This is a genomic window from Shewanella sp. Scap07 (genome assembly GCF_013394145.1).
GTDB lineage: Bacteria > Pseudomonadota > Gammaproteobacteria > Enterobacterales > Shewanellaceae > Shewanella > Shewanella waksmanii.
This window is the reverse complement of sequence record NZ_CP041329.1, coordinates 1,280,416-1,338,086: the sequence shown is the minus strand read 5'-3', so window position 1 is coordinate 1,338,086 and position 57,671 is coordinate 1,280,416. Positions and strand designations below refer to the sequence as shown.

The following is a 57,671-nucleotide window of genomic DNA, read 5'->3' as shown; positions in this document are numbered from 1 at the left end:
ATGGCCGCGAGCTTCAAACTTAGTCAGCGGTCGGTGATCCGGGCGTGGAACCACATCTCCAGTTGTAGATTGATTCTTATAGCCCGGTGCAGCTGTCATCACCTCTAACATGTGCTCGGAGTAGTTTTCCCAATCGGTGGCGAGGTGGAAAACGCCACCAATTTTAAGCGCACTACGAATCGTTTCAACAAACTCAGGCTGAACAATACGACGCTTATGATGACGCTTTTTGTGCCAAGGATCAGGGAAGAATAGTTGTACACGCGCTAATGACGCCGGCACGATACTGTTTTCTAGCACTTCTACAGCATCATGGTGGAAAACACGTAAATTGGTTACGCCCGCTTCTGCTGCATCCGCTAAGCATGCGCCAACACCGGGTTTATGAACTTCAATACCGATAAAGTTAAGTTCTGGTGCCGCTTTCGCCATCGCGACTAACGAGGCCCCCATGCCGAAGCCGATTTCAAGTACGGTGTCCGCTTCGCGGCCAAACACCTTAACTAAGTCCAATGGCTCAGGCGAATAGTCTAAGCCCATAGTTGGCCACTGCTGTTCAAATGCAAGCGCTTGACCTTTAGTCAAACGCCCTTCGCGTAAAACAAAGCTTCTCACTTTGCGAAGGTACTTACCCTCTTCATTAAATTCAGCAGTGGTTACTTCGCTCATGTGCTTTGTGCCTCTATCTCACTTGGACCATACCGTAGGTTATTGCATCTGCTGCTTTCACCAAGCGACGACACACAACCCTGACAGTAGAATAATTTTCAAAGAGCAGGCATTATCCAAAGTTAACTGGACAGTGCAACCCTTATTGTTGCCAAAGTATACCAAGAATACAAAAAGGTGCGAATTAGCCTATCACTAAATGTTAATATTTGTTGTGATGGCTATAAGGCATGGTTACACTGGCGCCATGACAACAAAAAGCTTTAGCCAACGTGTCGTCAGTTGGTACAACGACCACGGACGTAAACACCTTCCTTGGCAACAACAAAAAACACCCTATAAAGTCTGGATATCTGAGATCATGCTGCAGCAAACCCAAGTGGCTACGGTGATCCCTTACTACGAACGATTTTTAGCCCGGTTTACCACCATTACCGAGTTGGCCAACGCTGAGCAAGATGAAGTGCTGCATTATTGGACAGGGCTTGGCTATTACGCCAGGGCCCGCAACCTACATAAAGCTGCACAAATCATGCGAGATGAGTATCAGGGACAATTCCCTGAGGAGTTTGAGCAAGTATTGGCACTACCGGGGATCGGTCGTTCGACAGCAGGCGCGGTGTTATCATTATCTTTAGGGCAACACCATCCTATTTTAGATGGTAATGTGAAGCGTGTTTTAGCAAGGCATGGCGCGATTGCAGGCTGGCCCGGAACCAAATCAGTCGAAAACAGGTTGTGGCAGCAAACAGAGCTGTACACGCCAAAAACTGACATACAAAAGTATAACCAAGCAATGATGGATTTAGGCGCCAGTATTTGCAGTAGAAGCAAACCACAATGCGCTCACTGTCCAGTGGCGGTAGATTGCCAGGCGCAGCTATCTGGCAAACAAACTGACTACCCAGGTAAGAAGCCCAAAAAACAGATCCCAGCTAAATCAGCATATATGCTCGCCATTATAGATGAGCAACAAACAATGATGATAAAACGCCCTGCAGCGGGAATTTGGGGCGGCCTATGGTGTTTCCCCCAGTTTAACAGCCTAGATGAACTCCGAACTTACGCAAAGACACATCAGCTTGATTTACGCGCTGAAGAGATAACAGCCTTTAGGCATACCTTTAGCCACTTTCATCTTGATATTAGCGCTTACGTTGCTTTTAGCAGCCAGAGTCACAATCAGATCATGGAACCTGACCTCGCGGTCTGGTATAACATAGCCACACCACCTAAAGTTGGCCTCGCCGCCGCTACCGAGCGAATCTTGGCCAGTTTAGGAACCGTATCAACTAAGGAGTAATCATGGCTCGCACAGTAAATTGCCAATATCTTAAAAAAGAGGCAGATGGCCTAGCATTTCAGCTATATCCCGGTGAGCTTGGTAAACGTATATTTGACAATATCAGCCAAGAAGCTTGGACACTATGGCAATCTAAGCAAACAATGCTTATCAATGAGCACAAACTCAATATGATGAATGTAGATGATAGGAAGTATCTCGAAGAGCAGATGGTTAACTTCTTATTTGAAGGCAAAGAAGTCGAAATTGAAGGCTATGTGCCACAAAAAGACGAAGAATAATAAAAGGCGCCCAACGGCGCCTTTTTTAGTTTTACTGCTTAATACCTTCAACCACTAACGATAGTTGTACATGGCTAGATGCCGGGCCCAAATCCATTTTGATATCATAATCTTTAAGGGCAAACTCGGTCTCACCAATAAAGCCAGCACGATATCCCCCCCACGGGTCTTGACCTTCACCAATCATTGTCGCATCAATGGCCACCGGCTTAGTCACGCCATTTAAGGTTAAGTTGCCATTGAGGACAAACTGACCATCACCTTTATCAACCGCAGATGTTGACTCGAACGTCGCTTGTGGGAATTTGCTGGTATTGAGAAAATCCGCGCCCCTGAGGTGCTTATCACGTTCAGCATGGTTTGAATCTATGCTGGCAGTATTAATTTTCACGCTAACCTTTGAGCTTGCAACCGCCTTAGCATCAAAACTGAAGTTTCCTTCAAATTCATTAAAGCGGCCAACCACAAAGCTATAGCCTAAATGGTTTACTTTAAATTGAATCGAGGCATGCGCTCCTTGCGTATCGATAACGTAGTCAGCAGCAAGGGCTTGAGATGATGCCATTAACGCTGTTGCAGCAATCATGCTATAAAGTGATTTTTTCATCGATTTTCCTTAGGTTTGATGATGTTTAAAAGTGTTTGGTCTTTGTCGATAAATTGATGCTTTAGCGCACCCAACATATGGACAACGACTAGGGCAATTAAGGTATACGCTAAGTATTGGTGAACTAAACCCGCTAAGTCAGCTTGGTTGTCAAATAACGCGCCAAGGCTGGGAACAGCAAAAAGGTCAAATACATTGATCCCGCGGCCATCAGCGGTGGAAATGAGATAACCTGAAACCAAAATCAACAACAACAGTGCGTACAAAGCCCCATGGGTCCAATGTGCGACTCGCCTCTCCCACAGCTTATGGCCGCCATTAACCGGCTTGGGGTTAACTCGGCGCCAAAACAACCTAAAGACCGTCACCAGTAGCAAGAGTACCCCCACCGCTTTATGTATCTCAGGTGCAGTTTTGTACCAGCTGCTGTAATAGGTTAAGTCCACCATCCAAAATCCGACAGCAAATAAGCCTAGAATGGTTATTGCGCTTAGCCAGTGCAGTAAGATGCTAATCAGGCCATAGCCGTGTTTATTATTCCGAAACATAATATCTTTCTCTGTAAAACATACATAAAAGCATATAGCGGTGTTCGCTGATAAAAAACTGTTAATATTCGCCAATTCCTTTCTATTTTTTAGAAAGGTTAGCTTTCTCACCATAATGAGTGGATTTCTCTTAGCTTACTTTGTAACCCTAAAGCGCCTCACCGCGTGCATTTTGATGTGTTATCAATCAGCAATGAAACAAAATTACAGCAGTTTGCACATTTACTAGCCAAGCGATAAAAATTATTAAAAAAGCACTTGCAGGAAAAATATCATCGCTATATTATACGCGCACTCCAAACGAGACGGGTCACAAACACCCAGTTTGAAGTAGTTAATTAACGCTTAGTTAATTGCCCGAATAGCTCAGTCGGTAGAGCAGAGGATTGAAAATCCTCGTGTCCCTGGTTCGATTCCGGGTTCGGGCACCACTATTAGCCGGCATAGCTCAGTTGGTAGAGCAACTGACTTGTAATCAGTAGGTCCCGAGTTCGACTCTTGGTGCCGGCACCATATAAAGAATAGCCACTCAATTGAGTGGCTTTTTTTTGCCTCAATTTCAACGCTATTCATTTTAGCTCTGCTGTTACAAACAGCCACCTCCCCCGTTAGATTTCAAACACATTCCTCTAGCCTTCGCTAACTTACTTCAAACACCGCTATTGTCCGTGCCGACAAACTGCTTATTAGCGGTAACAGCTGCGCTATCGCCACAAAAAAAGGAGCCCTAGGCTCCTTTTTTATTCACACTGAAATGCTTACTTCCAGCTTTTCATCTTATAGCCTTTGACCGCATAAAATAAGATGAACATATAACACGGCAACATTACTGCGTAGCCGCCTTGCATACCCAGTGAAGTACCAGAGCTTAGTCCCCAGAACAAAGGACCAAACGCCCCACCAGCAATCCCCATAACCAACAATGCAGAACCTGTACTGGTTAGCTTACCAAGACCTGATAACGCTAGCGGCCAAACCGCTGGCCATACAATCGCGTTCGCTAGACCTAAGAATGCAATCATCAGTAAGGTATCAGGTAACATCGCACCGCCCAATGGCACTAACACAGCATTGGCGATAGCGTAAGAGTTGTTGTCGCCAAACAAAATACCTACAGTAAGCACAATACCTAAGATAGCGGAAATCATCAGCGCTTTAGGCTGAGAGATGAACCTTGGAATTGTGAGAATACCTAAGGTGTAACCTACAACCATGCACACCATGGTATAAGATGTCATTACACCGTAATTCTCAACCCCCAAAGATAAAGCGAATGTACCAATGGTATCGCCTGCTATCACTTCTACTGCCACATAGAAAAACAATGCCACTACACCAAGCGCAAGATTGGGGTGAGATAAGGCTTCACGAGTATGACCTTTATTGGACTCGGCGGGCTCTTCATCGCTTTCTAATTCTGGTAGTGGTGACTTTTTCACTAAGATAGCGAGAAGACCAATAAACAGTGCCATACCTAAGTAAGGCACCACTAGGCTATTGGCCATTTCATCAATTTGTACCGCGGTTAACTCGGTGCCAACTCGATCTTTAAACGAATCAAGGATCAAAGCAGTAAATACTAACGGTGCAATAACACCTGCGCCCTTATTTAAGATACCCATCACGCTGACACGTGCTGCCGCAGATTCTTCGGGGCCAAGGCGAACAACATAGGGGTTAACCGCCGTTTGCAGCAATGTTTGCCCTGCGCCCATGACCAACTGCGCAAATAAGAACAATGCGAAAATTTGTGTTTTTGCCGCCGGGATAAACAGCAAACCAGCGAGCATCATAATGCCCATACCCAGTGCCATACCGGATTTATAACCGACTTTTCTAATCACCCATGCTGAAGGTAATGCGGTAAATGTCACTGCGATATAAAAAGAGAATAAAATAAGTGAGGCTTGGAACGGGGTAAGTTGCAGGATTTGCTTTAGGTACGGCATTAACGAACCGTTCAACCAAGTTGCAAAACCAAGAATAAAAAACAGCCCAGCGACGATCGCCATCGGGATCACGCTGCTGCGTTTATTTTCATTATTTATTGTCATTTCCATAAGCCTACTTTCTTATAGTAATTAATATATTGATATCTATGGCACTGATATCGGCTTTATTTATTTTGGCCAAATCCGTAGGGAGGAAAGGCAAAATTGATTATTAATCTTGTTGATTGTTTCACTGATGTTAAAACATAAAACCCAAAAAGACAACGCTGTCATTTTGGGTTTTAAACAAAATATCACTAACTTGGTAACACAAAAAATCAAATTCAATTTAACCATCAAAGGCTTAAACCTTGATGAAAATACCGCGTTTGTACATCCAGTACAATAGTAGCCACTGCACCAACAACAGCGCTACAGTTGCCGCTAACGCTTGAACTGAGGTTGGTAGAGCCGAGATAAAGCCACCAAATAGACTCGTCGCTGTGTAGCTCCAATCTACTAAGCTCGACGCCAAGTAAATAATAATGGCATTACAACCAATCACCACGAAAGGAAATGCCAATTTAGACCATTTAAGCACGTCGACCAAAGCATAAAACAAGGCTAATAGGATCAGGCTCCACCCCGTTGTAACTAATACAAAACTGCTGGTCCACAGCTCTTTATTTACCGGAATGATAAAATCGGCCAACCAGCCTAGTGCCAAGGTAACCCCACCGGCTAAGGCCAAAATAGCCACTTTAGCCCATTCGCCCTTTGGATGCGCTTTAACGATAAAGTGACCAGTGAATACCCCCGCCAATGCATTAATCACCGCAGGCAGCGTTGACAGTATTCCTTCAGGATCCATAGGGCGATTTTGATAGCTGACTCCCGGCAGTAAATGGGTATCAACGTAGGCATTGATTGAACCAGCCAGCGTTAGATCTCCTGCGCTACCTCCAGGCACTGGCAGCCATAACTGCATTGCCGCATATCCAAATAACATGGCTGCAGCCACAATCAGTTGAGTGCGTAAACTAGTATGCCAAACCAACATCGCAGCAAAGAACCATGCAAATGCAATGCGGCCAAGTACACTGGCATAACGTACTTCATCGGCCGCTGCTGGCATACCGCCGCCCCAACCGTGATTATAAAGCACCCCAAAAAACAGTAGTAATGCCAAACGCTTAATAGCATGTTTGTACAGCGGTAGACGCTGCGCCATCGGCATTTTGTCTAATCGCTTAGGCGATAAGCCCAGTGCCACACCAGAGAGAAATATAAATAGAGGAAAAATCAAATCATAGAAAGTGAAGCCATGCCATGCACTATGATGCATTTGTGCGTCAGCTATTTTCCATCCTTGCCAACCGGTCCAAGCTAGCAACCCCACAAACAAGGCCTCGCCACCTAAAATCCAGAACATGTCAAAACCGCGCAGCGCGTCTAAAGACATTAAACGCAACTTGGGTTTCTTGGTTTGGCTCACTTCCATATATCCAACCTCTATTATTATGATTGTATAGATACAAAAAAGCCCAAAGCTAACGCTTTAGGCTGAGTGTTCGGGTTATTTTTGAAAAACGATTTTACCGCCAATATAAGTTTGCTCAACTTGACGCTGCTGATTGAGCAGCACCATGTCTGCTTGACTACCCACCTTCAGTAACCCGCGCTGCTGATGACCAATAAACTCAGCAGGATATAGCGCCGCCATCCTCAGTGCTTCCTCAAATGGCAGGCCTAACATATTAACCGTGTTATTCACCGCACCAATCATATCAAGCACACAGCCAGCGAGCTCACCCGTGACGGCATTAAGCTTATCGCCTTGGCGAACAACTTCGATACCAAATAGCTCGAAAGTGGCGTTTTCAGGCATGCCCACAGGCGGCATGGCATCAGTGACTAGCATCACTTTGCCTTGTGGCTTTGCCGCAATCGCCACCTTGGCGGCAGCTGGGTGCACATGGTGACCATCAACGATAAGCCCACACCAGGCATCTTGGCTTTCAATTGCGGCGCCCACCATGCCAGGGTCTCGTGAACTTAATGGTGACATCGCATTATAAAGATGAGTAAAGCCTGTAGCACCGGCTTCTAACGCCGCTACAACCGTATCATAATCGGCATTTGAGTGTCCCAAACACACACGTACATCTGCCGCAACTAGGGCTTTTATCACATCGACTGACACATTTTCCGGCGCTAAGGTCACCACTTTGGTGCCGAGATCATCTCGACTAAAAATCGCAAGTTCTGCATCGGAAATACGGCGAATGTGTGATTGAGGGTGAACGCCCTTTTTAGGAATGGATAAGTGCGGCCCTTCAAAATGTACGCCTAACACCCCTGCACTGCCTTTCGCCACAGCTTGCGCTACTGCATCGGCAGCATGCTGCATCACTTCAACATTGTCGGTAATGAGCGTCGGCAAATAGCCGGTCGTGCCGTACTGAGCATGGGCTTGGCCAATTGCTTCAATACCTGCGACAGTGCAGTCAGTGTTTAATAAAATCCCACCGCCACCATTGACCTGAACATCAATAAAACCAGGTACGAGAGTCCCTGGCAACTGGGTTTCTACGGCGCCTTTAACAGTATCTAATGCGACAATCTGGCCATCTTCTACACTAATAGGTAGTTGTTGATGAAAGCGCTCGCCATCGAACACCTGCTCTGCAATAAATGTCTGTTTCATAAGTTGTTTCCTAAAGCGTTATAAATGCGTACTAGCTATAATCCGATATAAAGTGAATGTGAGTTATTAGCATGTTTTCATCACCTTACTTAGCCCTTCTGGCTCATCGGGGTTAGCCCCCAACTGGGTCGATATTTTGGCTATATCAATATAAAAGCGTTGCAATAGTGCTAGCGGTGCTACCCGAGGATGTACGCCAGTTAACACTTGATTAAGGTGTACTAAAGGTGTTTCACATTGCAGCAGATGTTCCAGCTGTTCTAAATGATTGAGATAAGATTCATCACTAATACATACATCAATCACTTTTATATCTTGCGCAACAAGCGCTGCGCAGCCATGGCGAAACTCGGCACTACTAACAGCTTCAGCATGTATCGCACAAACCTCTTTAAGTTTGAGCGCGACTTCTTTAGCCACAGCAAACCCTAACCCTCTGCCAAGTACCACTAAATTAGTTACCCCCTGCAACTGCTCTACTCGCAAGTTAGCAGGCGCGTGGGTTGCCTCCTGCAAAATGGTAGGCAGCGATGCTACAGCGGCAGTCAGCTCCTGATTACCTGTCCAACTACTGGTTAATTGCAATAACCCGGTTAATGTTGCCAACAAGCTTTTGGTTGCAGTCACCCCCTGTTCCTGACCAATGTGCAGAGGAATGATATCGTCAACAAGATGCTTTAGTGGGCCTTCCACTTCGCTTGTTAAAGCAACGCTATAGGCGCCTGCATTACGAGCCATTTCTGCTTGTGCAATAATGTCAGGGCTTTGGCCAGAGTGCGAAATGATCAACACCATCGCTCCTTCAAGAGCCAGTGTTTTACCATACACGCTTGCAACCGAGGGCGCTGCTGAAAAAGTGGCAACACCCGCTTCAATTTCAATTAAATACTTTGCGAACACCGCGGCATTGTCGGAAGATCCTCGACCAACGAGCATCACAAATTTAGGTGCATATTGGCGTACTTTGCTGCCAATGGCTGCGATAAGTGAGCGGTTATCCTCAATCTGCTTAGCGATATAATGGCTGGCGCTTTTAGTATCAGCTTCCATTAATGTGTCTGTCATTCTGACGGCCATTCCTGTGTCAGCATTAGCAAAGCGGCCTGATAGAATCTATCAAGCCGCTAGTCAATCAGTTCATTTTTTTATCGAAGCTCTGCCTAGCAAAATAGGTAGCACCTAGCTCCGGTGGCGCGAGTGTGGGGGATAACTTAGCCACCACATCTTTATCCAGCCACGGCGCTAATGGCTCAGCCAAGCCTCCAATCATTGAAAACCTTGGCGGGTTAACTTCAAACAGTTTGCGGGCCAGTTCACTGATGTACTGCGCACCTTCTTTAACAATATTTTGTGCCACTTCATCTTTTTCGTGGGCACAAGTCAGCACAGTTCGCGCTAGCTTGGCGTAGCTGCTTGATGACTGGCCAGCAAGATGCTCAACGATGCCCATGGCATCGTGGACTTTAAAATGCGCGAGTAACTGTTCAGTTAACGCTGTTTTTTGTGCAAAACCATCTAAATGCAGTAATACTTGCTCAGCGGCTTTTAAACCTAACCATGCGCCACTGCCTTTATCGCCAAGGGCAAAACCATGACCACCAAGACATACCTGTTTACCAGCGACATGGGCATAGCCACATGAACCTGTTCCGGTAATAATCACTGCACCTTCGCCACCGCGGTGAGCACCAATGCAGGCTGTGTGCAAATCAGTCGTGACAAACATGTCCGCAAAAGGATGAGACCAATTGACAATGTCTTGATAAAGGCGCGGTACATTAACTCCCGCAAGCCCTAAGCCCGCGATAAGGCCTTTACTTTCTGTTGGGCTCATTCCGGCATCTTTCAACGCTAGTTCGGTAGACATTTGAATCGATTCAAAGGTTTGAGACAAGCCATGCAAAGGGTTGGCACGTCCAGCAACACCTGTACCTATTACGCCATCTTCGTTTGAATAGATCGTTGCTCGGCACTTGCTGCCGCCACCATCAATACCTATAAACAACGGTTTCTCCTTTGTCTGGTTCACACTCATGACAGACCTCTTCAACAGTTTTATTATTCAAAGCAAAGAGATAGTCGTCACTTTTGCTCTGCCTACTGACTAAGTTAACCCTATGTTACAACATAAATGACAGCGTTGTCATTTACTTTTTTAACCACAATCCATAATTATTACTTTCGGTCAAAACATAGGGAATACGCGGCTTGTAGCGTAACCACACCAATAATTCAGCGTGGTTACGCTCGTTAACACCCTGTTAATTCACAACAAGTGTTCTACCTTTACGTTGATTATCTGCAGCAATTGCACGAACCTCGACTTGGCCTGTCACCGCAACCGGCGCGGTGAACTTTTGCCAGTCTCCACCATTAGCACGATATTCAATACTCAAGCCAGGGTAGATAATGTTGGTATACAGCATGCCTTGTTCGATTTTAGCGCCCACGGTAGGAACGCGGTAGTCGATACCAGCAAGATCGAGTTTAACCAACTCTTTTTGGCCCAACGTATTGGCTAACTCGCCCCACTGTTTACTTTGAGCAGCTCGCATTTCATTGGTAAATGTACCCGTTTGCTGGTTATATACAGCGCCTTCATAGTTGTAGGGCACTTCCCAACTCGCTTTGTGCCAAGCTCTTTCAGCAAGCACTAATAGACGTGGGTAAATCATATACTCAACTAGCTCGTCACTGCGCAGTGTTTCACTCCAGATCTGACCTTGCAGACCCGCAAACTTAACACCTTGTTTGAGAGGGCCTGAAACAAGCTTACCTTGGTCATCTTTAGTGACTCGATCGTCAGCCTCAAATGGCTTACCTTCAATGTCTGTCCATTGCTCTGCGTTGGCAGGTAAATTATCCGGCATGAAGCTGTGCAAAGTTCTCTCATCGGTGCCGCGGCTTGCCCAATAGTAGCCATGCTCTTTCGGATCATTCACATAAGGAAAGTCAAAGTACAGTACCTCAGGATTACCTAACACCGCATCCCAACCTAGGTTAGCTTGCTGATGGGCCCGTTTATGACCACCATGGGCGACAACATCCCAAATATTACTTTGGTTGTTTTTGGCCATTTTTTCAGGTCGAGTGTGGCTCATTCCATCGCTCCACCCCGCAGCCAAAATGCCTTTACTTGCAATCAGATTAGATAGACGCTCAATAAAATAAGCACCCAGCTCATCAACGGATGTGACTCCTTGATCGTTGTTGGCGATAAAAGCTTTACACAAAGGTGACTCTAACCAAGCACCTGCCGTTTCATCGGCGCCAATATGATAGATTTTTAGCGGCTGTCCAGCTTGCTCATGCAAGTTGGCGATTTCATCAATGACTTTATCAACAAAGTGGAAGCTAGACTCCATACAAACGTTAATGGTGTTGTCATCATAATACTGGACAGAAGAGTAAACTGTGGTATCTAGCGGGTCGGTCAATCGATACTCATTGGCTTGTTGCTCAAGCCCTTGTGCCATCAGTTTACGGTAACGTGCTTCCATAGAAATAATGGCCGCACGTGAGTGCCCAGGCATATCCATTGAAGGAATGACTTCGATTTGCCTTGCTCCGGCATATTGCAAAATCTCAATATAATCTGCTTTGCTATAGTAGCCATTGACTTGCGTATCTGTGCTAGGTCCACTTCCAAGCTGGGGTAGTAGGCAATTATTCTCAGCAAGATCATGACAGCGCTGACCACCAATATCTGTTAGCTCTGGTAAGCCTTCAATCTCTAAACGCCAGCCTTCATCATCTGCCATATGCAAATGCAACTTGTTAAGCTTGTATGCGGCCATCTGATCGAGCAGATCTAAGATGAATGCTTTGCTATGAAAGTTACGCGCTACGTCAACATGCATGCCGCGGAAATCATAACGCGGGGCATCAACCACTTTCATCGCATTAACTTTCTTAGATTTCACATCCACTAAGCTAGTTAGCGAGGCTAAGCCATAAGAGAAACCCGCATCGCTATTAGCGTTAATGACGATTCTATCTGCACCAATAGTTAACTCGTAAGCGCCCTCGCCGGTAATCGTCTTATCGAGTTCCAGCAAAGTCGGTAAACCACTATTGCTTTGGGCGACACCGATACGTGCTAGGCGGTTCAATGCCGCATCAACACTACTGGCTTTAACACCATTTAATATCACCTTGATACCGGCATTAAGATCGACCGCTTGATCTGTTGAGCTTACAACTTGACTTAAAGGGGTTGGAATAATCGCATCAACCACTTGTGCGCTGTCATGTTCAATCGTTTGATTGGCGGCAAAAAGCACATCACTTTTAGCCCACTGTAGTTGGTCACTCTTGCTGCGCTTGTAATGATTTAGTTCATCGTCAAAGTCGACAACATAAGGGCGTACTTCCATGCCCGTTTCACTATCAATACTTACTTGGGTACTTTTAATCACTGCCGGGCTTAACTCGCCAGCAGTAATGTAATAATTAGGCATGGCATCGATTTCTGACAGCTGCCACGACTGACCGATAAAATCGATAGTGACCTTTTCACCGGCCTTAAAACCAGCAAACTGTTCAGTAGGGGTAATTTTATGCAAATCGCCCTTGACTCGCTCTATGGCAAATTGTTGCGAAAGAACCTGTTGCACTGGGCGCATTTGGCTGAAATAAATCGACCAAGTATTGTCATCAAAATCAGCTGCAGGGGTTAACTCAATTTGTGCGGCAAAACAGCGCTCACCCGCACCATCACCACTGCATTGCTCAGGAAAGTTGGATAGTAGACGATATTTGACATCCAATGTCGCGCTTAGTTGATTTAGCTGACTTTGAGTTAGCCCTGCTTGCACTTCTACAGCTGGGGCCGCCTGGCTAGTCCTTTCTGCACATCCGGTTGCAGTCATCATCAAACCGACTGCGACCGCTACTAACTTCTTTTTCATCTCTACCCTCTCAACGTGTTTAATAAGCCACTGACAATTCAGTGTACTTTCACTGGAGCCCTTGGTTTCCCCCTGACACTCCCACCAATACCTAACACGCTGATGGGGCGCAGTCCTATCTATGCCAGTGGCCAAAATAAGTTTGCTAATATTGTCTTTGTATTTATCACTTAGCAACCACGCGATAATGCTGCGTAGCTTTACCTTAAAACATTTACGGCAAATTTTATGGTAACCACCCTGCTTTGGCATGGCAGTTATCGGTAATTTATTGACGGGAGTATAACAAGTTACTAGCTATTAAGAGGTAATGATATGGCTCAGATGAAAGCTAAATTGCCAACGTTGATATACTTTGCTAATGGCAAGAAATGGCTTTATTTTCATTTGCAGCACCTCTTTTAAGCGCTCTAATTATAAAGCAAGAGTTATAGTAATTGTTTTGCCGCCAGCAGGTAAAAATGTACCTAATAAGGCCTTAGTATTTCTAAGAAAAAATAGCTAGGTGTTTTATCAAATACTGATTGGATAAACCACCTAGCCAACTCTAGTTTCTGGGGAGAGACTATTTAGAAATAACAAACACAAATGCATAAATTTTCGTTATACAGATGCCAAACACATGAAGTAGGAGACCTCTTCCTAAACCATGTAGACCTTACAAGACAAACGAGTCACACAAGCAAATGACAACGCTGTCATTTACAAACATACACAAGCCCGAACAGAATTTCTACATATTTTTGACAAATTTGAGCATGTTTTTTTAGTTGAGCGACCCAATAGCGCTCCAATCCCCTTTGCAGCCTAGCTTTGCGAGAATCGCACCCATTAACAAAATAATGACAACGCTGTCAATTATTGCTAACATCGACATGGATTTGCTGGCCACTTTTAAGCTAAGATAACGACCAGAGTGGAATAATGATAAGAAAATTCAATAAAATAAAAGACTATCAGCGCCATCTCATTTTACTCGCAGGCTTAGTATCCATTTGGTTTATCTGGGCGATGCAATTTACTGACACATTGGATGTAATCAAAAGTTACCTTCACTACGTGATGTTAGGGATAACTGGCGCCATTTTCGCAAACTCCACAGGTGCTGGCGGTGGAGTTATCTTTATTCCGGTATTTAATAGCCTTGAACTTAGCCATAGCCAGAGCGTATCAACATCGTTTGCGATCCAATGTTTCGGTATGACCGCAGGTTCCATCGCGTGGTGGCGCCACTTCAAACAGGCTGAATTTAAACAATCTGCACAGCTACTACCCATTTTAGTTGGCCTATGCGCCCCTGTATCCATTATGGGAATTTGGTGTGCAGAGTTACTGAGTATTTCAGCGCCAGCTTCATTGGAGCTAAGCTTTAGCCTGTTCTCAATTATTTTAGGGATTGCCATTGTCTACAGTGGCTTACGCCCACAAAAGCAGCACTCCACTCGCTCACTTACGCCCCTTGAGGTCAGCCATCTAATCATATTGAGCTTTGTCGGTGGACTGATCACCGCTTGGTTATCTGTTGGAGTGGGAGAAATATTAGTGATTTACCTGATATTAAGTCGCTTCTCACCAACCTTGGCCGTTGCGGTCGGCGTCATGGTTACTGCGATTACGGTTTGGTCTGTGAGCCCAATTCATTTAAACCCTAGCAGTGATGCTTATTTTAATATTGTGCTGTTTGCCGGCCCGGGAGCCATCCTCGGTGGAATTCTAGCCAAAAAATTAGCACTGTACTTACCGGTAAGATCGCTAAAATTATTTTTCGCATTTTGGATTATCATCTCTGGAATCCATATGTACCCCTAATATAAAACCTGTTGGCGACTACACAAATAACAAAGAGGTGAAAGGATGACGGCTCCAATTAAAGATGTAGTGATTGTGGGTGGCGGCACGGCAGGCTGGATGACAGCTGCAAGCCTAATCAAGTATGCGCAGGGAAAGCAGCTGAACATCACACTTATTGAGTCAACTGACATTGCTACCGTTGGTGTCGGCGAAGCGACTATCCCCAGTATTGTGCAGTTTAATCATCAAATTGGACTTGATGAACTCGAATTCATTAAAGCCACCCAAGCCACCTTCAAATTGGGGATACAGTTTGAGCAATGGACTCAGAACCAACAGCCATTTTTTCATCCTTTTAGCGACTATGGTGTCCCCGTCAATGGCGTACCATTTCATCACTATTTACACAAGTTATCGCAATCGGGTTTTGCTACGGAGCTAAGTGATTACAGTTTTTCAAGTGTGTTAGCACGCACTAACCGCTTTGCTCAGCCGCACCCGCAACCCGCGACACCATTAGCTGATTATTCTTATGCGTATCATTTTGATGCCGGTCTCTATGCAAACCTACTCAAGCAACATGCAACCAAACAGGGAGTTGTGCATATTGATAGTAAGATTGAGCAGGTAAATTGTCAGGCAGAAAGCGGCTTTATTGAATCGGTAACGCTAACCAACGGCCAACGAGTATCTGCCGATCTCTTTGTCGACTGTACAGGGTTTAAAGGATTACTGATTGAGCAAGCACTAGAAACTGGTTATGAAGACTGGAGTGAGTGGTTACTATGCGATAAAGCCATAGCTGTACAGAGCGAACTGCAACAACAACCTGCGCCCTATACGCGGGCCATTGCACATAGTAATGGTTGGCAATGGCGCATACCGCTGCAACACCGAATGGGAAATGGCTATATCTACGCCAGCCAATTTGAAGATGATGACCATGCGATGCAAAACCTACTTGGCAATATCGAGGGTCAACCCTCTAATCAAGCCAAACAATTTCGTTTTACACCGGGAAGACGCAAACAAATTTGGAATAAAAACTGCTTTGCCGTGGGTCTCTCTAGCGGCTTTTTAGAACCCATTGAATCGACCAGTATTTCATTGATCCAAAGTGCGATTGCTAAGCTGCTAGACTTCTTTCCAGACACTAGTTTTAATCAACACGATATCGCAGAAGTGAACCGCCTACATAATGCGGAACTTGAGCACGTAAGGGACTTTATTATCTTGCACTATAAGCTCACAGACCGCCAAGACAGCGAATTCTGGCGTTATTGTCAGTCTATGTCTATCCCTGACACATTGGCACATAAAATCGCGTTATTTGAAAGCCGAGGCCATATCATTATTCATGAAAGTGAATCATTTGAGGCGGCAAGCTGGCTTACTATATACCATGCTTTCGGGGTTACGCCAAAAAGGTATGATCCCCGTGCAGACTCGGTAGAGCACCAATTCATAATCAACAACTTAGAACAAATGAAACGCTCTATCACACAGGCAGCAAATCAAGCCATGACCCATGAGCAATTTATCGCTAAACACTGCGCTGCAACGCGGTAAACCACACCCTAGCCTGTTAGCTTTGACGATTAACAGGCTAGCGTGCTAACACAACAATTACTTCCCGGCTTCAAATCCACAGGTTTCATACAAAAATTGTTTGTGGGTCGGCGCGCTATTCACGCTTTGAGCGACTCTCGATTTCATATAATGCATATGTTTAAGCAGGTAAGCTTGCTCCATATTATCGGCTTTTGTCGCGTATTGCTCTGGGATTAAGCCAAAGCCATGGTAGATAGCCAGCCAACTGTCTTTGCCAAAAATCTCCCATGGATAAGCAAGCATTGTCCCATCCTTTTGGTAAGCCGCTAGTTTATCGGCTAACGATTGAGGAATGTCCATCTGCTGACAATAACGCCACATAGGTGAGTCATTTCGTTGGGTCGCTTTGTAGTGCAATATAATGAAGTCTCTGACACGTTCATATTCGGCCGCAGTCACATCATTAAACTTATCGACTGTGCGATTTGTATATTGATTAGCTGGAAAAGATAGGCATATTTTTTCAATGGCGGTTTCAACTAGTGCAATACTGGTGCTTTCTAGCGGTTCTAAAAAGCCTGAAGATAGACCCACTGCGATACAGTTTTTGTTCCAGGCTTTTTGTGCGCGGCCTGGGGTAAAACTAAAGTGTCTAGGTTCATGTAATACTGGCCCATCTAGCTGTTGTAATAGGCATTGCTCCGCTTGCTCTTCGCTCATAAACTGGCTCGAATATACATGACCATTACCAGTGCGATGTTGCAGTGGGATCTTCCATATCCACCCAGCCTTCTGGGCATGGGAGAGGGTTCTTGCAATCGGATCGTCACTCGCTTTTGTCTGCACAGCAACCGCTTTATCGCATAACAACCACTCGCTCCAATCGCAATAGCCTGTGTTCAATGTCTGCTGTAACAGCATCGAACGAAAACCAGAGCAATCGATAAATAGATCGCCTTTGACTTGACCACCACTGGCGAGCTGTAGTGACGAAATGTGTCCATTGTGATTATCGGTATTAACTTGCTCAATTTTGTCGTCAATGACCATTACATTGGCTTGCAGAGCCACTTGCTTCATTAACTCGGCAAACAGTGACGCGTCAAAATGCAGCGCCCAGTCATAGACTTCCAATTGGCTTTCTGGCTTGGTACTGGGGTAAGTAAACTTATTGGACCGAGCAAGTTGAACACCTAATGAGTACTCTGAGAATGCTGTGGTATGCCCTGCTTGCATCGCACGCAGCCAATAGTGGTGAAAATCGGTCTCTTTAGTACCTTGACCAAAGATCCCAAAAGGATGAATAAAGCTGTCACCTAATGTTGACCAGTCTTTAAATTCAATACCCAGTTTGCACGTTGCATTAGTCGCTTTTAGTACGTCAGTATCGGTTAGTCCAAGCTTGGCATAGAAGCGCCTTAAGGTGGGAATCGTCGCTTCTCCCACCCCTATGGTTCCGATTTGTGAAGATTCAACCAAGGTGATACTGACTGGCTTATCCTTAAAGTGCTGACTGAGGGCTGCAGCCGTCATCCAACCAGATGTGCCACCACCCACAATTACAATCGAGTTAACTTCATTCGCTGAACTTTCCATTTTAGCTACCACTCAGTAAATATAACATCAACAAACCCGCCCTATCGGCGATACATCACACCATTGCAGCATTTAATCACTAGACAACAAAATGGACTAATAATCAAATATTATCAATAAATTAAATGTATATTCTGTGACAATAAAAACGCAAAAAGGTGCCGCAACTGCGGCACCTTTAGATACACCAATTAAAATGATTTCTATTAGAAAATCACACGTGCACCCAATGTATAACGTGCTTCATAAGCATTCTGGAATGCTTTCTGCTCTGGAAACTCAACATAAGTTTCCTGGATCTCTTCGGTAATGTTTGAACCGTTGAGATAGAAGCTAAAGTTCTCATTGAGGTTATAGGTCACGTTCACATCTAACTGCGAATAATCATCTTGGTAAAGTGACTGTCCGCCCGTGCCTGCAGAACCTGGAGTGATCAGGCGTGGGCTACGTGAGTTCCATGCAATACGCGCTGAGAACTCTTCTTGCTCATACCAAAGTACCGCATTGTATGTGTCTTCTGACATACCAATGAATGGTAGATCATTGCCATATACATCTTTGTCTTCACGGCTACTATCTGTGTAGGTGTAGTTAGCATCAAAACCAAAGTTATTTAGAATAGCAATGTCAAGATAGTCACCAAAAGCAACACGACCCGCTAATTCAAAGCCTTTAACTTCGCCACCAGTTCCCTGTAGGGTTGTAGTGAAAGGCCAAGGACCACGTTTAACACCGTCTGAATCTGGCTCATCTACCATGGTGATACCAGGTGTAGTGAAACTCTCAATTTCAATTAAGAATAGACCAGCAGATAGCATTGATGCTTCAGCCATGTACCACTCAGCAGAAAGCGAGTAGTTGTCTGAACGTAGTGGATCTAGCTCTGGGTTACCCCTTAGCTGGCCGTTAACCACACGCATACAGTCACATTCTGCGTTATACGCATTACCAACGACTTTACCTTCACCCCACTCTGATAGATCGAGTGGCATCATCTCTTTCGAGTAAGCACCACGAACGATAAGATCTTCAGTGATACCGTAGTTTAAGTTCACACGTGGTAGATAATCGGTATAGCTACGCTCAGTAACCACATCACCAATATCAGGTCCTAAACCTGAATGCGGTAAGTTAGGTCCAACTAGATTTTGCTTAACATACAAATCAGTATTTACGACTTTAACGCCAAAGTTACCTGTTAGGCCTTCCCAATCGATATTCGCTTGTAGGAAGTAGCTCATTTCTTTGAGCTTAACATCGTAAGTTGAACCGCCATTTTCAGTGCGAGCAACATTACCAAATACTCTTTCATGGAATGCACGTGGGTCACGGAAGTTACTTGGATCAATTGACCAAACTCCTGGAATACCCGTTACGCCACCAAAGTTAGTTTGAAATGATGCTGTCGTAACTTCATCAATTCCAGTAGGTGGAAGTAGTGTATAAGGTACCCATTCACCGTTAACCATCTCACCGGTGCCTTCAACACCGACACAATCTGCGCCGTAGGCTTGGTCAACCGCTTTCCACTGAGCGATATCACATCCACCACCAAAATCAGAGGTATAAGTGAATTGGTCATGATCAACACTACGCTCCATATAGCGCAGACCGAAATCAACACTACTGATGAAACTTAGATCATCAAATGCATAGTTCCATGCTGTGCTAAAGGTATCAAGCTCGCCTCTATCATCAGTGTTACCTTCTGATGAGAACGCACCAATATGGTATGAATCTTTGTCTGCCATGTAATCGGCAACACTCATCATACCTTTACCACCGTTAACCATCTGGTCAAAACCACCAAAGTGTGGGTAGGCACCAGCAGAAGAATGAGTGATCAGGAATTGTGAATCTTGGATACCAGTTGAGTAGTTACCGTAGCAACCACCTTGGTCACCTACAATCTCTTCGCCATTGTTACAATATTCAGCTGGAGTTAATCCACCAGGACCAGTAATTAGTGTCCCTTCATCAATACTGAGGATATCGCCTTCACCGTAAGCATGACGCATGGTTGCTTTCGCAGTCGCGTGAGTTACACGAACTTGACCAGTTAACGCGCCACCATTGTCATAATTCAGCTCTAAGTTGAAGTTCTCAGATTTTTCTTCGTTAATGTTAACCTGAGTAAACGACTGCATACGGTAAGGACGCATTTGATAACCGTTTACTGCACGCCACTCTTCACCTGTTTCTAGGTGAGTGTAGCCACTGCCGGTAAAGCTAGTTGCGTCTGCATAGTTTTGATAACCCTGCCAGCGACTGTTGTGGTTAAAACCGCGACGCGCATTGAAGCGCTCTTGATTGGTATAGAAATAGTCAAAAGTTAACTCAAAACCTTCGCCCAAATCACCTTGAAGACTAAATTGTAATGCATCACGGTCACGCTCTTCTTGCTTATTAAACGCGGTGAAACCATGAGGAGTGATGTGGTTAACGCCATCGGTCACACTGCTACCAGTCCAACCCAAACCGCCGTTTTCTGACGTGTCGTTAAAACCGTTGTAATCGGTTGCTAGCGTCGCTTGAGATGTTACGGCAGAAAGTAGAACACCGAATTTATCATCATTGTATGATACTAGACCGTGGAACGTTGGATCTGTTTCTTCGCTAATAGAACCTTGTGTCGCTTCCGCGCCACCTGCGAATGTAAATCCAGTATCCATATCAAATGGACGACGAGTTTTCAGGTCAATGGTACCGGCCATACCCGCGCCGACATTACTTGCATTTTTAGTTTTATAAACATCAACACCAGAAAAAAGTTGTGATGGTAAATCACCTAAATCAGTGGTTGATGAATCAATCGTTGTCGCGCTTAAGAAGATCTCACCATTCATCATGGTATCAACTTGAGGCAGACCACGGATTTGAACTGGACCACTCTCACCTGCAGTTCTTTCTACTTGAACACCGGTAATACGTTGCAATGAATCTGCAATGGTGACATCTGGAAGCTTACCAATATCCTCAGCAGAAATACCATCTACTTGAGAATCAGAGAATCGCTTGGTGTTGATACTGGCTTTAGTACTGGCACGAATACCTCGAACCGCTATGACCTCAATATTTTCATCAGACGCTGTAGTCTCATCAGCCGCAACAGCAAGAGGAGCTACTCCGCTTGTCATTACAACCGCAATGCTGGTCGCTAGAACACTTTTCTTAAAGTTAAATCGTCGCATCTCAATATCCCTTATTATGCTTTCTTATCATTTTTATGCTCATGACCACCCCCAACTGAGAATGACAACGCTGTCATGTACAGCTTAAATACTACACAACTAAAATGGCGTTCGCTACATGTTTTTAACCAAAGCTTAACACCTAAATTGAAGCGACTAAAGCATCAAAATCAACTAGAGAATCGTGTGACATCAAAAAAAAGTAACAAGGCATCATTACACAGCAGGTTATTGATGAAAAAGACAAAATCAACAGCAAATACAGAATAAAACCCAATAAATTAACACGATATTTAAGGTATTATTCTAAACCACAAACAACTACATTTTTTGATAGTAAAGTACCAATTAATGCGATTATAGTCCCAATAATATGATTAAATTTGTTACATTTTGGTACAAGGTGCAACCCAAGTATTAAGTCGTTACTTATACCTAGTAACCCGATACTGAATCGAGCGAATTTGATGTACCAACAGCACTGCAATTGACAGCGCTGTCAAAACAAATTATATGTAGCAATTGGTGGTTAACAAAAGATATACATGATAAAACGTTAACTTGAAAAATTTTAAGCTCTACTGTGGTTGCCATATGAGTGATTACAGACATCTTCTAAAACAATAAGCTATTACAAGTAGCTAAAATATTAGGTCTTCCCCATGATACAAATTGTTCCGCTTACGTCAAACAAACATCTAAAAACCAACGTCAAAGAGTCGACTGATTACAGTCGTTTCTCAACGGAGCATATTGTTCCTGTAGTGATTAGAGAAATTATTACCCTTTCTTCAGAGTACCCAATCGTATTTATCAAGAATGCGAAAACCGAGGAGTTTATGCCCGTTGCAATGATGGGGCTCAAAAATGGCATCAACTTATACTGCCAAACACCACAATGGGATGCCCCGCTTAAACCTCTTGGCTTTAACAATGCACCACTGTCGTTAATGAAAGCCAATGAGAATAGTGATGATGTCATGATCTGCATTGATGAAGACAGTAACTTAGTCAGTGAAACCGAAGGCAACCCTCTATTCACACTGAGTGGCGAACAGTCTGAGTACTTAAAACAACGTGCCAATGCCTTACTTGATATGGCGGCGATGACACAACAAACAAGTGCCATCTCAAAATATTTAGAAGAGAAAAACTTGCTAAGTCCTCAGCAGCTCACCGTTAAACTCGCAAGTGAAGAAAACAATATCAATATTGGCGGTATTTATATGGTCAATGATGAAACGGTCAATAATATGTCAAACGAGTTGCTCATCGAGCTGAAAGAGAAAGGCTTACTACCCGTAATTTATGCTCATAGAGCGTCTCTACACCAGGTACCAAGACTGATAGCGAAGCAAAATCAATATGATGCTGACAATAAGTAAAAACCGTTCACCTATCTATTCAGGCTGTTTAAAGCTAGCGAGATAGGCGATTGAATGCTTAATTCACAATAGCCGTCTAGTAGTAAAAATCGACTAAACGGCTAATTATGCTCTTCCATTCTAATCTATTCGTATCACCAACAATTAGCTTCGAAACTGAGCCCCTTAAAAATTGGGTAGTTCTAAAACATCACATGAATACCTGTCTTGCAAAATCAAACGAACTTTTATTGATACCAACATCTACCTTGATGTTGATTAAGGACAACTAAGCTTCCTATTCTCCGCTTCGCTCATCTGTAGTCACTTTTAAGGGTCATTATAAATAAATGGTACTAATAGACGCCTGCTTTGCCATTAAGGGCTTTCCATACAGAGGAAATAAGCAGTACTCGTTCCCTATAACATCCAGTGTTCACAATACTTAGCTAGGTAAAGTGATAAGTACTTTGTTTGACAACAACCTAGACCCTAATTGCCAAGTAACAAACTAGCTAGTTTTATAGTTCATATATTCAGCAAAGGCGCGTGCAGAATTAATCGGGTTTAGAAGCAAAACAAAAAAGCCAGCAGGTTTAACCCACTGGCTTTTCTCATATATTGTTAGCTTTTAGCTATCAAATAATTTAGAAGCTCATGTTTAGGCCAACAACATAGCGACGACCATTTTGGTAGATAGACATCAAACGACTTTTCTGACCATCATACTCAACAATCTGCTCATCCGTTAAGTTAACCGCTTCAAAAGTCACTTTAAAGTTATCAGTAATATTATAGCTTGAACTGAAATCTAACTGGCCATATGCATCATTATATAACTCTGCACCAGACCAACTCACGCCTTTGTACCATTCTGTACGATAGTTATACATCAGGCGAGCACCAAATACATCGTTTTCATAGAATGCTTGAGCATTAGCCATGTGCTCAGAAACACCTTCGACTAAACCTGAGCCCAATTGTTCTGGATCTCTCTCTTGATCACTTTTAGCATTAGTATAAGTATAGTTACCCGCAATACCAAAATCACCAAACGACTGTTGATAACCAAGCTCTAGGCCATCTGTTGTGCCACCTAAGCCGTTTTCTGGACGACTAATCGTAACATCAACCCATTCGTCTTGAGATTCGTTGAAAAACTGATCTACGTAAGTACCTGTTGTACGGTAGCTCTTAATATCTTTGAAGAAATAAGTAGCAGACACTACCGATGCGTCGCCAAAGTACCACTCCCAAGAAATATCGAATTGGTCAGCGATTTCAGGGTCTAAGTTTGGATTACCCGCTGTACCAACTGGAAACTCACCATTTAGATCCCCAATAGAAACGATTGGAGCGAGGTCTGAATAGTTCGGACGAGCCATGACTCTAGCTGCGGCAAAACGTAAAATCTGATCACTGGTCAAGTCAAAAGCAATGTTGAAACTTGGTAAGATCTCAGTGTAATCACGGTCTTCTGTAACCCACTCTTTGTATGCAGGGCTTAGATAAGTTTCCCACTCACCACTGCCTACAGTCTCAAGACCCCAAGAGTCACCGCTGAAATTATAGCTTGATGCTGTCTGTTCTGTCTTTACAACACGAACACCTAAGTTACCTCTGAAGCCATCGCCCTCAAAGTTACCTTTAATATAAGCCCCAAGAGTCTTTTCATTGATATCCCAAATCTCCGCTAAGTTATTGTGAATAGCGTATTCCGCTCCTTCACCAAAACCTAACTTCATAAATGCGTCACGGTCTCCCTCAAGCTGGTCAACAACGTTACCACTTACGACATTACCTGCAACAGACTGCGTACCATTGGTTTGTCCACACGTATCAAGTGTTGGGCATTGCTCAAACACATCCCACATATACGGCTTGTCACCATTGATATTTTGCCAATGCCAGCTGTATGCTTGACGTCCTTGGCTTCTGTCGTGATCTCGATATTTAAGGCCCGTTTCAATAGAAGTGAAAGCGCCTAGTTCTAGTGGAACTTCAAAATCTATCTGGCCAAATGTCTCTTCATCGGTAGTTGGTTTATTACCACCCCATGTCCAGTTTTGGCTCCACAAAGCACCGTTAGTTGGGTCAACCCCAATATTTACACTGGGCTTGCCGGACAAATCAAACGAGTATCCAGAGTCAGCGGCATCAACGTTCGGTATGAAGCTCCACGAAGTTTCATTATAGGTACCACCTTCAGCCTCAGTTCTACCGAGCTGAGCATGGACACTGAACGAATCAGCTTCATAGTTGATCTCTAAGTCAATAGAAGAGGTTTCAGTTTTAGATTCACGGTTGATGAAATCCCACTCATATGAACCACCAGCAGCTACAGTCCCCTTATAAATGTCATTACCATTTGCAGACGTATCGGTTAGATCTGCTAAATTATTCTGTGGACGTATCAATAGGTTACTATTAATATTGTCAGCTTCCATCTGAGAATCTAGCACATTCAAAGTAAAATCCAGCGAATCTGTAGGCGCGTATTGAAGGCTAGCAAAAATCGTCTGTCTTTCACGATCTTGCTTAAATATTGGGTTACCAATATCTTTAGGCGCACGCATACCGTTTTCATCAGCTGGTGTCCAACCTAATACCTCTAGGCCTTCACGTTGAACAGTTCGGTCCTGTTTGGTTGCAGAAATTAGAAAGCCGAAACTTTCAGATTCATTTTTCCAAGAGTAAAGTGCATCTAATTGTGGGTCAGTTTCGCCAGAAGTATCTGAGTACTGTCCTTGAAGATTAATATTTATTGAGTTCGCATCAAGTTCTAGTGGTTTACGTGTACGCATAACAACTGTACCACCGATTGAACCTTCATCAATATCAGCGGTTGGTGACTTGTAAACCTCCAACGTTTTAACTAGTGAAGATGGCAACAAGGTAAAGTTAAAACCACGAGAAGGATTATCTAAGATAAACCAATCCGCGGTTGCTACGTTTTGCCCATTCAATAACGTTCTGTTTTTGCTCGGACCTGAACCACGAATGGTGATTTTTTCACCTTCACCAAATTCACGGCTAATACCTACACCAGTTATGCGTGACAAAGAATCAGCAACGTTTTTATCTGGAAATTTACCAATATCTTCTGCGGTAATAGTGTCTACAACCGCGTTAGCAAATCTTTTGTTATTAATATCAGCTTTTCTTGACGCACGAATACCACGTACTTCAATTTTTTCAATATTCTCATCTGCAGTGACAGCTGCATCTGCTGCGTCAGCGGCGGAAGCTGATACTGACATTGCGCCACTCATCAAGAGCGCAATATTCGTCGCTAGTAGAGTCTTCTTAAAATTAGATGGTCGCATCTCGTTTCCCTTTCATAACTTTCTATTATTTTATTTTTTAGCGCCGCCAACTGACTTCTTAACAAAATGACAACGCTGTCATGTCGCAGTACAAACATTACACAAGAATTAACAGTTGCGCCACAAGAAAATAACCATCAGACTCAATTTCCTGCTCGATTGAACATTTTTTTTACAGGTTTTTTAACCAACGAACTTTGTTAAATTATTGTAAAATAAAAACATACACCAAAATGACCGAGCAAACTTTCGAATATAAGTAATACTCAAATTAAATTTGATTATTGCTAAATAGAATAAAAGTTCGCACTATAGTCGCACTGAAATGATAAAAATTGCCCGTAAATTGACAGTTCACAGGTGACAAAATCGCAATATGTAACATGCGCAGATAAGCATTTGCATCTGCATTACAGCTAAAAAGATGAGTGTAGGTTTGATGAAAGTAACAATAAATGACGTAGCTAAACATGCTGGTGTCTCGATTAAAACCGTATCAAGGGTCACCAACAATGAGCCTTCGGTAAAGCAAACCACAATAGACAAAGTTAATCAGGCTATTGAAGCACTAAACTATCAACCTAACGTTGCAGCGCGTAACTTGGCCGGAACAAAATCCTATGTGATTGGTTTTGTCTATGACAACCCCAATGCTTACTATGTCATTGATATGCAAAATGGTATTTTGTCGTCATGTAAGGCCGCAGGTTATGAATTACTGATTCACCCCTGCGATGCAAAGTCGGCTAATATCTGTGAAGAATTGACAACACTGGTTAAGCAAGCGCGGCTGTCTGGCTTAGTACTGACTCCGCCACTATCTGAAGACCCAAAAGTGCTCAATGCACTAGATGAAGCCAATGCAAATTATGTACGTATCATCGCCGGTGAGAAAGCCCCTGAACAAGAAGGGATTGCCGTTTTGGTCAATGACCGCCACGGGGCAATATCAATTACGCAGCACCTAATTGATCTTGGCCATAAATCAATTGCGTTCTTAAGCGGCGATCATCAACATGAATCAACCAAAGAGCGTCTAGCTGGCTTTAGACAAGCAATGCAGAACAACCACCTATCAGTGAATGAGCAGTTTATCGTCCCGGGTCAATATTCATTTGAATCAGGTGTAGAAGGCGCGCGTAGCTTATTGGAGCAAGCAGATAAGCCGACTGCAATTGTTGCTTGTAACGATGAGATAGCTGCTGGGGCATTATTTGCCGCACGCTTGGAAGGAGTTGATATCCCGGGCCAACTTTCTATCGTCGGCTTTGAGGATAGTCCATTTTCAAGGCAAACTTGGCCCAAACTCACCACGGTTCACCAACCCAATGAACGCATAGCACAAGTGGCAACAGAGTTGTTGATCGCCAAAAAATCAAACACTAAATCAGATACGGGTCGAGTATTTGTCCCAGAGCCAGTAATACGAGACTCTACCAATCAGCCTACTTAGTCAAAAACTAAATAGAGCATTCAGTCAATGAAAACAAAAAGCCGCTAATAGATATTAGCGGCTTTTTTAACTCATACTCTACGACTTGTTCTGTAAACTATACCGCTTCTTCGTTTTCTTCACCGGTACGAATACGAATGACTCTTTCTATATCCGTAACAAAAATCTTTCCATCACCTATCTTGCCGGTTCTAGCAGTATCAACGATGACTTCGAGTGCTTGCTCGACTTGCTCATCTTGAACCACCAGCTCAATCTTAACCTTAGGCAAAAAGTCCACCATATATTCAGCACCACGGTAAAGCTCTGTATGGCCTTTCTGGCGGCCAAAGCCTTTAACTTCTAATACCGTCATGCCAGTGATACCAATTTCAGCCAGGGATTCTCTTACATCATCTAATTTAAACGGCTTAATGATGGCCTCTACCTTTTTCATTTACAGCTCCTAAATTGTTCGCATAACGGGTTGAATAGCCACTAGCTTACCACGGGCATTAAATTGCCTAAAGGCATAAATACAGCCACTTACCTCTGTTTTAGTTAGCAATCCAAATCGAATAAATCTTAGCGGCAACATCAGCAAGCTCGTCTATACTTCAAATCAGGCGACAATTTTGCCGCCAGTGCAGGATGCACGACAACTTTTCAAGGATTGAAAATGAAACTTTCTACTGGATTTAATCTGGTTGAGTTGATGACAACCCTAGTGATAGCGATCACCTTGGTTAGTATCGCTCTACCATCGTTAACGGATCTCTACCAGGCTTATCGTGCGAATATGGCCATACGCACTATACAAAGCACCCTGATGCTGGGACGTAATGCAGCGATAAGCTATGGCGCACGAGTTACAGCCTGCCCTCTGACCGACGGCAACTGTCATAACGACTGGCAGCAAGGCATCACCCTTTTCATAGATTTAGGTGAGCCTAATGTCATCGACGGCCAAGACCAAATATTGCTAACCAGCGACAGTTTCCATGAACATGATTTCATTAAATACAATCGTGCAGCAATACGCTTTCAACGAGATGGTATGGCCTCAGGAACGAACGGGACACTTTCTTATTGCCCTTCAAGCCGAACCAGCCCTTTTTCACAGGCCGTTGTCATCAATCAGGCTGGGCGTATACGTTTCTCGACTAAAAACAACATTACTTGTATAGATTGAACCACAGAACGTCAATTAGTACATGCTTGCCAATAAATTGGCTCGAAAAAGCCCCTATATAGAGCTGTAAAACCGTGTATTCTCACATATACTTAACAGGGATAATTGGGAGATATATATGCGACGGTTGCAGCAGAGTTATTCAAGTAAATGGTCACAGGGCTTTACGTTAGTAGAGCTGATGGTCACTATGGTCATCGCTATTATTTTAATAACTGTCGGCGTGCCGTCCATGAAAAGTATGTATGAAGGTTATCGAAGCGAGGGGGAAGTTCGTCGCATCCAGCAGTCATTACTCCTGACCAGAAATTATGCAGTAAGTTACGGTTCGCGAGTCACTATGTGTCCTACGGCAAATTCAGGATGCGGCACCGATTGGAGCGCCGGTTATCATATTTTTATTGATGGTGGCGCAGACAATAGTATCGATGGAGCTGATGAAGTTTTACAACAATTTGATGCATTCAACGCGAGTGACTTTGTCACTTTTGACGGTAATGCTATTAGCTTTACCCCTGATGGGCTCGTTGCAGCCAATTCAACATCGGGTACTTTCGTTTATTGCCCGGGCAGTAAAACAAGTGAAGAATCCCGGGGCATAACCATTTCGGCATCAGGCAGAATACAGTTTGAAACCGGAGCAGTTGATTGCAACTAATTTAATCACTAATTGAACGAAGTGCCGTGCTGTCAACGAACCATAGTTTTGTCTAATCGTTGCGCATTTGCATTAGCAAAGCTTTTATAATCTAGCTGGCATTCCATCACTTTTTTTACATAATTCGATTTAAGTTTTTTGCCTTGAAAAGTCTGACCGACAAGCGCTTGCTCTTGCCTTTTGGCATCTGCGATTTTCCAGCGGAAAAACATGAGCGTCTCTCCTTCAGTCGTTTCTACAAAGCACTTGTAATCACCTTTCTCTTCAGCAGCTACAGCCGATGAAAAAACTAATATTAAACTAATCATAATAATCTTCATTGCCAACACTCCTTTGGCGACTTCACCCCTGCACTCGTCACACTAATGGTTGCACAAGCGGTATCTCTAGCAGCTTGTTTACCTAAAGCTGTAGCCGTCACCGTAAAGCTTGTGGTGCCACTTGAGTCAACACTATAGTGTTCATGTTCAGTTTTAAGAGGATCAGCCGTCAAACCTAAATCCGTCATATCTTCAGTATAAATACGGTTATCTAGATAAAATTGCTCTTGCAGGTTAGCCACGCGCATCACCGCCGCATGACCTTCTGCGCGGCCACTTACAGTAACGTACTCAGTATATGATGGGTAAACAATTGCCGAAATTATACCGATAATAGCGACAGCAACCATCAACTCCACTAACGAAAAACCACGATTTAATTTGCTCATTTCATCCTTTCTTAGGTTATCTAGCTTCAAAACAGCTATTCGTCTATGTGGTAGTATATTTTGTTTACACCCAAACCAGCCCCCACATTAATAGTACCCGTATACTCCCCATCCGCTCCCTTCTCTCCTTTACCGACACCAATAATGTAAATGTAAGGATCTTCACCTGAATCAGGAGCTGGTATCACAATTTGGGGCGTATCAGGTACACGCTCACCTAATTCGTAGAACTCAGTATCATGAGTTCGAGTACCTTTATGTAAGCCATACCTATACAAGCGCCCTTCTCCAGACACGGTACAAAGCTCATCTGATAACTCTTCGGTAGGTGGCACGTAAGAGGTAAAATACACATAGCCTTCGACTATCAAGCCAGCGGTTAAACTTTTCTCTCCTGAGCCGGTAAAGTCTAAGTACCAACCTAGTTTCTTACCAAAAGCAATATTCTCGCTATCAGTATCTGGCGCCTTGCTGGTCACGTTATATAGGTCATTTAATGCAATGGTTGCAGGAATTGGGTTTTCACTGCCATCAAAGCTACGAGTAATAACATTACGATCTTGCAATACATAGTACATATCTTCTGTTTCTGTACTTGTGGGGCTAGGTCGATTACCCGTCCCAACACTCACTGCATCGTAAGGAACATTTTGATAGGTTTTTGTCGTGGTAGTACTGTCACCTTCTGGCGTTGATTCTGTTACCGTCACCTCAGAGATATTGCTAAATACCGTTTGGGCAACCACTGGTTCCGCAAAAAAGCGTCTATCGTTGATTGCTGTACTACCACCGAGTGAGGCAAACTTAAACGCAGTCCAAGTGCCTTTGTCACTGCTTGGCATGTCCATTCGCCATACATTGCCCCCTGTATCGGTTGCATAAATTCTGTCAGTTGCACCATCACTATTGCTATCCAGTACCGCAACAGAATTGGGAATGCTATCGCTGATCCCTGGTAACGGTGTAATACCAGAACCTGAGCCAGCACCAAAGGTATGTATTAAAGAGCCTGTTTTTGCATCAACGATATACACCGTTCTACCTAAAGGACTGGAGTTTGGTGTTGTATCGTAAGTTACATCATAACCCCCACCAATGATTAGCACAGGATCATCATTGCCAGGAATAAAGGTAACGACGGGCTCTGACCAACTTTGTCCCAATTCAGCAAAACCATCTGAATCCGGGTCAATCTTCCACATCAGGCTAGGATTATCTGGACTGGTAATATTCACCCCGTAATAAGATGAACCACCACGTCGCATACCGGCAAACACCCAAGCCTGTTCAACTCCGCCACTACCAGTTTTGACATAAGCTACAGGCGATGCATCCATACCATAAATGCTATGTCCTCCAGAAGACAGGTTATCTCTTAGCTTAGTGACGTTGGGTAACAACTCATAGGGGAGAAACGCCCAAGATTCAGTAACGCTAGAATCGTTATCTTGGAACATGTGTAACAAACCTTGGTTTGTTCCTAAAACGATACGTATATCAGGGCTTGCTGGAGTGCCAAAGTTAATCGCTAACGGTTTAGAATGTAACGGATCTCCCATAATGTCATTACGAATTTCAGTGGAGTTTTGATTTTCATTCTCATCGTCTACATCAACACCTTCGAGCCAAGCAATGGATTTTGCTACTTCAGACTCAGTAGTATTCATATACGCCGCCAGTCCGGCTAAATCCCCTCCTGCAGCATTAGAAACACTTAAAGCTTCAAGTGCGCCTCCTGACCCCGTATTACTTATGATGTTTCGTTCAGACATAGCTCGCATGGTCTCTGCTACGCCACCTTCTTCAACCTTGTTGCCGTCACTACCACTTGTACACTTTGACCAATAGGTACAAGCCGTTGGCTTAATGTTGCCAGAGTCAGCAATCGCGTTGTTATTGTTTTTGTCTACGAGAGTTCCACCAGAAGTCACCTTCAACTTTTTCAAGTTACCACTCCAACGAGGTCCTTTTCCTGGTAAAAACATGGCGTAGTATGCCGCATCAAAGGTTTGCGTACGGTCAAAGTTATTGCTGGCAATACTGGGGGAAGTAAAGCTTGAATCAATCTCCAAAATCGAACTCAGCGCGTCTGACAAAGCACTACTTAACTCCAAACTATCTTGAGCAGCGAAATACTTGCCACCTCCACGTTTTGCCGTTTCTATTAATAAGGGCGCAGCATCATCTGCACCACTACTGAACCCAATAGTAAACGTTCTTACTGTTTGCATTGGGTTGTCACCATTACGATCTTCTTTATCCACTAAATCATTTTGAAACATATAACTAGCCAAAGCTGGCATGTAACTATCAGCCCAGCCGTTATAAGTTCTAGCATAATAAGCAGAGTAATCTCCTAACGGATCCGCTCCTGAAGTCAGCGTCTGTACATAGCCATTAGCGTCAGAATCATTTGAAGGCGCTCCATCAGTAACATAAATAACATAGGCAATATCTGGACAAATTTTCAAAGGTGAATCATAAGTACCGCCACCCTCAACCTCCGCTTTAATATCATAAGCAGGCGAACTACTATCTTTATGACCAAATTTAACGGTAGCTCCGGCAAAATACTGATGCGCTTCAACTAAGGTTTCACATAACGGCGTCCATGTTTCAGCGTCTAAAGAGTTAATCTTGGTCAGTATTGAATCTCTTGCTGAGTCACCATCTACAGTACCTACGGTCATATCTGTGATACCAGCAACTATGCGTCCCCCATCGCGGTCATAACCGTTACTGTTGTTATTAAAGACCGCTAAACCAAAATCAATGGAGGGGGTGGTGTTAATCACATCTGAAATTGCTTTCTTTGCGATATCGATACGTTTTTTAGAAACTTGTGGAATGTCACCGGCTTGCGTTTGCTCGTACCACCTAAGGTAATTGTCTGTGTACAAAGTCACCGACTCACCTTGGCCAATTTTGGTTTGTTTTGCGGCTGCTAGAGCTCCATCCCACGCAGCATCAGACGCACTTGAAACATGGTTGTAAGGGATGTTTTTCTTATTCTCCCGCTTACCATCAACAGGAAAACCAGCTGTTCCATAATCGCTCGAGTTGATAGGATCTTCAATCTCAATGTCTTCCCAACACTCAATTATTCGGCTTTGACTCAATGAGCGATTAGTGCGTAACTCTTGCCAAGTACCGGTTTTGTTTTTACTGCGATATTCACTTACATGACCTTTAAAAGTCCCGAATTGCGCAAGTAAATGCCAACTTTGATGGCAACCATTGTACTTGGTATAAAAACGGCTATCCGAACCAAGTGCTGGCGGCTCACTATTCACACCTTTTGAAAAGTAGACAATATCCTTAAACCCATCACCAGAGTAGTCATAGCTTGGATCGTAATCAGAATCGTAGCCTGGTGGTGGAATATAATCAGGATCGGGTACATTTTCATAGGTATCCATACTTCCAGAGTTGTCAAAAATAATAAGAACTTTAGGCCTCACCCCGGTTCGCGCGGAAGACTCAAAAACATAGAGCTCTGTATCATCGGCGAACGTCACGCCTGAAGCTGTGACAACCGCAAATAAAAGTGCGATTAAAAACTTGTTAAACATAATTAACTCCCAGTGAGAACCTCTTGCTCTACACCTGCCACTACAGTAAGTTGCCCCAGATTGCTACGACCAAATGCAGCAGCACTAGATACCTCAACACGTCGGCAACTAATCAAATTTGCGGAACTGGCTTTAGTACTTCGTTGACAGCTAACATCTTGTACATTCAATGGGGCTAATGTATTGGTGACATCACTCCCCAATGTATTGTCGACTGTCGTCATCGTTGCATTCATATTTGCCATGGTTGCGCCGGCTGCAGTAGATAAAACACGCGCCTGTGCCCCATGAGCTGCTGCCATAGCCTCGACTCGCTCAGAACCTGCTCCAGCCATTCGCATCGATTGGCTTGAATTCGTCGCTAAAGCTACACCAATCACTGTCATAATCAGTAAGCCTATAAGCGAAAAAAATAACACCATGCCCTGCTGTTTATTCATAAATGTAACCAACTAATTTCTTATCATTACTGGGTTTTCAAGTACGATAGTACTCGACACAACCTTACGCCTAAAGTTATCCCCAGGCGCTGCAATCGTTTTATCACCCAAAGTATATTGAGTGTTATTGGTATAACTACGATCAGCTTCTGTTGACCTAACCAACAAAAAGATTCTCATAGAAACCAGACGTTGAAATAGTTCATTATCCCACATCAACGTTGTAACGTTCTGCACTGGCATATAGGTATCAGCCGTATCGTCACCATCATTATCAAACCCATAGAGAATGCGCATATTCTCTATACCTTCGACTAGTTGCTCTTCGTTGTTCATGCCATTATTGACCGATAGAGTCCGTCTGCGTAACACGGGAATATCACCATCATTGCGAATAAAATATATATGATGTTGATACTCCCAAAATCTACCATTAGCTAGTACCGGTGTAGCCTGAGCTCCGGTAAAAAATATTGCTTGGTTAGCTGTCGCGCCTATGTAGTAACGTGTAGGGTTATTTGGTGCTAATGTACTTGGCCCGAGTAAACGCTTAACCTGAATGACATCAGTGCCAGTCTCTACACCATTTAAACAAGCAAAAGATTGAGCACTAACGCCGGCTTCATAACCCCATAAGCGGCGAAAATGTGCCGGTTGATTGTTAGGTAATGTGGCGTTATTTAACCCTCCACCTACACAATCGTTACCAACTGCACCAGCCAAAACCTGAGTATTACTGCCAAGCACAAAATCTGTTCCGGTCATATCTGCCATAAAGCCTAGTTGGGTGATATCTCGCTCTATCAACGCTAAACCTATACGGCCACTTTCTTGCAGCTGACTAAACTGACTAGTCGTTGTCACATTGGTGGCTGACATATTGAACATGGCGAACACACCCGCAGCTAAAAAAAGACTAGTCACCATTGCCACCATCAACTCAACTAATGACATGCCTGCCTGGCGAATAATCGCTTGTCTGTGCGTTAATCCCATTTATATAATTACCGTGTTCAAAACAAAAATTCGGCGCCGATCACTCGCCATACCGCAGCCTTTAACAAAGCTGCTATCATTATTTGCTGCACCATCAGACACCTCACGAATACCGCGCCATGCCATCACTACCGTTACCGTGCCATTACCTTGCACCGAAACACAGGCTGTTGGGGTATCCAATCCACCGACATTTCTGCCCCCAACTTGCTCAGCAGCGCCAGTAAATAATTGCTCCCACTGATACAGATCCCATTGCCGAGTTTCTGTCGTTGTGCATATCGCATTCGCTGCCACCGCAACATCGCATGATTTTGCCGGCTCAGAAAGGTTGCCAGAATAACTCCCCGCATAGTTTGCTAGCTCATTGCGATTTAGCTTCATGCGATTAATGACATCATTAGCATAATAAGATGCCTGGGTTTGCTGAAAAGACTCAAAACTGCCTCGTTTCGCAACCACATGTAAGTTAAAAACACCGACTAAACCAATGACTAAGATCACTAACGCTACCATGACCTCAATTAAGGAAAAGCCTCTGCCATTTTGAACCATGAGTGTCAAACCCTCTGAAATCGTCACATTTTTGACTACAAAAAAGTGATTTACCCTTTAAAAATCTTAATCTTAGCTATATTTATGCTGTATTAGTTAATCATAGATGAGTCAGATGTTACACGCTAGTAATATTAGTGTCTAAAAATCTAATTCATTAGATCCAGACTAAATTTTAAGCAATAAAAAAGGAGCCACATGGCTCCTTATTTGGTTGGGCAAGTCACTACCTTAATTCGGCAGGTACTTCAAAAACCGTATCTTCTTTACGGCCTTCAACTTCAACAATAGTACTTGGTGCAAGCTGAGCAATAGCATCAATCACTTGTTTAACCAACACTTCTGGCGCAGAAGCTCCCGCGGTAACAGCAACTTTAGAGATACCGTCAAACCAATTTGAATCGATATCATCGGCATTATCGACTAAATAGGACTGAGTGCCCTTCTTCATTGCCAATTCTTTAAGCCGGTTAGAGTTAGAGCTATTTTTCGAACCTACAACAATGAAAAGATCCACATTGTTGGCCACGTTTCTTACCGCATCTTGGCGATTTTGTGTGGCATAACAGATATCATCCTTGCGTGGACCTTTAATTGAAGGGAAACGTTTCTGCAAAGAAGCAATCACATCGGCAGTATCATCCATCGACAAGGTCGTTTGGGTTACAAAACACAAGTTATCAGGGTCTTTAACTACCAAGTTAGCCACATCTTCTGGTGACTCAACCAATAAAACCCCACCTTCGGGGTTATCGTACTGCCCCATAGTCCCCTCAACTTCAGGGTGACCGGCATGACCAATTAAAATGCACTCAATACCTTTGCGGCTTGCGCGAGTCACTTGTAAATGCACCTTAGTGACCAATGGACAGGTTGCATCAAACACCTTCAATCCACGAGATTTAGCTTCTGCTCTCACCGCTTGTGATACACCGTGAGCACTAAAGATGACAATACTGTCATCGGGCACTTGATGTAGCTCATCAACAAACACCGCACCGCGATCTTTTAGATTTTGCACCACATAACGGTTATGAACCACCTCGTGACGTACATATATCGGCGGCGAGAATAGCTCAAGTGCACGTTCAACAATGCTGATAGCCCGATCTACGCCCGCACAAAATCCCCGTGGATTAGCAAGTTGAATTTGTAAACTGCCTTGCTGTTGACTCGCCATAATTACAATACCTCTACGACTTCAAGCTCAAAAGTCACCTTGCGGCCAGCCAAAGGATGATTAAGATCAACGGTCACAGAGTCACCCGCAACGTCCCTCACTATCCCCGGAATCTCACTGCCACCAGGGCCACCGAAACTGACAATAACCCCTTCTTCTAAGGTCATGTCTGCTGGAAACTTACTGCGATCTAGATGATGGATAGCATCAGGGTTTGACTCACCAAACGCATCAGCCGGCTCTAACGTAAACTGATGCTGATCGCCGACGTTAAGATTGGCAAGCTGTGCTTCAAACGCAGGGCTTAGGCTTTCATCACCAATATTAAGTCTTGCAGGTTTACCTGAAGCCTTGGTGCTATCAGCTGTTGAACCATCTTCAAGCACAATGTTCATATGACACACTAATGAACGAGGGTTTGTCATGTCCTACTCCTTTGCCGCTGGCTTGTCAGCACTAGCCGCTTGCTTATCTTCGCGTTCAGTTATAAACGAATCAATAATAATTAACGCTGCACCAACACAAATCGCTGAGTCAGCGATATTAAACGCGGGGAAGTGGCTTTTGTTCCAGTAAAAATCAAGAAAATCCACCACAAAGCCATGCTGTAAACGGTCAATTAGGTTACCAAGCGCGCCGCCAATCACTAGGGTGTAAGCCAGGTTTAGGCGCCACATGCTGCTAGGCTGTTTGCGCAGCCAAATTGTCAGCAAGGTACTGAAGCCCACAGCAACAAAGGTGAACAGCCAACGTTGCCATCCACCTGCATCACTTAAAAAGCTAAATGCAGCACCGTAATTCCTAACGTAGGTAAAATTAAAAAACGGCAGCAATTGAATTGACTCGTACAAGTCAAAACTTGCCAGAACCCATTGCTTGGATAGTTGGTCAGCAACAAACACCAACACCACTATCCAATACCAACGCAAGCCACTCTCTTTCCAATTAGCTGGCATTTACATGGCTTCCTTAAGCAAACTGACGAACTTCGCCGTCACCTTCAATATTGGTGACACAGCGAGTACACAGTAGTGGATGCTCAGTCACCTGCCCCACATCTTCGCGGTGATGCCAACAGCGATCGCACTTTTGTGCGGTTGATTTTTCAACGAGTAGCTTGAGCCCTTCAAGCTCAGTCGCTACCGCATCGTCACCTGCTTGTGCTAAAGGCACAATCTGGGTGTTCGATGTCAACAATACAAAGCGCAACTCATCGCCTAGCGTCGCTAACGACTCGGCAAGTTTTTCATCAGCAAACAAGGTCACTTCGGCTTCTAGCGAGCCACCAACGCGTTGCTCACGTCTTGCCTGCTCAATACTCTTATTCACTTCATCACGTACGGTGATAAGGCTCTGCCAATAATCATCACTTAAGTCAGACTCTAGAGTGATTGATTGTAGGCCGTCATACCATTGCTGAGTAAACACATATTGTTCACGCTCACCAGGCAGTAACTGCCAAATTTCATCAGCAGTAAAACTTAGAATTGGCGCAATCCAACGTACCATCGCTTCAGCAATCAGATACAAGGCACTTTGACAAGAACGACGTGCAACGCTGTCACTCTTGGCGGTGTACTGACGATCTTTAATGATATCAAGGTAGAAACTACCTAGCTCCACCGAGCAGAACTGCATTAATTTTTGCGTAACTAGGTGGAAGTTATATTGCTCATATGCTTCTAGAATCTCTGTTTGCAGTGTGGCTGCGCGGCGCACAACCCAGCGATCTAATGCCACCATATCTTCAACAGCGACCATATCCGTTTCAGGGTTGAAACCGTTTAGGTTAGCTAATAAGAAACGAGCGGTATTTCGGATACGACGATACGCATCAGCACTGCGTTTTAAAATCTCATCAGAGACTGTCATTTCGCCGCTGTAATCAGTCGCAGCAACCCATAGGCGCAGGATATCAGCCCCTAATTTGTTGGTCACTTGCTGAGGAGCTATCACATTGCCCACTGACTTCGACATCTTTCTGCCTTGGCCATCGACGGTGAAACCATGGGTCAACACTTGTTTGTATGGCGCCTTGCCGTTCATCGCCGTTGAAATCATCAATGATGACATGAACCAACCGCGATGTTGATCGCTACCTTCAAGGTACAAATCGACACCATGGCCATGATATTCAGGACGTGCAGCAACGACTGATGAGAAAGTCGAGCCAGAGTCATACCACACATCCAAAGTATCAGTCACTTTACGGTATTGCTCAGCTTCATCGCCAAGCAGCTCTGCGCTATCCATATCCCACCAAGCCTGAATTCCTTCTTGCTCGATGCGGTTAGCAACCCGCTCCATAAGTGACACACTATCTGGGTGTAACTCTTCAGTTTCGCGGTGAACAAATAGTGTAATTGGCACGCCCCAAGTACGCTGGCGTGAAATACACCAGTCTGGGCGGTTCTCAACCATCTTCTCAATACGACTTTGTCCCCAATCAGGAATCCATTGAGTTTGCTCTATCTCTTTTAACGACTGCGTACGTAAACCTTTGTTGTCCATCGAGATGAACCACTGCGGCGTCGCACGGAAAATAATTGGAGTCTTATGACGCCAGCAATGTGGGTAACTATGACGATATGCCACATGATTAAGCAGCGCGCCTTTCTCTTCTAACAGGGCAACCACATTGTCATTGGCTTTAAAAACATGCTGACCCGCAAAAAACTCAGTGTCAGACTTGTATACACCGTTGTCACCAACTGGATTAGCCACTTCTAGGCCATATTTCTGACCAATCACGAAATCGTCTTGACCGTGACCTGGCGCGGTATGAACCACACCAGTACCAGAATCGATAGTGACATGATCACCAATAATCGCTGGCACATCAAAGCTATAAAACGGGTGATTAAAGCGCATTAGCTCAAGCGCCTGGCCTTGAACTGTTCCCAAGACCTTGTGGCTTTCAGCGCCATAACGCTCCAGGCATGACTCAACCAACGCCTGGGCAACCACGATGGCCACACGTTGGCCTTCCTTAACAAATTCGACTAGGTCATAATCAATGTCACCCGCTAATGACAAAGCGCGGTTAGCTGGCAGTGTCCAGGGCGTCGTGGTCCAAATAACCATCGACACATCAATATCCAATGCCTCAACACCAAACTTGGCTAGCAGTGCAGATTTGTCGACAGCAGTAAAACCAACATCAATTGCTGGTGAAGTCTTATCTTCATATTCAACTTCTGCTTCAGCCAATGCCGAACCACAATCAGTACACCAATGCACAGGCTTAACACCTTTATGCAAGTGGCCACTATCAATTACTTTAGCTAGTGAGCGAACAATATTAGCTTCAGTATCAAAGTTCATTGTGAGATAGGGATTTTGCCAATCACCAAGCACACCTAAGCGAATGAAGTCATCACGCTGACCATCGACTTGCTTAGCAGCATATTCGCGACATTTCTGGCGGAATTCACCGGCGGTCACTTTATGACCAGGCTTACCCACTTTTTGCTCTACTTTTAGCTCAATCGGCAAACCATGGCAGTCCCAACCAGGGATATACGGCGCATCAAAGCCAGACAGGGTCTTTGACTTTACAATGATGTCTTTAAGGATTTTGTTAACAGAGTGACCAATATGAATACTGCCGTTAGCATACGGCGGGCCATCGTGAAGAATAAATGGTTTTGCGCCTGTGCGGCTTTCACGGATCTTTTGGTATAAACCATTCTTAGTCCATGATTTCAACATTTCTGGCTCACGTTTAGCCAGGTTACCGCGCATCGGAAAATCAGTTTCCGGCAAATTTAATGTAGATTTATAGTCGCTCATTGATCCTATACCATTTATTTAGCTAAAAGAGCTCAGCCTGCATCAAAGCCAAGCAGAGCTTTGGCTCTGTCAGCATCATTTTTAATCTGTCGTTTCAGCGCATCTAAAGATTTAAATGGCTGTTCATCACGAATCTTCGCCACCAATTCAACCTCAACAGTTCGACCATACAGATCACCATCAAAATCAAATAAGTGGACTTCTAATTGACAAGTCTGGCCATTCACTGTGGGTCTAAACCCCACATTAGCCACACCTTCGTATACGTCGCTGTCATGCCAATGTAACTTGACCGCAAACACGCCTCTTACCGGTGATACTTTGCGTTTCAACGCAATATTCGCGGTAGGAAAGCCTATGGTTCGACCAATTTTTTGGCCATGTGCTACGCGCCCCGATAAAGTAAAGGGATGACCGAGCAATCGTCTTGCTTGTTCTAAATTGCCTTTGGCCAGTAGCTGACGAATTTCTGTTGAACTCACTCGTTTGTCGCCCAACAAAAAACTCTGCGTACTGACGACTGCAAAGCCAAATTGTTCACCGGCTCGTTTAAGCATGTCAAAATTGCCTTGGCGATCACGGCCAAAACAAAAATCATCTCCGACCACCAAATACCGCACACCGAGCTTGTTGACCAGTAGCTGCTCAATAAACTCTTGCGCGGGCATGTTGGCCAACTTTTTATTAAAGTTCGCACAAAGCAAACGCTCAACACCCAGCTCATCTAATAAGCTCATCTTGTCACGTAACAAGCTCAATCGTGCTGGCGCGCTATCACCGCGAAAAAGTTCTTGCGGTTGTGGCTCGAAGGTCATCAAACAAGCTGGAACTTGAAATTGTTCGGCCTTTTTTACTAGTTTACTAATCACTTCAGCATGACCACGATGCACCCCATCGAAATTACCGATAGTGAGCACGCAACCATGATGTGTTGGCAAAATATTGTGTATACCGCGGATCAGTTCCATTACATTCAATAACTAGCAAGCATAAGTTGGCGGATTATATACCAGCTAGACGCGAGAATCAGCACTCAAAAGCCAGCTTTCAGTTTCCAAGGTCGAATTCCCATCAAAATCATCGCCAAAAGATACACAAAAGCCCCAGCAAAGATCAGCCCAAACAGCCAGTAAACCCGCACTAGAAAGCTAAAATCTACCCATTGACTAATAGGTGGAACAAATTGATATATAAACAAAACCATGGCAGCAGATGCTAATACGGTTTTAGCAAAGAACATTAGGGTTTGGCGAGTAACTCGGTATACACCCGCTTTATGCAAACCGCGATATAATAAAGTTGCATTAAGTAGCGCCGATAGCGAGGTGGCGATGGCTAAACCAACATAGCCAAACGGAATAGCGAAAATTAGGTTAAATACCATATTGCTCACCATCGCAATAATGCCGTAGCGAACCGGAGTTTTAGTATCTTGGCGTGAATAATAGCCCGGCGCTAGCACCTTTATCAGCATAAAACTCAGTAAACCGCTGCCATAGGCCATTAAACTGTATGAGGCCATTTCAACATCATCAAAGCTAAAGGCACCACGCATAAACAGTACCATTAACATAGGTTTGGCTAGGATGATTAAGCCACACATCGCGGGTAGCCCTAGCAATAAAATCGCTTTAACCCCCCAATCCATGGTATGCGAGAATCCCTCACTTTGTTCATTAACATGCTTTTTTGATAACGCAGGCAGAATCACTGTCGCAATGGCAATGCCAAATAACCCCAATGGAAACTCAAGCAGTCTGTCTGAGTAGTACAGCCAACTGATTGAACCTGTTACCAAGAAACTGGCAATAAACGTATCAAGCAATAAGTTAATTTGTGAGACCGACACACCAAACAGCGCAGGAATCATCAAGGTTCTAATTTTAACCACGCCAGGGTGATGCCAGCCCCAACTTGGTTTTACCAGAGCGCGCTCGCGATAAAGAAATGGAATTTGAAACAAAAACTGGATTAATCCACCCAAAAATACGCCAATCGCTAAACCTATTTCTGGTCGTGCCATATTGGGGGCGATATACAGTGCAGCCGCAATGATAGCAACGTTAAGAAAAACGGGCGTAAACGCCGATACCGCAAATCGACCCCGGGTATTGAGAATCGAGCCAGCCAACGCCGTAAAAGTGATAAACCATAAATAGGGGAAAGTGATTTTCAACATCAAAGAGGCGAGTTCGAACTTCTCTCCATTGGGCTCATCATTAAGCCAAGCTAAAAACCACCCACCACCAAACAAAGCTGTTAATAGCGGAGAACCAATCACCCCGAGCAAGGTGACTATCGTAACGACTAAACCTAAAGTACCCGCTACTTTACTCAGTAAAGCACGCACTGCTTCATCAGTTTGTTTTTGCTGATACTCTGTTAATACGGGGACAAATGCTTGGGCAAAAGCCCCTTCGGCAAACAATCGGCGTAAAAAATTAGGAATTTTGTTAGCAAAAAAGAATACATCAGCACTGCTTCCGGCCCCCATTAGGTTGGCAATAACCACATCTCTAACTAAACCTAATACGCGCGAAATCAGTGTCATAGCACTGACGATCATCCCTGACTTAAAAAGTTTCTTGCTCAAAATGCCCCCAGACAAGTGCAAAAAAAGGTTGGGCAAGCGTCTAGAAAAGTGGATTTCCCCCTGTTGCCTAGCCTCAAATACTGCTAGAATTACGCCCCATATTACACGAGTTGGGTTGAGAAACGCCAAGTATGAGCGATTAATTTATCTTTAAGATAAAGTTTCGATCATTGTCATTGACAAAGTGACAAAAAAAGGGCATATTCCTCGACCTTTAAAAATATCTAACCCTTTTAGGAGTTGCACCTTGGCTAATAGCAAGTCTGCAAAGAAGCGCGCGCTTCAATCTGAAAAACGTCGTCAGCACAATGCTAGCCGTCGTTCAATGTTACGTTCTTACGTGAAAAAAGTTATCGCAGCTATCCAAGCTGGCGATCACAAAGCGGCTACTGAAGCATTTAATGCTGCACAACCAATCGTTGACCGTATGGCGACTAAAGGCCTTATTCACAAGAATAAAGCTGCACGTCATAAGGCTCGTTTAAACGCAAAAATTAAAGCACTAGCTGCTTAATTTTTCGTATAGCGAATTAAAAAAACCGGCTTAAGCCGGTTTTTTTATGTCTGCTGTTTTATACCAATCAATTATCTTATACCAATCAGTATAAACATTTAGTCACTCAGTGAGAATTTAGCGGTTCTGAGGCAAGGCCCTTAAATGCTCCTGCATTAATGACATTCACCACATCCATGTGGTTTGCAACGAGTGAAGAGCATAGTTGTTCTACGGTTAAACTCGTTAACACGGCATCATAACCGCTAAAACTCACCATTCTGGCGCGTTTTTGGCTGCCTATTTCTGCGTTGAATAACCTCACAAGGAGCAACCATTGTTTCAGTACTCACTTTGAATTAGCCGGCCTTGATTTAGTTTGCAAAAAGCGCGCTGAGTAGATCAAATTCTTATAATGATTGGTATTATTCATCAGTGCGAATAAAGCTGCCTCCCCTCGCTAGCAACTTCTACACAGACCAATACCGCGACAATATTATTGCGCACACAACAAAAAGCTGACTGAGCCCCCCGCTCCGCCAGCACTATGCCATGATTACTTAGTGGCAGTAGATATTGTTTAACAGCTTGATGATTTCAGAGACTTCTTGGCTCTTCAAAGAATAATAAACAGTTTGAGCTTCTTTACGCGTCTCAACCAAATTATCCTTTCTTAACCAAGCTAAATGTTGTGACAGTGCAGATTGACTTAAGCCCAATTTCTTATTCATCTCACCAACACACATCTCTCCTTCACTTAGCAAATAGCATAAGATAAACAATCGACGTTCGTTAGCCAAAGCCTTCAGCAAAACAACGGCATGGTCCGCTCGTTGCTGCATTAATTCAATATTCATTACGAGCATTTTCTCCTAAAACAAACCCCGGCCCTAATATAACGTTGCAGCACAAATATAGTCGGGACATAAAGCACACTTTTTGCTAGATTGTTTTCAAAAATGGGACATACGTAATAAAAATAAAGGAAACTCATGAAAAGTAGCCCTGTCAAAACTCTGGTCGGCCTAATATTCGTTAGCTTATTAGGGTGTCAGCAAACCCCAAAATCTCCCCCTGAAGTTACCGAGCCGTTGTCAGCAAATGATACCGTAGCCATGTCGCTGCAACAGCAAGCACTCAACTCAAATTTAGCCTATGAACTGGTTGAGTCATTAACGGTAGAAATTGGCCCTCGTCTAGCAGGTAGTGATAAAGATCTGATGGCCGTTGATTGGGCTATGGATAAACTTAAAGGCTTAGGCTTTGACCGTGTTTATAAAGAAGCTGTTCAGGTACCAGTGTGGGAACGTGGTCATGCCAGCGCCAGTGTTGTTAGCCCCTACCCTCAACCTTTGGTGATTACCGCCTTAGGGGGGTCGGTAGCAACCTCAAGCAGTGGTTTGCAGGCAGAAATCGTGCGTTTCGATACACTTGCAGCACTCAAAGAAGCGGACAGTGCGAGTGTTGAAGGCAAAATCGTATTCATTGATCATAAGACCGAGCGACACAAAACTGGCAAGGGCTATGGTAAAACAGTGGGTGGCCGCTCTCGTGGTGCCGTTGCTGCCGCTGAGAAAGGCGCTGTAGGCATAGTCATTCGCTCAATTGGCACCGATCATGACCGTATGGCCCACACAGGGATGATGCGCTATAAAGAGGGGGTCGCACGTATTCCTGCAGCAGCCCTATCTAGCCCAGATGCCGATCAGTTAACCCTCATGCTCAAACGCAGTGATAGCGTTACTATCAACCTTAACATGTCACCAAAAGGTCATGGTGTAGCGACTTCTTACAATGTTATTGCCGAAGTTACCGGTGCTAGCAAACCTGAAGAGATTGTACTAATTGGTGCCCACCTTGATTCTTGGGATGAAGGCACTGGCGCTATTGATGACGGTGCCGGTGTAGGTATCGTCACGGCTGCCGGTAAGTTAATTCAAGATTTACCCCAAAAACCTGCCCGCACTGTGCGTGTGGTGTTATATGCCGCCGAAGAAGTGGGATTAGTGGGTGGCAAAACTTACGCTAAAGAGCATGCTGATGAATTAGATCGCCATTACATAGCAGCAGAATCAGATTTCGGTGCGGGACGAATTTACCAAATAGATTTTCGTGTCAATGAGCAGGTCTTCACTCAGTTACAAGCTCAAACAGCTGTTATGGCCAATAATGGCGTAGTAAAGGGTAATAATCAGGCCTCTGGCGGACCAGATGTATCTATGCTGCCAAAACTAGGCGTTCCGGTGGCATCACTGCGCCAAGATGGTACAGATTATTTTGACTATCACCATACGCCCAATGACACATTAGATAAAATTGAGCCAGCAGCACTGGCACAAAACGTCGCGGCCTATGCGCAGTTTGCTTACCTAATGGCACAATCTGAATTAGATCTTCGTCCGATACTCGCCAAAAAGTAACGATAAACCCATTTGTACCAATAGTTGAGCTTGCAGCTTAACCTGTAACAACAAAAAGGCCATCAGTGATGATGGCCTTTTTTATATATAAACCGACTAAACCGCCTTTCATCGATACCAACTTAAAGCAGCGATACAAAGGTGAGCTTTGTATTCTATTGCCAATTTGTAACGCTCACTTAGAAAGTGTGAACAGGGCAGGCAAAAACAATCGTGCACGAGGCAGTGCGACTTATAACCGCTTTATTAGTACTCGAGGCATCCAATTGCATCGACTGTAATGCCATTTACTCAGCGGCTCGATTGACTAAGTTATTGATCGAATATAAATCGCGCTTTTCACTATTTTTACGTCTAACTTCTTCTAATGCTTGCGCTTCAACAGTATCAAATAACACATTGATAAGTCGATTAAAGTGACTATGCATTGCTTGCCTAGCTAAAGAGGCTTCGCCCGCCATCAGAGCTTCATAAATGGCAGTATGCTCATCCAAAGTTTTTTGATTATCTTTACTACAAACACTGTCGTAATCAACAATAATTTTTTGACTGGAAGTTCTCAGCGCCCACAGGTTTTGAAAGGAGTTGATCAAGGCACTGTTGCGAGTAGCGCCGGCAATAATTTGATGGAACATTTCATCTGCTTCTTCAACATATGATCTGTTTTCCATCATGGTCAGTGTTTTCTTTAACTCAACAAGCTCTTCTGCGGTTATCGTTTTCGCTGCAAGTGCGGCAATTTCACCCTCAACCAACGCACGAGCTTGGGTCAGTTCAAAAGCATTTATCTTACTCATCGGGTTCGATGTCGCTGCCGAATGTAAGACATATACGCCAGAACCTGTTTTAACTTCTATCTTCTCGCGAACTTCTAACGCAATAATGGCCTCACGTATTGTCGGTCGGCTCACATCAAATTTCTCAGCCAACTCTCTTTCCGGCGGCAAACGACTACCCGGTGCATATTCACCGTTAACAATAGATGCTTCAATCTCATCAACTATGCGCCAAAACATACGCCGACTCTTCATATCTAGTCCTTAGACAGTTAAATCATTTACATTTCTATACGGTCCATAATATCGATTTACATTACCAACGCAAACCGAATTTTGCTTTTTTTATCAGAAATATTGCGACTTCGCACTTAAATCGGCACCTAATACAAACAATATTGGTAATAACCAGGCATTCACAAAACCTTTAAATTGGTAACACAAATCGGTTGACAGATGTCAGTGTAATTGGTTAGTGTCTAACCATTGTTAATTTCTTGTTTGTTTTTGTGCAATTCAACCACAAACACTAACAACTCATAAACAAGCAATAAGTCGACAGTCATGGTCGACGACTAAGTTACTGCATAACTATCAATAGGTCGAGCTGTAGCCCAATGGCACAGTGAGGTTGGTTACTCAGACAACAATAATAAAGAGAGTCTTCATGCAATTACATCATCAAGCTGAAAGTCTACTAACACAAAAATTGGTTTCACTTTCTGTTTTAGTTAAGCCCGCTCTCTTTATAGCGGCATGTATAAGTTCAGCCTCACTTTATGCCGAAACCTATACCGTCAGTAACCAACAAGAATTCAATCAAGCAGTCAGCAAGCTCACCGCCGGTGATAATGTCGTTCTTGCTAACGGCATTTGGCCAGACTTTGAAGTTGTGTTTACCGGCAATGGCCGTGAAAATGCTCCGATATCACTGTCAGCCCAAACCCAAGGGCAAGTTATCTTAACCGGTCAGTCAAATCTGAAACTGTCCGGCAGTTACCTACATGTTTCAGGACTGGTTTTTAAAGACGGATTCACTCCAAGCAATGAAGTCATTGCTTTTCGCACTTCAAAAAATCAGCTTGCCAACCATTCCCGTGTTAGCCAAGTGGTAATTGACAACTACAACAACCCCGATCGCCATGAATCTGATTCTTGGGTGTCAATTTATGGCAAACATAATCGATTCGACCATAACCATTTAGTGGGTAAACGAAATAAAGGCGTCACACTAGCAGTAAGACTCAACACCGCTGCAAGCCAAGAAAATCACCATAGAATTGATCATAACTACTTCGGTCCGCGCCCTATATTAGGCTCCAATGGCGGCGAAACACTGCGCATTGGTACCAGCCACTATTCAATGAGCAACTCATTCACTGTTGTAGAAAACAATTATTTTGACCGGTGCGATGGGGAAGTAGAAATTATCTCGGTTAAATCTGGTAAGAATATTCTACGTAACAACACCTTCTTTGAGTCTCGCGGCACCTTAACCATGCGCCACGGCAACGGCAATAACATTAGCGATAATGTATTTATTGGTAATGGCGTTGATCATACTGGCGGTATCCGGGTAATTAATCGCGACCAGACCATTACTAACAACTATTTAGAAGGGCTAAAGGGCTACCGTTTTGGCAGTGGGTTTACTGTGATGAATGGCGTACCTAACTCACCTATCAACCGTTATCACCAAGTCGTCAACGCCAATGTAAGCCATAACAGTTTTATCGACGTTGACCACATTCACCTTGCAGCAGGCAGTGATAAAGAACGCTCAGCCATTCCGCTAGATTCTCTGTTTAGTCACAACCTTTTTGTTAACCGCAATTCACAAGCGCCGTTTTCTGTCTTTGATGACATTAGCGGTATTCAGTTTGCTGACAACCTCTCCAACCAATTGGATAATAACCTCATTAAACAAGGCATCAAAGCGGACAAGGTATCACTTGAACGTGCCAGTAATGGCTTGCTTTATCCAGCAAACGAACACAGTGAAACTTTCGGTGCTAGCAAGCAGCTCAACCCGATAGCTAAAGAGGCAACAGGGGTAAATTGGTATCCGAAGCGCGAACCAGAAGTTGCATTTGATTCGGGCCAAACCCATACCGTGAGTGATAGCAATGCATTAGTGGCAGCGGTTAAAGCCGCAAGCGCAGGTGACACCATTGTTTTGACTGCCGGTGACTATGCAATTGAAAAAATCATCAAAATCAATAAAACCCTGAGTATTGTGTCTGAGCAGCCCAAACAAGCAAAACTGACTTTTAGCCGGCCAACCTTATTTGAAATTCAAAACGGCGGAAGTCTAAAACTGGCTGGGTTAACGATATCTGGAGAAAACAGTTTAGATTCAGCTGGCAATACTGTTGTAAGAACAAGCAAATGGGGCATGTTAACTAACTACCGATTTAGCTTGTTAGATAGCGATATCAGCCAGTTAGACATCAACCATTCCTTTCATTTCTTTGATTCTGGGGCACGTGCATTTGCCCGAGATATCACCATTGCCAATAACCGATTTAGTAACATCAGCGGCGATCTATTCAGACTCGATAAAGAGAGTGACGACTTAGGTATTTACAACGCCGAATACCTCACTATCGAAAATAACCAATTTACTGATATCGAAGGCGCACTGGTTAAATTGTATCGTGGCGGCACTGATGAAAGTACCTTCGGTCCCCACCTTATTTTCAACAATAACCAACTAATCAGTGTCGGTAATGGCAAGCGTAACAAGCAAAAAGCAAGTTTGTACTTACACGGTACCCAAGTGGCAAGTATCAGTGGCAACAACTTCACACAAAGCGCTGGTATTAATATTGAACACACCACGGGTGAGCCCATCACTCAAGTGACTGACAACCAGTTCATCGATACTAAGCAACCGCAAGTTGCCGAACTCTATGCCGTTGGTACAAGCACAGCTGTGATTCGTAATAACACGACAACTTTTTCTAACGACCGTAAATAATCATCATGACTTATAAATACATACCAAGCTTGAAGATATTCAACGCCCTACTGATGACAGTAATCGGCTTGTTGCTAATGCCCCTAAGCGCTCAGGCTGCAAAGCTAAACCACCCAACATTGGTCGTCAATCAACAAGATGTCGACACAATGCGCGAAGCGATTAAGCAGCCAGGGCTTTTCCAGCAAGCGTTTATTGCTAAAAAGGCCAGTGTCGACACTTTTATCGGTCAAGCTACTGATGTCCCCACCCCGACAGATGCTGGAGGCGGATACACCCACGAAAGACACAAGAAAAACTATCAGCATATGTACGATGCAGGAATGATGTATCAACTCACTCAAGAGTCAAAATACGCTGATTTCGTTCGTGACATGCTGTTGCAGTATGCAGTGCTCTATCCAACACTACCTCGCCATCCCAAACGCAAAAGCAGTAATGAGGGCAAACTGTTTTGGCAAGGATTAAATGAAGCTGTTTGGCTAGTGCACACAATACAAGCCTATGACTTTATTGTAGAGACACTGTCTCCCGCACAAGTAGATAGTATTGAGTCAAATCTATTGTTGCCAGTCGCTAACTTTCTGTCGGTTGAATCTCCACATACCTTTAATAAGGTACATAACCACGGCACTTGGGCCACTGCAGCTGTGGGCATGACAGGCTTTGTCCTTGATCGACCTCACTTAGTGGATATCGCCCTTTATGATTTAGAAAAATCGGGTAAAGGCGGGTTTCTGCGTCAGCTAGATGAGTTGTTCTCACCTGATGGCTATTATAACGAAGGCCCTTATTACCAACGTTATGCCTTACTGCCATTCGTGACTTTTGCTAAAGCGTTACAGCAAAACCAGCCTGAACGAAAGATCTTTGAATACCGAGATGGCATTCTGTTGAAAGCCATCTATAGCACCATAGAGTTAAGCTACAACGGTCTATTTTTCCCACTTAACGACGCCATTAAAAGTAAAGGCATCGATACGATGGAGTTGGTTATTGCCGTTAGCATGGCCTATGGGTTAACCGCCGACCGCAATTTGGTCGATATCGCCAAGCAACAAGATACTATTCTATTAACGGGTGATGGATTAAAGCTGGCACAGGCGATCGCGACAAATACCGCTACACACTACCCGTTTAGCTCTCGACTATTTACCGATGGTAAGAACGCAGATGAGGGTGCACTTGTTGTGATGCGCCACTCAACTCCTAGCCAACCTGCCGTAGTGTTTAAAGCCACCGCACAAGGATTAGGCCATGGCCACTTCGATAAGCTGACTTGGCAGTTTTATGATGGCGGCAATGAAATTATCTCCGACTACGGCGCGGCGCGATTCTTAAACATCGAAGCCAAAGCTGGCGGCCGCTACCTACCAGAAAACAAAACTTGGGCGAAGCAAACGATTGCCCACAACACCCTAGTTGCAGATGAAACCAGTCACTTTGACGCCGATGTCAAAGTTGGCAACAGCAACCATCCAAGCATTAAATACTATTTTAGTGATACAAAAGTGACACTCGCCTCGGCCAGTATTGCCACTGCATATGAGGGCATAGATATCACCCGAACCATGGCGTTAGCGACTATCGACTTACCGCAAGGCCCTGTTCCTTTGGTGTTTGATATTGTTGATGTCAAAAGCAATGATGAGCACCAATATGATCTGCCAGTGCACTACCAAGGGCAGCTAATTGACACCAACTTTAAGCGTATTGCAGCAACAACTGAGCTCAAGCCGCTTGGCACTCAAGCTGGGTATCAACATTTGTGGTTGCGAGCGAAATCGGCAACGAATGTCGACACTGCTCAATCATCTATCAATCAAGTCACTTGGCTCAACGACAACGGTCGCTTCTACACTCACAGCAGTATTACTGACGGTAACGTAGAAATGCTGTTTACTCAGCTAGGTGCCAATGATCCAAACTTTAATTTACGCACAGAAAATAGCTTCATCCAACGGGTGGCTCAAGCCAAAAATCAGCGTTTTGTCAGTGTGATTGAGCCCCACGGTGAATACAACCCGTCGGCCGAATACACCTTAAACGCCACCAGCAATGTGCGGGCACTGTCATTCCAAAAACAAGACGATGTCAATGTCATCGGCTTCTCTTTGGCAACGCATAGCGGTGAAATCAAGCAGTACGTGTTGGCAATCTCAGATAAAGCACAATCTAACCACACTAAAAATAACGTTAAATCGTCAAACCTGAATAGCTTTTACTATAACGACAAGCCATATCGCTTCGCGGATAGATACCAGTTATTAGACATTACTCAGCGGGAGTCAAAATGACGCAAAGTAAACATTTTTCCTTTGGAAATGAAACTGAAATTGAAGATATCGGTGGCGGCCTAAAGCGTCAAATGCTTGGGTACAATCATGAGCTTATGGCGGTGAAAATATGGTTTGAGAAAGGCGCTATTGGGTACAACCATGCCCATAGACACTCTCAAGTCACTTACGTTGTTGAAGGTGAGTTTCACTTTAATATTGATGGCGTAACCCAAATTTTAAAAGCCGGTGACAGTTGTATGATTCCGCCGCACACAGACCATGGCGCAACATGTCCTACCGGTGGAATACTAATCGATACCTTTAGTCCAGCACGCGAAGACTTTCTTGAGGCCTCATCATGAAAATTACCAATTTAAGATGGTGGGTCATTTTGCTCATCGCTCTGGCCACAGTGATCAACTATATTGATCGTTCCGCCTTAAGCGTGCTTTGGCCAGATATCGTCGAAGAGGTTTTTCCAGAGAAAACCACACTGGAACGTAAGCAAATTTATGCAAACATCTCCATTGTGTTCATTTTATCCTATGCATTTGGCCAAGCCATTTTTGGTAAAATTTTTGACTGGCTCGGCACCCGGTTGGGCTTTGTGTTATCAATCGGTGTATGGTCGCTGGCAACCGCAGCCCACGCATTTGCCCAAGGGGCATTAAGCTTCTCAATTTTCAGAGCGATATTAGGTGTCGCTGAAGCCGGAAACTGGCCTGGTGCAGCAAAAAGTAATGCCGATTGGTTTCCAACTAAAGAACGCGCCTTAGCACAGGGGATTTTCAACTCTGGTGCCGCAATCGGCGGCATCGTGTCTATCCCACTTATCGCCTATATGACAGTGTATTTCAGCTGGCAAATGGTGTTTATTCTTATCGGTTTAATTGGTCTGTTATGGCTGATCCCATGGATAATTTTAGTTAAAGCTCCGCCTCAATCTCACCCATGGATCACAGAGGAAGAGCGCGAATACATCCTCACGGGACAAAAGTGTACTCCAGAGGAACAACCCGATGCTAAAGAATACAACCCAACGACCAAAGAGCTGTTATGCCATAAACAAAGTTGGGGCGTCATTATTGCCTCTGCAGCAATCGACCCTATTTGGTGGCTATTTGTTTTCTGGATCCCCATCTACCTTAATGAAGTTTATGGTATGGATGTTAAATCGATTGGTATCTACGGTTGGGTTCCCTATGTCGGCGCAATGCTAGGCGCTTGGTGTGGTGGTTTACTCGCTCAGAACCGCCTCAAAGCCGGTTGGACTGTAAACCGCACCCGAAAATTCACAATTACCTTAGGTTGCCTGATCATGCTACCTGCCTTGCTTGCAATGGCAGATCCTGGCGCACCAACCACAGCCGTACTGATTATGGCGGTGATCTTGTTTGGCTTTCAAACCGCTATTGGTAATGTGCAGACTTTACCCAGTGATCTATATGGTAAAAAGGCCGTGGGTACACTAGCAGGCTTATCTGGCATGGCCGCCAAATTAGGCGCCTTGGGGTTAACAGCACTAGTGCCCTACTTAACCGCTGATGGTAACTATACCCCAGCGTTTGTTATTGGCGCTTCGTTAGCCGTTATTGCAATTGCTGCTGTATGGGTACTGATCCCTAAAATAGCGCCAGTTTGCAAGCACTAACCAACAATATTAAGTGAACATTGGCAATTCAATTTAAAGTTTTAAGCAGATAGGAACCCGTTAATGAAGAACATTTATTTACTTGGCGAATGTATGATTGAGTTAATGAATACCTCGGTTAATACCATGAAGCAATCTTTCGCCGGCGATGTTTATAACACTGCGGTGTACCTTAAACGGACGTTTCCACAAACCAATGTTCACTTAGTCACCGCCGTTGGCACTGATAGGTTTAGTCAGAACATGATTGCATGTTTTAAAGATGAAAATATTCAATCGGATCTGGTATTCCAATCTAAAAACAAAACGCCAGGGCTTTATGCGATCGATCTCGATGAGAACGGCGAGCGTAGTTTTACCTATTGGCGAGAAAACTCAGCAGCTCGACAAGTTATGCAGCATATCGATGATGCGGCCATAGCCCAACTTAGCCAAGGCGATATGTTCTTCTTTTCTGGAATATCTATCGCCGTCATTGAACCGCATGCCCGAGCAGGCTTTTGGCAGATGGTTGACCAATTAATACAAGCGGGTGTACAGATCGTCTTTGACCCAAACTATCGCCCTAGAATGTGGTCAAGCGCAGACGAAGCCCAAACCCAGTTCAAATTGGCCTTCGCAAAAGCATCAACTGTTTTACCCGGAATCGACGACTTTGAGCAATTGTTCGCTATCGACACAGCACAAGGGGTTATCGACTTTTTGGCTCCTTACCCCATCACGGAGCTGATCATCAAAAACGGCCCAGCATCACTGATTGTGGTTAAGCAAAACCTAAACGATGGCCACCCCCAAGAGATACAGGTCAGCCCTGTTAAGCACGTGGTTGATACTACGTCGGCCGGAGATTCATTTAATGGGGTATATTTAGGCGCTAAGCTCAATGGTATCAATGACCTCGAGGCTATCAATATGGCAGCACAATCCGCCGCCTATGTTATTCAACATAAAGGCGCCATAGTGGATAAAAGCGGCTTCGAAGCGTTTTGGCAAGCACAATTTTAACCACCCGCCTCATCTATCTATACGGTTCACCTTATCATTTTACTGATTAAGGTGAACCCACTCCACATTCGTAAACGACTTTAGCAAGCTCCTCCCCACATCTCTCGCTCAACAACTCTTGCTCCAAATCTCTCACGGCACTTTTGCTCCACAGCAAAGGCTCCCCCGCCTCTACGGCTACTCGGCACTACGATTATCCATCACGGTTTAAGACATTTAGCCACTCGGTTAACCAATTGTAATACCAATCACCAGCTAGGCCTTACCAATTATTTAATTAAGCTATCCCCCGTGAGATAAATCATTAAACCTATGCCCACAAGGAAATTGTGAAAAACAGCAGTTTACAAAGAGAGAGAAAAGCAATTTTAAATCAACAGCTTACAAAATCCACAACTCAATCTAATACATCAATATTCATCTGCAACGAAAGCGATATAACTGTGAACATTAAGCCCAATTAGCAGAGTTTACCTCTTTCACAGTGATTAATTCTTAATTATTTTCTGCTACCAGCAAAATAATTGGCCTTAAACCCCGACACATTAAGATACTGATAAATAGTAACAATTCAACTAAACCTTGAATGAAAGTGCTTACATAAAACCAAACTAACTTACCCAGATGTATGACAGAGAGCGACTGTTTGGTAATAACGATTTGCATTCACCGGTCAGGTGTTATATAAATGTTACCAGCAGTTAAAAATACAGTAATTGGTAATACAACATCACAACATAATTAAAATTGCGTTTTTGGGGGAGACAATGAAACTGAATAAAATAAGTGCCATGTTTAGTCATGCCAAGAGTAGAACCAGCAACCGAGCTCTTTTTGGTACAGCACTAACAGCACTGTTAAGCATGCCAGTTGTTGCAGCAGAGCCAGCAACTGATGCACAACAATCAGACACCAGTGAAATTGAAGTTATCGCCGTAAAAGGTATCTTTGGTAGTTTAAAGGCCGCCAATTTGATCAAGCGTGCTGATGACCGCATTGTCGACGCCATTGTTGCAGAAGATATTGGTAAGTTACCTGACAACAATATCGCTGAAGCGCTACAACGCATTACCGGCGTTTCCATTGGCACTGATTTTGGTGTCGGTGAATCTGTAACTATCCGCGGTGTCTCCGAAAACCTTATTCTATTAAATGGTCGCTCGACTGCAGGTTCAGGTCGTGGCGGTATTGGCCTAGATGATTTCCCCTCTAGCTTCCTTAAAACCGTTGAGGTCATTAAGTCACCTACCCCAGATATGATTGAAGGGGCGCTTGGTGGTACGGTAAACATGGAAACCATTCGCCCATTAGAACTTAGCGAACCGCTAGTGGCTATTACACTTGATGGCGAGTACTCTGACAAAACTGAAAATACAGCACCTAACTTCTCTCTAGGTATAGGTAATAACTGGGACTTAGGCGCAGCCGGTACGTTTGGTGCATCGGCTAATGTCGCGTACTTAGACCGTGAACTGCGTCGCGATGAATACTTCAACAAAGTCGATTTAGTGGATAACATCGATATTAATGGCGATGGCGTTGTTGATGATTCAAATGGTCCAAATGGTAAATATCTACGCCGTACTCAAACTACGGTAGAGCAGAAAACAGAGCAACGTGAACGCACAGCCTTTGGCGTCTCTTTGCAATGGGCACCGGTCAGTGAAGAGGTCAACATCTACCTAGACCTTAATGCAACTAAGCTTGATGGTGGTCAATCAGCATATTCTATTCTCGATGTTGGTGGCAGCTCCGTCGCCAGAAGTGATTCATACTACGACGGCAATGGTCAATTGCATAACTATGACTTAGATGGAGTGCTGGTTATTCCAAAAACTTGGAGTGACTTCACTACATCAGATACCACCTCTCACGCCATAGGCGGTGATTGGTTTATCACCGATAATATTGAGTTATCAGCCGAGTATTCATTATCGAAATCAGAAGAAAAGCAAACCGCTAACGAATTCAACCTACGCCCAATTGAGCGTACTGACCCAACGTTAGACTTGGTTACTCATACCAGTACCGGTAGCTCAACAACAGGTAGCGGCATTCCAGCGTATATGTATGCTGATCCTGGCATGCTGACCAATCCAGATAACTTAGTTTTCCGTGAGTTTTTCCATAAAACTTTAGACACAGATAACGAAGAACAAGCGTTACGATTTGATATTAAAATCAGTGACGTGGGCGTCGATTGGATTTCAGGTGTGAAAGCGGGGGTACGTTTTACCGAGCGTGACTTCACTGCCAACCGATATGATCTAAAACCGATTAATGGCAATACCACTCTTAAAGACTCTTATAAGAAAGCAGTCAATGCTGATGGCCTATACAGCCCAATCTGGATCGATAACCCACTGCTAACCGACAGTTTTAAAACCGTCAATATGAACAACTCATTTGACCAAACTGGCATCGCAGGTCAAAACGACATGCTGACATACAATGTCTATGACGCTGACCTATTGCAAAACACTGAAGCGACCTATGCTCTTGTGCAGCAAATGTTGCAAGGTACATCTTATGCAATGACGGGCTCACTGGCTGACAACATGGTTGAAGACAACGGTGCCTATAAAGAAATCAATGAGAAAACCGGTGCAATATACGCACAATTCCATTTGGACTTTGATGACTTAACCGCAGTATTCGGTGGTCGTTATATTCAAACCGAGCTTGAGTCGAGTGTTGTCGCATCAGTTGATGCTAACGGTAACAAGATTCTTGAAACAGGTAAGAACGATTATTCTGACTTCCTACCTAGCTTGAACGTGACTTACACCCTAACTGAAGAAACATTGATGCGATTTGCAGCGGCTAAGGTTATGCGTCGTGCTGACTTTAGTGAACTAAGTCCTGCGCTTTCTATCGATAACTCTTTGGTAACCGGTACCCAAGGCTCTTACCAACTAGAACCTTATCGTGTAACCCAGTATGACCTTTCAGTTGAACACTACTTTGAAAATGGCGGCATCGTTTCAGCAGCGTTATTCTACAAGGACGTTAACTCCTTTACACAGACTGACAGCAGCTGTTTAGCCGACCCAAGTACCATTCAAGGGCAAAACACGACCGAGTGGGGCAATGTGTGCCTACTTGATACTGCAGGACAAAGCCAAGGCGATGTTAACTTTGCCAGCCCAGATCAGGGCCAAGCCTATGTTGAC

General features: G+C 44.1%; 44 protein-coding genes and 2 tRNA genes (2 of these 46 only partly in view). 18 read left to right on the top strand and 28 right to left on the bottom strand.

The window, feature by feature from the left end; genetic code table 11:
* Positions 1 to 669 carry the 5' portion of a tRNA (guanosine(46)-N7)-methyltransferase TrmB gene (gene trmB, locus FLM48_RS05895; RefSeq protein WP_028772604.1) on the bottom strand. Its footprint begins 48 nt before the window's first position, so the window shows 669 of its 717 coding nt (coding positions 1-669); its start codon is at positions 667 to 669; its stop codon lies off the left edge, out of view.
* A gap of 247 nt (positions 670 to 916) precedes the next feature.
* On the opposite strand from trmB, the gene mutY reads away from it, so the two are divergent.
* Both mutY and FLM48_RS05885 read left to right on the top strand, forming a co-directional pair.
* A complete protein-coding gene (mutY, locus tag FLM48_RS05890; protein WP_179024015.1) occupies positions 917 to 1,972 on the top strand; it encodes an A/G-specific adenine glycosylase in 1,056 nt (351 codons plus the stop codon).
* Positions 1,973 to 1,974: 2 nt separating this feature from the next.
* Positions 1,975 to 2,253, top strand: a complete 279-nt coding sequence (locus FLM48_RS05885) for an oxidative damage protection protein (protein ID WP_028772602.1) — start codon at positions 1,975 to 1,977, stop codon at positions 2,251 to 2,253.
* A 31-nt stretch (positions 2,254 to 2,284) separates the two neighbouring features.
* Here FLM48_RS05885 and FLM48_RS05880 read toward each other — a convergent pair whose 3' ends face one another.
* Entirely contained in the window at positions 2,285 to 2,860 is a 576-nt protein-coding gene (locus tag FLM48_RS05880) for a YceI family protein (protein ID WP_179024014.1), read from the bottom strand.
* Positions 2,857 to 3,408: a cytochrome b gene (locus FLM48_RS05875; protein ID WP_179024013.1), complete on the bottom strand. Its 552-nt coding sequence runs from the start codon at positions 3,406 to 3,408 to the stop codon at positions 2,857 to 2,859. Before FLM48_RS05875 ends, FLM48_RS05880 begins: the two co-directional genes overlap by 4 nt.
* A 355-nt stretch (positions 3,409 to 3,763) precedes the next feature.
* Between FLM48_RS05875 and FLM48_RS05870 the strand changes: the two genes are divergently transcribed.
* Both FLM48_RS05870 and FLM48_RS05865 read left to right on the top strand, forming a co-directional pair.
* Positions 3,764 to 3,839, top strand: a tRNA-Phe gene (locus FLM48_RS05870).
* A 6-nt stretch (positions 3,840 to 3,845) separates the two neighbouring features.
* A tRNA-Thr gene (locus FLM48_RS05865) sits at positions 3,846 to 3,921 on the top strand.
* A gap of 245 nt (positions 3,922 to 4,166) precedes the next feature.
* Here the strand turns inward: FLM48_RS05865 and nagP are convergent.
* The 6 genes from nagP to FLM48_RS05835 form a co-directional block, all read right to left on the bottom strand.
* A complete protein-coding gene (gene nagP, locus FLM48_RS05860; RefSeq protein ID WP_372847452.1) occupies positions 4,167 to 5,468 on the bottom strand; it encodes an N-acetylglucosamine MFS transporter NagP in 1,302 nt (433 codons plus the stop codon).
* Positions 5,469 to 5,703: 235 nt separating this feature from the next.
* A complete protein-coding gene (gene nagX, locus FLM48_RS05855; protein WP_179024011.1) occupies positions 5,704 to 6,840 on the bottom strand; it encodes a transmembrane glucosamine N-acetyltransferase NagX in 1,137 nt (378 codons plus the stop codon).
* A 75-nt stretch (positions 6,841 to 6,915) separates the two neighbouring features.
* Positions 6,916 to 8,046, bottom strand: a complete 1,131-nt coding sequence (gene nagA / locus FLM48_RS05850) for an N-acetylglucosamine-6-phosphate deacetylase (protein WP_179024010.1) — start codon at positions 8,044 to 8,046, stop codon at positions 6,916 to 6,918.
* A 66-nt stretch (positions 8,047 to 8,112) separates the two neighbouring features.
* Complete coding sequence (gene nagB-II, locus FLM48_RS05845; RefSeq protein ID WP_179024009.1) at positions 8,113 to 9,111, bottom strand: glucosamine-6-phosphate deaminase NagB-II; 999 nt, start codon at positions 9,109 to 9,111, stop codon at positions 8,113 to 8,115.
* 67 nt (positions 9,112 to 9,178) lie between these two features.
* The gene (gene nagK / locus FLM48_RS05840; protein WP_028772595.1) at positions 9,179 to 10,081 is read right to left on the bottom strand and encodes an N-acetylglucosamine kinase; all 903 of its coding nucleotides are present in this window, start codon (positions 10,079 to 10,081) and stop codon (positions 9,179 to 9,181) included.
* A gap of 226 nt (positions 10,082 to 10,307) precedes the next feature.
* Complete coding sequence (locus FLM48_RS05835) at positions 10,308 to 12,956, bottom strand: family 20 glycosylhydrolase (RefSeq protein ID WP_179024008.1); 2,649 nt, start codon at positions 12,954 to 12,956, stop codon at positions 10,308 to 10,310.
* A 924-nt stretch (positions 12,957 to 13,880) separates the two neighbouring features.
* On the opposite strand from FLM48_RS05835, the gene FLM48_RS05830 reads away from it, so the two are divergent.
* A complete protein-coding gene (locus FLM48_RS05830) occupies positions 13,881 to 14,765 on the top strand; it encodes a sulfite exporter TauE/SafE family protein (RefSeq protein WP_037470717.1) in 885 nt (294 codons plus the stop codon).
* A 45-nt stretch (positions 14,766 to 14,810) separates the two neighbouring features.
* On the top strand, positions 14,811 to 16,316 hold the full coding sequence (locus tag FLM48_RS05825) for a tryptophan halogenase family protein (RefSeq protein WP_179024007.1): 1,506 nt from the start codon (positions 14,811 to 14,813) through the stop codon (positions 16,314 to 16,316).
* A gap of 57 nt (positions 16,317 to 16,373) precedes the next feature.
* Here FLM48_RS05825 and FLM48_RS05820 read toward each other — a convergent pair whose 3' ends face one another.
* Complete coding sequence (locus FLM48_RS05820) at positions 16,374 to 17,894, bottom strand: tryptophan halogenase family protein (RefSeq protein WP_179024006.1); 1,521 nt, start codon at positions 17,892 to 17,894, stop codon at positions 16,374 to 16,376.
* Positions 17,895 to 18,100: 206 nt separating this feature from the next.
* Complete coding sequence (locus FLM48_RS05815; RefSeq protein ID WP_179024005.1) at positions 18,101 to 21,085, bottom strand: TonB-dependent receptor; 2,985 nt, start codon at positions 21,083 to 21,085, stop codon at positions 18,101 to 18,103.
* Positions 21,086 to 21,747: 662 nt separating this feature from the next.
* Between FLM48_RS05815 and FLM48_RS05810 the strand changes: the two genes are divergently transcribed.
* The gene (locus FLM48_RS05810; protein ID WP_179024004.1) at positions 21,748 to 22,470 is read left to right on the top strand and encodes a SapC family protein; all 723 of its coding nucleotides are present in this window, start codon (positions 21,748 to 21,750) and stop codon (positions 22,468 to 22,470) included.
* A 626-nt stretch (positions 22,471 to 23,096) separates the two neighbouring features.
* Here FLM48_RS05810 and FLM48_RS05805 read toward each other — a convergent pair.
* Positions 23,097 to 25,775 carry a TonB-dependent receptor gene (locus FLM48_RS05805; protein ID WP_179024003.1) on the bottom strand — a complete coding sequence of 893 codons (2,679 nt, stop codon included), beginning with the start codon at positions 25,773 to 25,775 and terminating at the stop codon, positions 23,097 to 23,099.
* Positions 25,776 to 26,214: 439 nt separating this feature from the next.
* Between FLM48_RS05805 and FLM48_RS05800 the strand changes: the two genes are divergently transcribed.
* Complete coding sequence (locus FLM48_RS05800; protein WP_179024002.1) at positions 26,215 to 27,228, top strand: LacI family DNA-binding transcriptional regulator; 1,014 nt, start codon at positions 26,215 to 26,217, stop codon at positions 27,226 to 27,228.
* Between the two features lie 97 nt (positions 27,229 to 27,325).
* Here FLM48_RS05800 and FLM48_RS05795 read toward each other — a convergent pair whose 3' ends face one another.
* Positions 27,326 to 27,664, bottom strand: a complete 339-nt coding sequence (locus tag FLM48_RS05795; RefSeq protein WP_028772585.1) for a P-II family nitrogen regulator — start codon at positions 27,662 to 27,664, stop codon at positions 27,326 to 27,328.
* A 222-nt stretch (positions 27,665 to 27,886) separates the two neighbouring features.
* Between FLM48_RS05795 and FLM48_RS05790 the strand changes: the two genes are divergently transcribed.
* Positions 27,887 to 28,399, top strand: coding sequence for a GspH/FimT family pseudopilin (locus FLM48_RS05790; protein ID WP_179024001.1), 513 nt, complete (start codon positions 27,887 to 27,889; stop codon positions 28,397 to 28,399).
* Between the two features lie 118 nt (positions 28,400 to 28,517).
* Positions 28,518 to 29,057, top strand: a complete 540-nt coding sequence (locus tag FLM48_RS05785) for a GspH/FimT family pseudopilin (protein WP_179024000.1) — start codon at positions 28,518 to 28,520, stop codon at positions 29,055 to 29,057.
* Between the two features lie 32 nt (positions 29,058 to 29,089).
* Here FLM48_RS05785 and FLM48_RS05780 read toward each other — a convergent pair whose 3' ends face one another.
* The 12 genes from FLM48_RS05780 to murJ form a co-directional block, all read right to left on the bottom strand.
* Positions 29,090 to 29,377 carry a TapY2 family type IVa secretion system protein gene (locus FLM48_RS05780; protein ID WP_179023999.1) on the bottom strand — a complete coding sequence of 96 codons (288 nt, stop codon included), beginning with the start codon at positions 29,375 to 29,377 and terminating at the stop codon, positions 29,090 to 29,092.
* Positions 29,374 to 29,766, bottom strand: coding sequence for a type IV pilin protein (locus FLM48_RS05775; RefSeq protein WP_028772581.1), 393 nt, complete (start codon positions 29,764 to 29,766; stop codon positions 29,374 to 29,376). The genes FLM48_RS05780 and FLM48_RS05775 overlap by 4 nt, the downstream gene beginning before the upstream one ends.
* Before the next feature lie 35 nt (positions 29,767 to 29,801).
* Entirely contained in the window at positions 29,802 to 33,341 is a 3,540-nt protein-coding gene (locus FLM48_RS05770; RefSeq protein ID WP_372847472.1) for a pilus assembly protein, read from the bottom strand.
* Positions 33,341 to 33,778 carry a PilX N-terminal domain-containing pilus assembly protein gene (locus FLM48_RS05765; protein WP_028772579.1) on the bottom strand — a complete coding sequence of 146 codons (438 nt, stop codon included), beginning with the start codon at positions 33,776 to 33,778 and terminating at the stop codon, positions 33,341 to 33,343. The genes FLM48_RS05770 and FLM48_RS05765 overlap by 1 nt, the downstream gene beginning before the upstream one ends.
* A 12-nt stretch (positions 33,779 to 33,790) precedes the next feature.
* Entirely contained in the window at positions 33,791 to 34,774 is a 984-nt protein-coding gene (locus FLM48_RS05760; protein WP_179023997.1) for a PilW family protein, read from the bottom strand.
* Positions 34,775 to 35,329, bottom strand: a complete 555-nt coding sequence (gene pilV / locus FLM48_RS05755) for a type IV pilus modification protein PilV (RefSeq protein ID WP_179023996.1) — start codon at positions 35,327 to 35,329, stop codon at positions 34,775 to 34,777.
* Between the two features lie 226 nt (positions 35,330 to 35,555).
* Positions 35,556 to 36,509, bottom strand: coding sequence for a 4-hydroxy-3-methylbut-2-enyl diphosphate reductase (ispH, locus tag FLM48_RS05750; protein ID WP_037470713.1), 954 nt, complete (start codon positions 36,507 to 36,509; stop codon positions 35,556 to 35,558).
* Positions 36,510 to 36,511: 2 nt separating this feature from the next.
* Positions 36,512 to 36,934: an FKBP-type peptidyl-prolyl cis-trans isomerase gene (gene fkpB, locus FLM48_RS05745; protein WP_028772575.1), complete on the bottom strand. Its 423-nt coding sequence runs from the start codon at positions 36,932 to 36,934 to the stop codon at positions 36,512 to 36,514.
* A gap of 3 nt (positions 36,935 to 36,937) precedes the next feature.
* On the bottom strand, positions 36,938 to 37,465 hold the full coding sequence (lspA, locus tag FLM48_RS05740; RefSeq protein WP_179023995.1) for a signal peptidase II: 528 nt from the start codon (positions 37,463 to 37,465) through the stop codon (positions 36,938 to 36,940).
* A gap of 13 nt (positions 37,466 to 37,478) precedes the next feature.
* A complete protein-coding gene (gene ileS / locus FLM48_RS05735) occupies positions 37,479 to 40,301 on the bottom strand; it encodes an isoleucine--tRNA ligase (protein WP_179023994.1) in 2,823 nt (940 codons plus the stop codon).
* A gap of 32 nt (positions 40,302 to 40,333) precedes the next feature.
* The gene (gene ribF, locus FLM48_RS05730; RefSeq protein ID WP_028772572.1) at positions 40,334 to 41,269 is read right to left on the bottom strand and encodes a bifunctional riboflavin kinase/FAD synthetase; all 936 of its coding nucleotides are present in this window, start codon (positions 41,267 to 41,269) and stop codon (positions 40,334 to 40,336) included.
* A 65-nt stretch (positions 41,270 to 41,334) separates the two neighbouring features.
* A complete protein-coding gene (gene murJ / locus FLM48_RS05725) occupies positions 41,335 to 42,894 on the bottom strand; it encodes a murein biosynthesis integral membrane protein MurJ (protein WP_179023993.1) in 1,560 nt (519 codons plus the stop codon).
* A 247-nt stretch (positions 42,895 to 43,141) separates the two neighbouring features.
* On the opposite strand from murJ, the gene rpsT reads away from it, so the two are divergent.
* The gene (rpsT, locus tag FLM48_RS05720) at positions 43,142 to 43,408 is read left to right on the top strand and encodes a 30S ribosomal protein S20 (RefSeq protein WP_028772570.1); all 267 of its coding nucleotides are present in this window, start codon (positions 43,142 to 43,144) and stop codon (positions 43,406 to 43,408) included.
* Between the two features lie 106 nt (positions 43,409 to 43,514).
* Here rpsT and FLM48_RS05715 read toward each other — a convergent pair whose 3' ends face one another.
* On the bottom strand, positions 43,515 to 43,712 hold the full coding sequence (locus FLM48_RS05715; protein WP_179023992.1) for a hypothetical protein: 198 nt from the start codon (positions 43,710 to 43,712) through the stop codon (positions 43,515 to 43,517).
* 235 nt (positions 43,713 to 43,947) lie between these two features.
* Positions 43,948 to 44,244: a metalloregulator ArsR/SmtB family transcription factor gene (locus tag FLM48_RS05710; RefSeq protein WP_028774842.1), complete on the bottom strand. Its 297-nt coding sequence runs from the start codon at positions 44,242 to 44,244 to the stop codon at positions 43,948 to 43,950.
* Positions 44,245 to 44,379: 135 nt separating this feature from the next.
* Here FLM48_RS05710 and FLM48_RS05705 point away from each other — a divergent pair, with 135 nt between their 5' ends.
* Entirely contained in the window at positions 44,380 to 45,807 is a 1,428-nt protein-coding gene (locus tag FLM48_RS05705) for a M28 family peptidase (RefSeq protein WP_179023991.1), read from the top strand.
* 287 nt (positions 45,808 to 46,094) lie between these two features.
* Here the strand turns inward: FLM48_RS05705 and FLM48_RS05700 are convergent, their stop codons facing one another.
* Positions 46,095 to 46,838, bottom strand: a complete 744-nt coding sequence (locus FLM48_RS05700; protein ID WP_028773170.1) for a FadR/GntR family transcriptional regulator — start codon at positions 46,836 to 46,838, stop codon at positions 46,095 to 46,097.
* A 412-nt stretch (positions 46,839 to 47,250) separates the two neighbouring features.
* Here FLM48_RS05700 and FLM48_RS05695 point away from each other — a divergent pair, with 412 nt between their 5' ends.
* From FLM48_RS05695 to FLM48_RS05670, 6 genes are all read left to right on the top strand, one after another.
* A complete protein-coding gene (locus tag FLM48_RS05695) occupies positions 47,251 to 49,563 on the top strand; it encodes a polysaccharide lyase 6 family protein (RefSeq protein ID WP_179023990.1) in 2,313 nt (770 codons plus the stop codon).
* 53 nt (positions 49,564 to 49,616) lie between these two features.
* Positions 49,617 to 51,860, top strand: a complete 2,244-nt coding sequence (locus FLM48_RS05690; protein WP_179026281.1) for a heparinase II/III family protein — start codon at positions 49,617 to 49,619, stop codon at positions 51,858 to 51,860.
* Complete coding sequence (locus tag FLM48_RS05685; protein WP_028773167.1) at positions 51,857 to 52,204, top strand: cupin domain-containing protein; 348 nt, start codon at positions 51,857 to 51,859, stop codon at positions 52,202 to 52,204. Before FLM48_RS05690 ends, FLM48_RS05685 begins: the two co-directional genes overlap by 4 nt.
* A complete protein-coding gene (locus tag FLM48_RS05680; RefSeq protein WP_028773166.1) occupies positions 52,201 to 53,493 on the top strand; it encodes an MFS transporter in 1,293 nt (430 codons plus the stop codon). The genes FLM48_RS05685 and FLM48_RS05680 overlap by 4 nt, the downstream gene beginning before the upstream one ends.
* A gap of 63 nt (positions 53,494 to 53,556) precedes the next feature.
* A complete protein-coding gene (locus FLM48_RS05675) occupies positions 53,557 to 54,498 on the top strand; it encodes a sugar kinase (RefSeq protein ID WP_179023989.1) in 942 nt (313 codons plus the stop codon).
* Positions 54,499 to 55,265: 767 nt separating this feature from the next.
* Positions 55,266 to 57,671, top strand: the 5' portion of a protein-coding gene (locus FLM48_RS05670; RefSeq protein ID WP_028773164.1) for a TonB-dependent receptor. 579 nt of this gene lie beyond the right edge of the window; 2,406 of the gene's 2,985 nt are visible here — the first part of the coding sequence; the start codon lies at positions 55,266 to 55,268; its stop codon lies off the right edge, out of view.

What these genes read in the sequence shown, in the direction of transcription:
- mutY (WP_179024015.1), top strand. Translation starts at nt 917, where the DNA reads ATGACAACAAAAAGCTTTAGCCAACGTGTCGTCAGTTGGTACAACGAC.
- FLM48_RS05885 (WP_028772602.1), top strand. Translation starts at nt 1,975, where the DNA reads ATGGCTCGCACAGTAAATTGCCAATATCTTAAAAAAGAGGCAGATGGC.
- FLM48_RS05880 (WP_179024014.1), bottom strand. Translation starts at nt 2,860, where the DNA reads ATGAAAAAATCACTTTATAGCATGATTGCTGCAACAGCGTTAATGGCA.
- FLM48_RS05875 (WP_179024013.1), bottom strand. Translation starts at nt 3,408, where the DNA reads ATGTTTCGGAATAATAAACACGGCTATGGCCTGATTAGCATCTTACTG.
- nagP (WP_372847452.1), bottom strand. Translation starts at nt 5,468, where the DNA reads ATGGAAATGACAATAAATAATGAAAATAAACGCAGCAGCGTGATCCCG.
- nagX (WP_179024011.1), bottom strand. Translation starts at nt 6,840, where the DNA reads ATGGAAGTGAGCCAAACCAAGAAACCCAAGTTGCGTTTAATGTCTTTA.
- nagA (WP_179024010.1), bottom strand. Translation starts at nt 8,046, where the DNA reads ATGAAACAGACATTTATTGCAGAGCAGGTGTTCGATGGCGAGCGCTTT.
- nagB-II (WP_179024009.1), bottom strand. Translation starts at nt 9,111, where the DNA reads ATGACAGACACATTAATGGAAGCTGATACTAAAAGCGCCAGCCATTAT.
- nagK (WP_028772595.1), bottom strand. Translation starts at nt 10,081, where the DNA reads ATGAGTGTGAACCAGACAAAGGAGAAACCGTTGTTTATAGGTATTGAT.
- FLM48_RS05835 (WP_179024008.1), bottom strand. Translation starts at nt 12,956, where the DNA reads ATGAAAAAGAAGTTAGTAGCGGTCGCAGTCGGTTTGATGATGACTGCA.
- FLM48_RS05830 (WP_037470717.1), top strand. Translation starts at nt 13,881, where the DNA reads ATGATAAGAAAATTCAATAAAATAAAAGACTATCAGCGCCATCTCATT.
- FLM48_RS05825 (WP_179024007.1), top strand. Translation starts at nt 14,811, where the DNA reads ATGACGGCTCCAATTAAAGATGTAGTGATTGTGGGTGGCGGCACGGCA.
- FLM48_RS05820 (WP_179024006.1), bottom strand. Translation starts at nt 17,894, where the DNA reads ATGGAAAGTTCAGCGAATGAAGTTAACTCGATTGTAATTGTGGGTGGT.
- FLM48_RS05815 (WP_179024005.1), bottom strand. Translation starts at nt 21,085, where the DNA reads ATGCGACGATTTAACTTTAAGAAAAGTGTTCTAGCGACCAGCATTGCG.
- FLM48_RS05810 (WP_179024004.1), top strand. Translation starts at nt 21,748, where the DNA reads ATGATACAAATTGTTCCGCTTACGTCAAACAAACATCTAAAAACCAAC.
- FLM48_RS05805 (WP_179024003.1), bottom strand. Translation starts at nt 25,775, where the DNA reads ATGCGACCATCTAATTTTAAGAAGACTCTACTAGCGACGAATATTGCG.
- FLM48_RS05800 (WP_179024002.1), top strand. Translation starts at nt 26,215, where the DNA reads ATGAAAGTAACAATAAATGACGTAGCTAAACATGCTGGTGTCTCGATT.
- FLM48_RS05795 (WP_028772585.1), bottom strand. Translation starts at nt 27,664, where the DNA reads ATGAAAAAGGTAGAGGCCATCATTAAGCCGTTTAAATTAGATGATGTA.
- FLM48_RS05790 (WP_179024001.1), top strand. Translation starts at nt 27,887, where the DNA reads ATGAAACTTTCTACTGGATTTAATCTGGTTGAGTTGATGACAACCCTA.
- FLM48_RS05785 (WP_179024000.1), top strand. Translation starts at nt 28,518, where the DNA reads ATGCGACGGTTGCAGCAGAGTTATTCAAGTAAATGGTCACAGGGCTTT.
- FLM48_RS05780 (WP_179023999.1), bottom strand. Translation starts at nt 29,377, where the DNA reads ATGAAGATTATTATGATTAGTTTAATATTAGTTTTTTCATCGGCTGTA.
- FLM48_RS05775 (WP_028772581.1), bottom strand. Translation starts at nt 29,766, where the DNA reads ATGAGCAAATTAAATCGTGGTTTTTCGTTAGTGGAGTTGATGGTTGCT.
- FLM48_RS05765 (WP_028772579.1), bottom strand. Translation starts at nt 33,778, where the DNA reads ATGAATAAACAGCAGGGCATGGTGTTATTTTTTTCGCTTATAGGCTTA.
- FLM48_RS05760 (WP_179023997.1), bottom strand. Translation starts at nt 34,774, where the DNA reads ATGGGATTAACGCACAGACAAGCGATTATTCGCCAGGCAGGCATGTCA.
- pilV (WP_179023996.1), bottom strand. Translation starts at nt 35,329, where the DNA reads ATGGTTCAAAATGGCAGAGGCTTTTCCTTAATTGAGGTCATGGTAGCG.
- ispH (WP_037470713.1), bottom strand. Translation starts at nt 36,509, where the DNA reads ATGGCGAGTCAACAGCAAGGCAGTTTACAAATTCAACTTGCTAATCCA.
- fkpB (WP_028772575.1), bottom strand. Translation starts at nt 36,934, where the DNA reads ATGACAAACCCTCGTTCATTAGTGTGTCATATGAACATTGTGCTTGAA.
- lspA (WP_179023995.1), bottom strand. Translation starts at nt 37,465, where the DNA reads ATGCCAGCTAATTGGAAAGAGAGTGGCTTGCGTTGGTATTGGATAGTG.
- ileS (WP_179023994.1), bottom strand. Translation starts at nt 40,301, where the DNA reads ATGAGCGACTATAAATCTACATTAAATTTGCCGGAAACTGATTTTCCG.
- ribF (WP_028772572.1), bottom strand. Translation starts at nt 41,269, where the DNA reads ATGGAACTGATCCGCGGTATACACAATATTTTGCCAACACATCATGGT.
- FLM48_RS05710 (WP_028774842.1), bottom strand. Translation starts at nt 44,244, where the DNA reads ATGAATATTGAATTAATGCAGCAACGAGCGGACCATGCCGTTGTTTTG.
- FLM48_RS05705 (WP_179023991.1), top strand. Translation starts at nt 44,380, where the DNA reads ATGAAAAGTAGCCCTGTCAAAACTCTGGTCGGCCTAATATTCGTTAGC.
- FLM48_RS05700 (WP_028773170.1), bottom strand. Translation starts at nt 46,838, where the DNA reads ATGAAGAGTCGGCGTATGTTTTGGCGCATAGTTGATGAGATTGAAGCA.
- FLM48_RS05695 (WP_179023990.1), top strand. Translation starts at nt 47,251, where the DNA reads ATGCAATTACATCATCAAGCTGAAAGTCTACTAACACAAAAATTGGTT.
- FLM48_RS05690 (WP_179026281.1), top strand. Translation starts at nt 49,617, where the DNA reads ATGACAGTAATCGGCTTGTTGCTAATGCCCCTAAGCGCTCAGGCTGCA.
- FLM48_RS05685 (WP_028773167.1), top strand. Translation starts at nt 51,857, where the DNA reads ATGACGCAAAGTAAACATTTTTCCTTTGGAAATGAAACTGAAATTGAA.
- FLM48_RS05680 (WP_028773166.1), top strand. Translation starts at nt 52,201, where the DNA reads ATGAAAATTACCAATTTAAGATGGTGGGTCATTTTGCTCATCGCTCTG.
- FLM48_RS05675 (WP_179023989.1), top strand. Translation starts at nt 53,557, where the DNA reads ATGAAGAACATTTATTTACTTGGCGAATGTATGATTGAGTTAATGAAT.